This is a genomic window from Mesorhizobium sp. M1163 (assembly GCF_040318415.1).
GTDB lineage: Bacteria > Pseudomonadota > Alphaproteobacteria > Rhizobiales > Rhizobiaceae > Mesorhizobium.
In genome coordinates this window covers 1-41,146 of record NZ_JAMYMF010000049.1, presented here as the reverse complement: position 1 = coordinate 41,146, position 41,146 = coordinate 1, and the positions used below count along the sequence as shown (strand labels likewise).

General features: G+C 63.6%; 42 protein-coding genes and 2 pseudogenes. 21 read left to right on the top strand and 23 right to left on the bottom strand.

Annotated elements, in window-relative coordinates:
• Positions 1–443 precede the first annotated feature (443 nt).
• Both NKH43_RS31850 and NKH43_RS31845 read right to left on the bottom strand, forming a co-directional pair.
• Positions 444–721 (bottom strand): annotated as a pseudogene (locus NKH43_RS31850) (AtaL-like protein); the annotation flags it as partial.
• 37 nt (positions 722–758) lie between these two features.
• Entirely contained in the window at positions 759–1,622 is an 864-nt protein-coding gene (locus NKH43_RS31845; RefSeq protein WP_352495398.1) for an SDR family oxidoreductase, read from the bottom strand.
• Between the two features lie 103 nt (positions 1,623–1,725).
• Here NKH43_RS31845 and NKH43_RS31840 point away from each other — a divergent pair, with 103 nt between their 5' ends.
• Complete coding sequence (locus NKH43_RS31840) at positions 1,726–2,616, top strand: LysR family transcriptional regulator (protein ID WP_352861526.1); 891 nt, start codon at positions 1,726–1,728, stop codon at positions 2,614–2,616.
• A gap of 598 nt (positions 2,617–3,214) precedes the next feature.
• On the opposite strand, the gene NKH43_RS31835 is transcribed toward NKH43_RS31840, so the two are convergent.
• The gene (locus NKH43_RS31835; protein ID WP_023720037.1) at positions 3,215–3,640 is read right to left on the bottom strand and encodes a hypothetical protein; all 426 of its coding nucleotides are present in this window, start codon (positions 3,638–3,640) and stop codon (positions 3,215–3,217) included.
• 340 nt (positions 3,641–3,980) lie between these two features.
• On the opposite strand from NKH43_RS31835, the gene NKH43_RS31830 reads away from it, so the two are divergent.
• From NKH43_RS31830 to NKH43_RS31815, 4 genes are all read left to right on the top strand, one after another.
• Positions 3,981–4,235 (top strand): hypothetical protein, encoded by a 255-nt coding sequence (locus NKH43_RS31830; RefSeq protein ID WP_023720036.1) that lies wholly within the window; start codon positions 3,981–3,983, stop codon positions 4,233–4,235.
• Positions 4,236–4,520: 285 nt separating this feature from the next.
• Positions 4,521–5,006, top strand: a complete 486-nt coding sequence (locus tag NKH43_RS31825) for a (2Fe-2S)-binding protein (RefSeq protein WP_352861524.1) — start codon at positions 4,521–4,523, stop codon at positions 5,004–5,006.
• The gene (locus NKH43_RS31820) at positions 5,003–5,992 is read left to right on the top strand and encodes an FAD binding domain-containing protein (protein WP_352861523.1); all 990 of its coding nucleotides are present in this window, start codon (positions 5,003–5,005) and stop codon (positions 5,990–5,992) included. Before NKH43_RS31825 ends, NKH43_RS31820 begins: the two co-directional genes overlap by 4 nt.
• On the top strand, positions 5,989–8,211 hold the full coding sequence (locus NKH43_RS31815) for a xanthine dehydrogenase family protein molybdopterin-binding subunit (protein WP_352861521.1): 2,223 nt from the start codon (positions 5,989–5,991) through the stop codon (positions 8,209–8,211). Before NKH43_RS31820 ends, NKH43_RS31815 begins: the two co-directional genes overlap by 4 nt.
• A 113-nt stretch (positions 8,212–8,324) precedes the next feature.
• Here the strand turns inward: NKH43_RS31815 and NKH43_RS31810 are convergent, their stop codons facing one another.
• On the bottom strand, positions 8,325–9,512 hold the full coding sequence (locus NKH43_RS31810) for an amidohydrolase (RefSeq protein ID WP_352861519.1): 1,188 nt from the start codon (positions 9,510–9,512) through the stop codon (positions 8,325–8,327).
• A gap of 90 nt (positions 9,513–9,602) precedes the next feature.
• On the opposite strand from NKH43_RS31810, the gene NKH43_RS31805 reads away from it, so the two are divergent.
• Positions 9,603–10,433, top strand: a complete 831-nt coding sequence (locus NKH43_RS31805) for an AraC family transcriptional regulator (protein ID WP_352861517.1) — start codon at positions 9,603–9,605, stop codon at positions 10,431–10,433.
• Positions 10,434–10,503: 70 nt separating this feature from the next.
• Complete coding sequence (locus tag NKH43_RS31800) at positions 10,504–10,935, top strand: cupin domain-containing protein (RefSeq protein ID WP_352861515.1); 432 nt, start codon at positions 10,504–10,506, stop codon at positions 10,933–10,935.
• Positions 10,936–10,990: 55 nt separating this feature from the next.
• Here NKH43_RS31800 and NKH43_RS31795 read toward each other — a convergent pair whose 3' ends face one another.
• The 5 genes from NKH43_RS31795 to NKH43_RS31775 all read right to left on the bottom strand — a co-directional run bounded on the left by NKH43_RS31795 (position 10,991) and on the right by NKH43_RS31775 (position 13,666).
• Positions 10,991–11,230 (bottom strand): nuclear transport factor 2 family protein, encoded by a 240-nt coding sequence (locus NKH43_RS31795; protein ID WP_352861514.1) that lies wholly within the window; start codon positions 11,228–11,230, stop codon positions 10,991–10,993.
• Positions 11,227–11,439: a nuclear transport factor 2 family protein gene (locus NKH43_RS31790; RefSeq protein WP_352861512.1), complete on the bottom strand. Its 213-nt coding sequence runs from the start codon at positions 11,437–11,439 to the stop codon at positions 11,227–11,229. The genes NKH43_RS31795 and NKH43_RS31790 overlap by 4 nt, the downstream gene beginning before the upstream one ends.
• A gap of 129 nt (positions 11,440–11,568) precedes the next feature.
• Entirely contained in the window at positions 11,569–12,123 is a 555-nt protein-coding gene (locus NKH43_RS31785; protein ID WP_352861510.1) for a nuclear transport factor 2 family protein, read from the bottom strand.
• The gene (locus NKH43_RS31780; RefSeq protein ID WP_352861508.1) at positions 12,120–13,067 is read right to left on the bottom strand and encodes an alpha/beta hydrolase; all 948 of its coding nucleotides are present in this window, start codon (positions 13,065–13,067) and stop codon (positions 12,120–12,122) included. The genes NKH43_RS31785 and NKH43_RS31780 overlap by 4 nt, the downstream gene beginning before the upstream one ends.
• Before the next feature lie 95 nt (positions 13,068–13,162).
• On the bottom strand, positions 13,163–13,666 hold the full coding sequence (locus NKH43_RS31775) for a nuclear transport factor 2 family protein (protein WP_352861507.1): 504 nt from the start codon (positions 13,664–13,666) through the stop codon (positions 13,163–13,165).
• Between the two features lie 127 nt (positions 13,667–13,793).
• Between NKH43_RS31775 and NKH43_RS31770 the strand changes: the two genes are divergently transcribed.
• Positions 13,794–14,702 (top strand): LysR family transcriptional regulator, encoded by a 909-nt coding sequence (locus NKH43_RS31770; RefSeq protein ID WP_352861505.1) that lies wholly within the window; start codon positions 13,794–13,796, stop codon positions 14,700–14,702.
• 27 nt (positions 14,703–14,729) lie between these two features.
• On the opposite strand, the gene NKH43_RS31765 is transcribed toward NKH43_RS31770, so the two are convergent.
• Complete coding sequence (locus tag NKH43_RS31765; protein WP_023720025.1) at positions 14,730–15,185, bottom strand: carboxymuconolactone decarboxylase family protein; 456 nt, start codon at positions 15,183–15,185, stop codon at positions 14,730–14,732.
• Positions 15,186–15,304: 119 nt separating this feature from the next.
• Complete coding sequence (locus tag NKH43_RS31760) at positions 15,305–15,748, bottom strand: SRPBCC family protein (RefSeq protein WP_352861503.1); 444 nt, start codon at positions 15,746–15,748, stop codon at positions 15,305–15,307.
• Positions 15,749–15,974: 226 nt separating this feature from the next.
• On the opposite strand from NKH43_RS31760, the gene NKH43_RS31755 reads away from it, so the two are divergent.
• Complete coding sequence (locus NKH43_RS31755; protein ID WP_352861501.1) at positions 15,975–16,739, top strand: copper homeostasis protein CutC; 765 nt, start codon at positions 15,975–15,977, stop codon at positions 16,737–16,739.
• Positions 16,740–16,762: 23 nt separating this feature from the next.
• Positions 16,763–17,260: a GNAT family N-acetyltransferase gene (locus NKH43_RS31750; protein ID WP_352861499.1), complete on the top strand. Its 498-nt coding sequence runs from the start codon at positions 16,763–16,765 to the stop codon at positions 17,258–17,260.
• Positions 17,261–17,279: 19 nt separating this feature from the next.
• Here the strand turns inward: NKH43_RS31750 and NKH43_RS31745 are convergent, their stop codons facing one another.
• Positions 17,280–18,302, bottom strand: coding sequence for an acyltransferase family protein (locus NKH43_RS31745; RefSeq protein WP_352861498.1), 1,023 nt, complete (start codon positions 18,300–18,302; stop codon positions 17,280–17,282).
• A 282-nt stretch (positions 18,303–18,584) separates the two neighbouring features.
• Here NKH43_RS31745 and NKH43_RS31740 point away from each other — a divergent pair, with 282 nt between their 5' ends.
• The 4 genes from NKH43_RS31740 to NKH43_RS31725 all read left to right on the top strand — a co-directional run bounded on the left by NKH43_RS31740 (position 18,585) and on the right by NKH43_RS31725 (position 22,230).
• A complete protein-coding gene (locus NKH43_RS31740) occupies positions 18,585–19,571 on the top strand; it encodes a methyltransferase (RefSeq protein WP_352861496.1) in 987 nt (328 codons plus the stop codon).
• A 193-nt stretch (positions 19,572–19,764) separates the two neighbouring features.
• Positions 19,765–20,475 carry a fumarylacetoacetate hydrolase family protein gene (locus NKH43_RS31735; RefSeq protein ID WP_352861494.1) on the top strand — a complete coding sequence of 237 codons (711 nt, stop codon included), beginning with the start codon at positions 19,765–19,767 and terminating at the stop codon, positions 20,473–20,475.
• Positions 20,476–20,479: 4 nt separating this feature from the next.
• Positions 20,480–21,130, top strand: coding sequence for a maleylacetoacetate isomerase (gene maiA / locus NKH43_RS31730; protein WP_352861492.1), 651 nt, complete (start codon positions 20,480–20,482; stop codon positions 21,128–21,130).
• Between the two features lie 35 nt (positions 21,131–21,165).
• Complete coding sequence (locus tag NKH43_RS31725) at positions 21,166–22,230, top strand: zinc-dependent alcohol dehydrogenase family protein (protein ID WP_352861490.1); 1,065 nt, start codon at positions 21,166–21,168, stop codon at positions 22,228–22,230.
• Here NKH43_RS31725 and NKH43_RS31720 read toward each other — a convergent pair.
• Complete coding sequence (locus NKH43_RS31720) at positions 22,227–23,120, bottom strand: LysR family transcriptional regulator (protein WP_352861532.1); 894 nt, start codon at positions 23,118–23,120, stop codon at positions 22,227–22,229. The genes NKH43_RS31725 and NKH43_RS31720 overlap by 4 nt on opposite strands.
• 192 nt (positions 23,121–23,312) lie before the next feature.
• Here NKH43_RS31720 and NKH43_RS31715 point away from each other — a divergent pair, with 192 nt between their 5' ends.
• Complete coding sequence (locus tag NKH43_RS31715; protein WP_352861530.1) at positions 23,313–24,743, top strand: MFS transporter; 1,431 nt, start codon at positions 23,313–23,315, stop codon at positions 24,741–24,743.
• Here the strand turns inward: NKH43_RS31715 and NKH43_RS31710 are convergent.
• Complete coding sequence (locus NKH43_RS31710) at positions 24,712–25,569, bottom strand: alpha/beta fold hydrolase (RefSeq protein WP_352861488.1); 858 nt, start codon at positions 25,567–25,569, stop codon at positions 24,712–24,714. The genes NKH43_RS31715 and NKH43_RS31710 overlap by 32 nt on opposite strands.
• 181 nt (positions 25,570–25,750) lie before the next feature.
• Positions 25,751–26,659, bottom strand: coding sequence for a DMT family transporter (locus NKH43_RS31705; RefSeq protein ID WP_352861486.1), 909 nt, complete (start codon positions 26,657–26,659; stop codon positions 25,751–25,753).
• 104 nt (positions 26,660–26,763) lie between these two features.
• Here NKH43_RS31705 and NKH43_RS31700 point away from each other — a divergent pair, with 104 nt between their 5' ends.
• Positions 26,764–28,167: an aminotransferase-like domain-containing protein gene (locus tag NKH43_RS31700; RefSeq protein ID WP_352861484.1), complete on the top strand. Its 1,404-nt coding sequence runs from the start codon at positions 26,764–26,766 to the stop codon at positions 28,165–28,167.
• A gap of 302 nt (positions 28,168–28,469) precedes the next feature.
• A pseudogene (locus tag NKH43_RS31695) lies at positions 28,470–29,453 on the top strand (IS630 family transposase).
• Positions 29,454–29,459: 6 nt separating this feature from the next.
• Here the strand turns inward: NKH43_RS31695 and NKH43_RS31690 are convergent.
• The 3 genes from NKH43_RS31690 to NKH43_RS31680 all read right to left on the bottom strand — a co-directional run bounded on the left by NKH43_RS31690 (position 29,460) and on the right by NKH43_RS31680 (position 31,910).
• Entirely contained in the window at positions 29,460–29,954 is a 495-nt protein-coding gene (locus tag NKH43_RS31690; RefSeq protein WP_352861483.1) for a MaoC family dehydratase, read from the bottom strand.
• 138 nt (positions 29,955–30,092) lie between these two features.
• Positions 30,093–30,521 carry a phasin family protein gene (locus NKH43_RS31685; protein WP_023720012.1) on the bottom strand — a complete coding sequence of 143 codons (429 nt, stop codon included), beginning with the start codon at positions 30,519–30,521 and terminating at the stop codon, positions 30,093–30,095.
• A gap of 84 nt (positions 30,522–30,605) precedes the next feature.
• A complete protein-coding gene (locus NKH43_RS31680) occupies positions 30,606–31,910 on the bottom strand; it encodes a DUF445 domain-containing protein (RefSeq protein WP_352861482.1) in 1,305 nt (434 codons plus the stop codon).
• A gap of 191 nt (positions 31,911–32,101) precedes the next feature.
• Here NKH43_RS31680 and rirA point away from each other — a divergent pair, with 191 nt between their 5' ends.
• Entirely contained in the window at positions 32,102–32,563 is a 462-nt protein-coding gene (gene rirA, locus NKH43_RS31675) for an iron-responsive transcriptional regulator RirA (protein ID WP_023720010.1), read from the top strand.
• A gap of 13 nt (positions 32,564–32,576) precedes the next feature.
• Here rirA and NKH43_RS31670 read toward each other — a convergent pair whose 3' ends face one another.
• The 5 genes from NKH43_RS31670 to hemP form a co-directional block, all read right to left on the bottom strand.
• The gene (locus NKH43_RS31670; RefSeq protein ID WP_352861481.1) at positions 32,577–33,365 is read right to left on the bottom strand and encodes a heme ABC transporter ATP-binding protein; all 789 of its coding nucleotides are present in this window, start codon (positions 33,363–33,365) and stop codon (positions 32,577–32,579) included.
• 155 nt (positions 33,366–33,520) lie between these two features.
• Positions 33,521–34,624, bottom strand: a complete 1,104-nt coding sequence (locus tag NKH43_RS31665; protein WP_352861480.1) for a FecCD family ABC transporter permease — start codon at positions 34,622–34,624, stop codon at positions 33,521–33,523.
• A gap of 5 nt (positions 34,625–34,629) precedes the next feature.
• Positions 34,630–35,532 carry a heme/hemin ABC transporter substrate-binding protein gene (locus NKH43_RS31660; protein ID WP_352861528.1) on the bottom strand — a complete coding sequence of 301 codons (903 nt, stop codon included), beginning with the start codon at positions 35,530–35,532 and terminating at the stop codon, positions 34,630–34,632.
• 10 nt (positions 35,533–35,542) lie between these two features.
• Positions 35,543–36,604, bottom strand: a complete 1,062-nt coding sequence (locus tag NKH43_RS31655) for a hemin-degrading factor (RefSeq protein WP_352861478.1) — start codon at positions 36,602–36,604, stop codon at positions 35,543–35,545.
• 9 nt (positions 36,605–36,613) lie between these two features.
• The gene (gene hemP / locus NKH43_RS31650) at positions 36,614–36,820 is read right to left on the bottom strand and encodes a hemin uptake protein HemP (protein ID WP_023720005.1); all 207 of its coding nucleotides are present in this window, start codon (positions 36,818–36,820) and stop codon (positions 36,614–36,616) included.
• 201 nt (positions 36,821–37,021) lie between these two features.
• Here hemP and NKH43_RS31645 point away from each other — a divergent pair, with 201 nt between their 5' ends.
• From NKH43_RS31645 to NKH43_RS31635, 3 genes are read left to right on the top strand one after another with little or no spacing between them, the layout of a single operon-like run.
• The gene (locus NKH43_RS31645; protein WP_502906526.1) at positions 37,022–39,235 is read left to right on the top strand and encodes a TonB-dependent hemoglobin/transferrin/lactoferrin family receptor; all 2,214 of its coding nucleotides are present in this window, start codon (positions 37,022–37,024) and stop codon (positions 39,233–39,235) included.
• A gap of 2 nt (positions 39,236–39,237) precedes the next feature.
• Positions 39,238–39,672, top strand: coding sequence for a hypothetical protein (locus NKH43_RS31640; protein ID WP_352861474.1), 435 nt, complete (start codon positions 39,238–39,240; stop codon positions 39,670–39,672).
• 47 nt (positions 39,673–39,719) lie between these two features.
• The gene (locus NKH43_RS31635; protein WP_352861472.1) at positions 39,720–41,006 is read left to right on the top strand and encodes a TonB family protein; all 1,287 of its coding nucleotides are present in this window, start codon (positions 39,720–39,722) and stop codon (positions 41,004–41,006) included.
• Positions 41,007–41,146 lie beyond the last annotated feature (140 nt).

Here is a 41,146-nt window from a genome sequence, read left to right as displayed (position 1 = left end):
ACAATGCTCGGGCCGTAACCGTCAGGAATGTTTGGTAGAAATTTCTGAGCGGGGGATCGGATAACCCGCTCGCGCGAAGACCCCCATGCCCCCTTCCGCAGCGTCGACCTTCCGTTCCCGCAACGAACACCCTACTTTCGACTTTGGCGGGATGGACCAGGCCCATGCGAGGCTCGTCGCTACTCGGCTCGCCGTCAGACCAAAAAGCTTGCGGTTCTTGTCAAGCACAACGAACGTTGACGTTAGACAATGCTTCGGCCACCACCTTGTCAGGCACAACGCTTGAACTGGACAAAGCCGTGAAGCAGTACGTCATCTACACCCGCGTTTTGACGGACTGGCTTTGCGTTTCGTCCGTGCTTATGAAGCAGCTCGCTCACCAGCTGGTTGCAATTGCCGTTGGCGCAACTGATGTGAATGACCCGACCACTAGCTATGAAGGCTATTTCCGCGCCTTCGCGCGGACCGGTCGCCTGGAAGAAGGTGACCTTGCTTCCTGCTCAAGCGTCACGATCTCGCGCAGATCAGTACCGGCGATCATAGCTTCGCGCACGAAGTGGGTCGCGCTCTCCTCCACGACGTCGCAACGGGTGCAGAGGCCTGCGGGCAGGAACAGGCGGGCGTCGCGCGCCTTGAGTTCCAGGCCCTGCCATATCTGCGCACGGGTCAGCTTGGTCTCGCCTCGGGGATTCACCGGAACGGTAGCGGTCGAGTAAATCATGATGTGTCTCCCCGACAAAGGTCATCGGTAATGGGGCTCAGCCGGCAATTGCGGCCGCATAGTCGCGATAGGAGCGCAACGGCCGGCCCAGCAGCGCGGTCAGCCGATCGACATCGCCGGCATCGGGGACCATGCCGTCCGTGAGGAAGCGCTCCGCCATCAGGCGCATGTCGAGGGCCATCCAGCTCGGCATGAACTGCCGCAGGTTCTGCTCGAACCCGGCGGTGTCGTCGCCCGGATACGTGATCTGGCGTCCGAGGACGTCCGTCCAGATGGCCGCGACATCCGCGCCGGTCAGCGTGTCGGGGCCGACCAGGTTGATGCGGTCGAACGGGAGCGGCGCGGCGGCCTGCTCGCGGCGGATGAGTTCGATCGCGGCGATCTCGCCGATGTCCCGCGCGTCGATCATGGCGACGCCCTTGGCTCCTATCGGCATAGGATAGATGCCGTAGCCGGTCACCACGTCCTTGATTGTGATGTCGTTGTTCATGAAGTAGGCGGGCCGCAGGATGGTGGCGTTGAGCCCCATCTGCTCGATCATCCGCTCGACGCCGAACTTGCCCGCAAAATGCGGCACGTTGACGTAGAGGTCGCTGTGGATCACCGACAGGTAGACGATCCGCTCGATGCCGGCCTCGCGGGCAACGGCCAGCGCTACCAGCGCCTGGGTGTATTCGTCGGCCACCACCGCGTTCAGCAGGAAAAGGGTGGAGACGCCGGAGAAGGCCTTGCGTAGGGAATCGACATCGAGCAGGTCGCCCTGCACGACATCTACGCCAGCGGCGAAATTGGCCTTGGAGGGATCGCGAACCAAAGCGCGCACATGGGCGCCACGCTTCACGAGCTGTTCGACTACGTTGCGGCCGACATTGCCGGTCGCGCCGGTAACGAGAATGGTCATGGGGTTACTCCTGAGTTGAGCCGGATGGCTGCTCAGAAATTAGTGATCCACATTTGTGTCGGTAGGCGTTATATTTGGACACGCCGTCTCATTGGTGGAACATATGGATCTACTTGCCCTTGCCGATTTCAATCTGGTCGCCCGCCACGGGGGCTTCGGTAAGGCCGCCCGCGCTGCCGGGCGCCCGAAGGCAACCTTGTCCCGACGCGTGGCGGAGCTGGAGGCCAGTCTGGATCTACGGCTGTTCGAGCGTGGCGCCCGCGCGTTGAAGCTGACGGAAGAAGGACGTGCGCTTTTCGAGCGCACGGGCCGGTTGCTTTCCGAGCTCGAAGAGACAGCGGCGGCTATCGCCTCAGGCGGCGAAAGGCCGCGAGGCAGGTTGCGGATCAGCGCCCCAGTGCTGTTCTCACAGACCGCGATGGGGAAGATCGCTGCCGGCTTCGCCCTGAAATACCCGGAGGTAAGGCTCGAGGTCACGACCGAAGACCGCGCCGTCGACATGGTCGAAGAGGGATTTGACCTGGTGATCCGGGTCAATCCGGATCCGGATGAGAGCCTCGTTGGGCGAGCCTTTCTGCGTGATCGACTGGTGGTCGTGGCAAGTCCTCACCTCGCCCGGCCGGCGGACGGTCTGGCGACCCCGGCCGTCATGCGTTCGACAGCCGATCGAGGGGCTTGGGACGTGAAGACGCCCACTGGCCGGTCAACAATCGCGATCGAGCCGGTCCTTGCGCTGTCGTCACTCATCATGGTCCGGGATGCGGTACGAGCGGGCGTCGGCGCGGCGCGCCTACCGGTGTCGCTGGTGAGCCATGATCTGGCGGACGGAACACTGGTACATTGGGGGGATCTCGATCGACCCGACATCGCCCTGTGGACGCTCTATCCCTCTCGGCGGCTGCTGAGCGCCCGCGTCTCCGCATTCCTCGACCATCTGAAACAGGCCTTTCCCATGGGGACGCCTGACGAGCTGGCCGCCTATATCGGCAAATGACGCGCAGGGAGCTGGTTAACCCAGCTGAGGCCTTATGCGAGGCACAAGGAAAGCAGTTGCCGTGCTTTCTAGGTGGGTGCGTTATCCGAAATATCTTCCGCGAACGCGACATTTTTTAACGGCAACCGGCTCCGCGAACTGTGCCATCGTCACCACTGCTGACGGCCGGCTATGTGTAGGTATTGAGAGCGCCACCGACCGCATTCCCGTCCCTCCTCGTAGACGAAAAGTGTTCGTTCGAATGATGCTTACGATATTGATAAGGTCAGGCTGGTCGAGAAGTACAGGCCGCCGAAGCGCAAGAAGCCGCTGCTTTGACATGCTGAATTAGCGGACAACAAACAGGGGAATTCAGAGATTCCCGGTGTCGATCTAGACTCCAGGAATGGAAACGACGTTTGACGATCTTGCCAGCGCGATAAGGCCCCCCGTGCAGACGTTTGGGGAGCCATCCGCGTCTTGGCCATCGATCTGGCCGGGAAGCTTCTAATGGGCCTCTGCCATCGGCGTTGGCACTGGAATGGCGCTGGCCGGTTAGATCGCTAACCCGCAAGATTCCACCCGGGCGCGGATTGCGCCCACGATCGCCAACTTGGCTTTATTCAGCCTTGAGGTTAATCACCCGCATCACGGCGACCACTGTCCCGTTGTTCGTAGCAGCCTCCTTCGTGCTACCCTTACCGCAGCTCCATACATCGCCTTCCTTGGCTGTGAACTGCATATCCCCGGCCGTGACCTGCAGCTCGCCTTCAGTGACCGTGCAGACCATGTCGTCGGCCATGACATCCCCCAGCGGGCTAGATCCCTTTGGCTGATACACGACGTCTTCCATCGCGATTTTCTTGTACCCCTTGATATGGGAGTCTCGTGTTCCCAGTTCGACGAGCCGAACGCCGGGAAAAATCTCTTTGCCATCAGTCGGACCGTAGGTCTTGGCCGCTGCCGGAGTCGGCAATGCAACCAATAGCGGGGTCGACAACGAGGTGGCACCAAGGGCGAGAGCATTACGTCGATTCATCTTCATAACATTATCCTCCCTGAGTTAGTCCGCCCACAACTGGGCGAACCGGATATTTTACGCGCCCGTGCAGCCAAATAGTCAAAACACAATTGAGCAGGCCCATGCTCCCGCAGCGGGCCAATGTAGCGAAAGCGCACTGTCACCGTAATTCTGCGTTCGAAGGGAAACCATCGCTCGATTTCACTCAAATGAAGGAAGACGCTTTACCTGAAAGAGGCTGATAACGCGCCAGAGCCAATCGGCTCGGTGATAATGCGCTTCGGCCAAGATGCCGACCTGAGCTTCGGCCCCAGCGTCGGTAGATCGACCGCGGCTTAGGCCGGCGCTTGGGGGAGGAAATTCGATGAGATTGGCCATCGTGTGCGCGGCAATTGTGATTGCCGGATCCACCGCCGCCGTTGCGCACGAGAAAAAGGTGGTAGCCAGAAAAGGGACAACGCAACTCTGTGCCGATTTGTCAGGCACGATCAAGAAAAAGAAGAAGACAGAGGTGGATTACCGTTCAACCGGAACTGTCTCCGGCGCAATCCCCAAAGACAAGTTTGAGCCGCGCCTAGGCTACGAAACGGTTAACCCTGGCATCATTTCAATCTTTTAGCTCGTTGATTGCGTGTTTCGCTAACTTGAATGCAGCACAGGTGGCCAGCAGGATACACAGGCGGCCACGAAGGCGAGCGCCGGTATTGAACTACGGTGACGGTGCACTTTTTGCGGCGTGGCATTCTCAGCCCATCCCGTGGGGGGTCCCAAACGTTTTTCGCCTTCCGTGACCGGCAGTGCCTTTCCCCCGAAATCGACCGCCCTATTTCGCCTCGACAGGTGGGCGGCTGATTGCTGGACGAGTCCCTGCGACTAGGACGGCATGTGCTTCGAGGTACCCCCAATGGACTTCCACGATCGGCACCTACTGCGGTTGCGGGTGAACGGCGAGGGCCACAGCCTTTCCGATCTCGATCCCCGCGTCACGCTGCTCGACCTGTTGCGCGAGCGGCTTCATCTGACCGGAACGAAAAAGGGATGCAATTTCGGCGAGTGCGGCGCCTGCACCGTGCATCTCGACGGACGGCGTGTGAATGCCTGCATGATACTGGCCGTGTCCGCCGAGGGACGCGAGGTCACGACGATCGAGGGCCTGGCGGACGGCGATGCGCTTCATCCCGTGCAGCAGGCGTTCATCGATCATGATGGTTTCCAGTGCGGATTCTGCACGCCCGGGCAGGTGATGTCGGCGGCGGCGCTGATCGAGGAGGGACATACCGGCTCCGACGCCGAGATCCGCGAATGGATGAGCGGCAATCTGTGCCGCTGCTCGGCCTATCCGCAAATCGTCGAGGCGGTGCGCGCAGCGGCTGGGAGGGCGAGCCAATGACCCCATTCGTCTATGCGCGCGCCGATAGCCTGGGCGAAACGATCGCGGCCGGAGCGGCGCCGGACAGCGCTTTTCTCGCCGGCGGCACCGAATTGCTCAACTGGCTGCGCCTTGGCATTGCCGGGCCGGCGCGGATCATCGATATCTCCCGCCTCGACGGGCTGGATCAGATCGAGGCACTGCCCGGCGGCGGCTTGAGGATCGGCGCGCTGACGCATCTCAACGACGTCGCGCAGCACGAGTTGGTCATGCGCGACTATCCGGTGTTGAGCCAGGCGATCCTCAACGCGGCGTCGCCGCAACTGAGAAACCTCGCAACGATAGGCGGCAATCTGCTGCAGAAGACGCGCTGTGCCTATTTACGTGCCGAAGAGCAGTTGCCGTGCAACAAACGTCGGCTCGGCTCCGGTTGCTCGGCATTGCATGGCATCAACGACAATCACGCGATATTCGGCTGGACCGAGGATTGCATCGCCACCCAGCCATCCGACCCGGCGGTGGCACTGGCAGCACTTGATGCAGTCATCGTCACCGCGCACCGCAGCGGCGGCCGGCGCATTCCGGCAGCCGAATTCCACCTGCTTCCCGACACGCGGCCCGAGGCAGACAATGTGTTGCAGCAAGGCGAACTGATCACGGCAATCGAGCTGCCGGCACCGGCGCCGCGATCGGCTTACCTCAAGGTGCGCGAGCGCGAATCCTACGAATATGCCATCGTCTCCGCCGCCGCGGTGCTGGAGATGGACGGCCGGACCATTCGTCGGGCTGGCCTGGCGCTGGGGTCCGTCGCGCTGCGGCCGTGGCGGCTGAGCGCCGCCGAGGAGCGGCTTGCCGGTGCCGATGTCGGCGATCGCGAGGCGTTGAGCACCGCTATCGAGCAATCCTTCGCCGAAGCGCGTCCCTTGTCGCAGAACGCCTACAAGATCGAACTGGCCAAGACCGCCGCTTTGCGGGCGATCGAAAGAGCAGCGAGGATGCCGTCATGATGATCAGCCAGCCTGTTGCCCGCCCTGACCGCGGCGTCAAGGTTACCGGCCGCGCCCGCTATGCGGCCGACTATTTTGCCCCCGACCTGCTCTATGCAGTGCTGGTGACCGCGCCCGTTCCCGCCGGCCGCGTGACGTCGATCATGGTCGACGACGCGGTCGCCGAGGAAGGCGTCGTGCGCGTGCTCACGCATGAGGACATGCCCAAATTCGGCCGGTTCGCATCGCCAAGGGCCGAGCCGGATACGCAGACGCAGCAAGCCGAAGGTCCGCCGGCGGCGCAGAGCTTCATGCCCATGCAGAGCGACGAGATACGTCACGAGGGCCAACCGCTTGCCATTGTGCTGGGCGAGACGCTGGAGGCGGCGGAGGCCGGCGCCCGCCGCGTCGCGTTGCGCTACGAGTTCGCCGAGCCGGAATTGCCGGCACCCCCCGAATGGACCGCAATCGACAAGGCTGCGGTCGTGCCGAGGGAGAGCGGCTTTCTGTTCCTGGAGCCGACGTTTACGAAGGGCGAGGTCGACCGCGGGCTTAGCAACGCAGCCGCCATGGTCGAAGCCGTCTACCTGCAGCCGTCGCGCCATCACAACGCCATGGAGCCCTCGGCGACGCTCGCCGAGTGGAACGACGGAGAGCTGACGCTGCACGACGCCACGCAGCACGTCTACGGTGTCCGCCAGGTGGTTGCCGCCCGCATGACTGTCCCGGCCGAGAAGGTCCGCGTGATTTCCCGCCATACCGGCGGCGGCTTCGGCGGCAAGGGCTGGATCTGGCCGCATCAGGTGCTGGCCGCCGCCGCGGCGCGCATCATGCAGCGCCCGGTCAGGCTGGCGCTCAGCCGCGCCAATGCCTATTCCTGTCTCGGCTATCAGCCGCGCATGGCACAGAAGATCGTGCTGGCGGCGGACAAGTCGGGCAAGCTGACCGCCGTGCAACAGGACGTGGTCAACCTGACCACCGTCACCGACGATTTCGTCGAGTTCGCCACCGAAGCCTCGAAGGGTCTCTACGCCACGCCGGCCATGCGTCTCAGCCAGCGCGTCGAGCGCGCGAACGTCGCCATGCCGACGGCGCTGCGCGCGCCGGTCGAGGGTCCCGGCACCTGGGCCCTCGAAAGCGCGATGGACGAGCTCGCCCACCGCCTCGGCATCGATCCGCTCGACCTGCGTCTGATCAACCATGCGGACACGGATCCGGCCACCGGCCAGCCCTGGTCGTCGAAGAAGCTGCGCGAGGCCTATGAGGAAGGCGCCCGCCTGTTCGGCTGGCGCGAGCGCACGCGCAAGCCGCAACGCGATGGCGATTGGCTGATCGGCTACGGCATGGCGACCTGCAGCATGGGCTGTTTCCGCAACCCGACGCCTGCAGCCGAGGTCAGGTTGCACAGGGACGGCACGGTGCTCATCCGCACCGGCACCCAGGATATAGGGACCGGAACACTCACTATCTTTCCGCAGATCGCAGCCGATGTCCTGGGCCTGCCGATGGAGAGGATCGAGTTGGAAATGGGCGATACACAGCTGCCGGAGGCGGGTCCGACCTATGGCTCATCGTCGACCATGGGGGTGGGCGCGGCGGTGCTCGCAGCCGCCGAAGATGCACGTTCGCAGCTTGCCCGTCTTGCCAATCTGCCGCCCGACGAGGTCGAGATGCAAGACGGCCATATTCGCCGCAAAGGCGCTGCCGGCGGTCAGACGATCGCCGACGTGATGAGTCATACCGACATCGGCGAGATCATCGGCTCCGGCTCGTTCGATCCGGCGCAGCATGGCAAAGGCCTCGCCATGCGCACTTTCGGCGCGATTTTCATGGAGGTCGGCGTCGATCCGGGGCTCGGCCTGCTCAGGCTTCGTCGCGCCGTCGGCAGCTACAGCGCCGGCCGCATCGTCAATCCCCGCACCGCACGCAGCCAGATGACGGGCGGCGTCATCTGGGGCTGGGGCATGGCGGCGATGGAGCAGAGCAGGCACGAACCGGTGCTCGGGCGGTTCCTGTCGAAGAACCTTTCAGGGGTTGCCATTCCGGTCAACGCCGACATTCCCGGCGACGTCATTATCCACTTCGTCGACGAGGTGGACGAGCATGCCAGCCCGATTGGCGGCAAGGGCATCGGCGAGCTCGGCGCCACCGGCGTTGCCGCAGCGGTTGCCAATGCCGTCTTCGACGCTACAGGCAAGCGGATCCGGGAGCTGCCGATCACGCCGGAAAAACTGCTGTAGAAGGACTAGGCCCGCTATTGCCCTGCGATAGCGGGTCTCTGACGTAGTCGATTATCTCCTCTGCAAAGCTTGCCGAGACTTGGGAAATACCTGCGGCTCCCAGGCCGACGTCTTCATTTCAGCTCAGATACTTTGCCGGCAAGCGTCTGCTCGACGAGGTTGACGTAGTAGCGCATCACCGTCGGCACGATCTCGTCGTTGAAGACGTAGCGGTCGCCGTGCAGGCCTTCGCCCGGGCCGACCTCGCCGGCGCCGATCCACGCGTAGCAGCCACCGGCGTCGCGGATCATGAATGCGAAATCCTCACAGCCGAGACTGGGGCTGAACTCTGTCAAGACATTCTCCCGGCCGACGACGGAGGCGGCAGCCTCGACGGCGTGGGTCGTCGCGTCCACGGTGTTGATCAGCGGCGGGTAGCCCTTCCTGTAGTCGACGCGTGCCTTGAGCGAATGCGCGGCGGCAATGCCTTGTGCGATCTCGCCGATCAGCCTCTCGCAATGGTCGGAAAGACCGGGCTCGAAGAAGCGGCAGGTGCCTTGCAGCCAGACCTTGCCCGGCACGATGTTGCCGACATTGCCGCCATGGATCTGCGTGAGGCTGACGACAAGCGCGCTTTGCGGGTCGACCGAGCGGCCGACGATGCGCTGGACGGCTTGCACGAAGGCGCCCGCTGCCAGGATCGGGTCATCGCCGAGCTGCGGCATCGCGGCATGCGCGCCAAGACCCTCGAAAGTCAGCTCGAAATTGTCGACGGCCGCCATCTGCGCACCAGCACGGGCCGCGATCGTCCCCAGCCTGACGCCCGGCCAGTTGTGGACCGCATAGACCGCCTCGACGGGAAAGCGCTTGAACAGGCCGTCCTCGATCATGCGCATGCTGCCGCCTTCGTTTTCCTCGGCCGGCTGGAAGATGAAAGTGACGGTGCCGTCGAAGGTGCGCGACTCGCTGAGCAATTTGGCAGCGCCGAGCAGCATGGCGGTGTGGCCGTCATGGCCGCAGGCATGCATCACGCCCTCTCTCCTCGAAGCATAGAGCAAGCCGGTTTTCTCCAGCACCGGAAGCGCGTCGAGCTCGGCGCGAAGGCCGATGGCGCGTGTGCCGCCACCGCTGCGCAGGACACCGACGACCCCGGTGCCGCCGATCCCTTCATGCACCTCATCAACGCCGAAGGAGCGCAGTTTCTCTGCAACGAAACGCGCCGTTTCGTATTCATTGAATCCGAGCTCCGGATTGGCATGGATATGGTGCCGCCAGCCTATGACCTCTGGTGTCAGCGCGGCGATGGGGTCATTGTGCAACATGATGCCTCCTTTCACGCCGGCAAAGGCGGCGCGGTTTGGTCCTGCCAGCCATAGAAGGCCCGACGAAAAGCGTCTTGAACCGGATTGACCATGGCACAGACAAACCAAGCGGCAGAGACCGGGAAATACTGGCGCCATCCGTGCTTCCCCGACCTTGGCCTGTTCGAGGCGCGCTTCACCCAGCACCGCTATGACCTGCACACGCACCCGACCTATGTGATCGCCCTGATTACCTCCGGCTGCGAGCGTATTCGCATCGGCCGTCAAAGCGTTCTTGCTCCGGCAGGCGCCATTGCCGTCGTCAATCCAGAGGAGTGGCATGACGGCGAACGCGGGGCGGACGAAGGCTGGGCCTACCGGACGTTTTATCCCTCGGTGCCGCTGATGACCGCACTTGCCCGCGAGCTCGGCTGGCACGGCGCTCCGGTGTTTTCGCGCGCGACGATCGAAGACAGCAGTCTCGCCGCAGCATTGATGGCAGCACACCAGGGCTCGATATCCCCGGACATAATGACGGCCGAGACGTCCCTGCTCGTGGCGCTGCGACGGCTGATCGTTCGGCATGGCGACTCGAGCGGACAGGCCGAGGAGGTCGAAAGCTCCGGATCGCAGCGGAGGTTTTCGCTCTATCGCGACCTTGTCGAAAGCGAGCTCGGCTCGCAGCTCGACCTCAAGCGGCTTGCCGGTGCGGGTGGCGTGACCCGGTTCCAGGTCATCCGCGACTTCAACAAGGCGATCGGCCTGACGCCGGCGGCCTACATCCGCGACCGGCGATTGCGCCGGGCGAGCGCGCTGATCGAACAGGGATTTGGCCTCGCCGACGCCGCTATCGCGGCGGGTTTCGCCGACCAGAGCCATCTTTCCCGTACCTTCCGGGCTATGCATGGCATGACGCCAGGCATGTTTAGAAGAGCGGGATAGGCGCTCCTGAATAGACAAGCTTGCGCGCCAATGCTTGCTGCGCAATGCTGACGCAGTTCGGGGGGGAATCATGCGAAAAATCTTGGCATCGACGCTGCTGCTGGCGGCAGTTCTATCCGCAACGACTGCCCAGGCGCTGGACGCCAGCGGCACCCCGGTTGTCGTGACCCCGCTTGCCTCTCGCACCGAGACGGCGTCCGGCCAGCCGATCACGCTGCCGCAGAAGGACGTGCAGGTCCTGGTCTCGGCCTATCAGATCGCGCCGGGGGCCACCTTGCCGGTCCACAAGCATCCGTTTCCGCGCTACGCCTATGTCGAGGCCGGCACGCTTCAGGTCACCAACGTCGAAACCGGCAAGAGCAACACCTATCAAACAGGTGATTTCATCATCGAGATGATCGGGCAATGGCATCAGGCGACCAATGTCGGCGCCGAACCGGTCAAGCTGCTGGTTATCGACCAGGTCGAAGAAGGCACCAAGAACACGGTGTTGCGCCAGTAGCTGCCACGTCTGAAAACAGCGTCCGTGGCGAATCCAGCACAGCGCGTAACAGACGTCAGAACGTGAACCCCTCCGGCAAATTGTGATTCCAATAGCCCTCCTCGACAAGTTCACTTATGCGCCAGCCCTCGGACGTGCGTACGACGCGGTCGCGATACCAGAGCCCTTGGAAGAAGACCTGCCTTTTGCCTTCGCCGAGGTCGACCACCATCGGGCATGAACAATGCACGCGCGCGCTGGCCTCATCCCCTCGGAGATCAAGAAGGATTGTCGAAATGGCGTGCTGCGAGATCAATATCTTCGATAGGGCGCGCCTTTCATATAAGTAACATGCTCACCCACACCGCTCCTGATTCCACCTGTTACAGTGTCGTCAAGCACGGCGTCGGGCGTGAATGTTTTCCGATAGGCTTCCCAGTCGCGATCGTCCACAGCGTAGCAATAGCGAGCAAGCAGCTGTTCGATCTCAAGCCGATCGGAAACCTCCTGCAGTGAAAGGGTCATATCATGTCTCCGCGGTTGGCGGCACTAATGCCGCATGCGCCAAGCCTGCGCCGACATTCGATCAATATTCACGTTGCCGTTGCTCCGAGCAACCTCGCCGCGCGACTGGGCATGCGCAAATCCGAACACTCATTTGGCCTCCGCCTTCACCCTGTCGGCAGCGGCGGCCAGCACGGCGCGATCTCCCTCTTCGTACAAGCGGCGGATGGAGATTGCCTTGACGCGCCAACCTTCCGACGTCCGCACCAGCCGGTGGAGATAGCTGCCACCGACCGTCCAGAACCGGGAACCGATCCAGTGGGTTGCGCGGATATGGCTGCGTGCAACCGCGTCATTGCCCGCGCCTTCGACAGTGATGTTGGTGATGAGGTGCTGGGTGGCGTCGAAGCCCGGCAGCAGCCCTTGCCATTGGGCGATCAGCGCGTCGCGGCCGCTGGTCGTGACCTCGCCGCCGAAGAGGCTGGTATAGTCGGTCGTGACACGGGCCGCGAGATAGGATCTGACCCGGTTCCACTCACGCAGATCGGCATAGAGGCCGATCCCGGCAACTGCCTCGGCGATCACGATCCTGTCTTCGACCGTCAGCGCATCTCCCGGAACGCTCGAGGCGGGCGCCGAGACGGCGGAAATCATCGCGGCTGAAACCGCCGAGGCCAAGACATACCGGCGGGTGACGAGGCTCATTGTCCCGCCTCCCCTGCACCACCCAGCGTTGCGCGGAAGTGCGCGGCGACGGCATCGCTCGCCGCCTTCACCGGCGCGGCACGATCGTAGAAATCGAACTGGGTGACATTGTCTAGCCACAGCTCCTGACTGGAACTGGTCAACCGCGCGTAGAACTTGTGCGCCCCCTGTGGAATGGCAGCCGCCTCGCTATGCACCATCAGAAAAGGCTGGTGCAGGCGCGGAGCAGCCTGGATTGCATCGAACCTCAACCAGCCGCGCCAGAAGGCGGGATCGGCCTCGTTGCGCCAGGCCGGGAGCATGCCGCGATCGGGTTCGGTGTAGTAAGGCACCTTGAACATGACCGCGCGCTCGTCGGTCAAGCTAGCAGCGGGCAGGAATGCCTGTTTGCCGGTGCGGCGATATTCCGCCTCGGCCGCATCGCTCGCGGCCTCGAGCCTGGCGACACCGTCCCCGCCGCCATAGGTCTGCTCGACCACTTCGGCATCCTGCAACCAGGGCGCAACGAGGGCGACCGACTTGATCGCGGCGTTTTCGGCCGCAGCGGTGACCATGTAGCCGGAGCTGGCGCAAATGCCCAGCCCGCCGATGCGGTCCTGATCGGTCTCGGGCCGGGTCGCGAGATAGGCGGCCGCCGCTTCGATGTCGGCGATCTTGGCGTTAGGATCCTCGTACTGGCGGCGCACGCCGCCGCTTTCGCCCCAGCCGCGGAAGTCGAAGGTCAAGGCGATGAAACCGCGGTCAGCCATCTCGCGGGCATATCGGGCCGGCATCTGTTCCTTTACCGTCATCCAGGCGCCGGTCACGACCAGCGCGGGCCGAGGTTGCGCCGCGTCGAGATCGTCGGGCAGAAAAAGTTCGCCGACGAGTTGCTCACCATGCGAGGAGAATGTGACGCGCTCGACGCGCGGTGCGGCGACGGCATTGGAGGCGGCGAGCGCCACGGCGGTTGCTGCAGCAAGTGTCAGGGTTTTAAGCATCGCAAGTCTCCTTTGGCTTGGAGTGAGAAGCGCGGCGCGTTGCAAGAAAGACCGCCGTCTCAGCGCTCGCCAGCCAGTCGGCCGGGCAATGGCTTCAGCGGGTAATGCGCCCAGTAAAAGGCGTCCGACTGATACATGTCGGTCAAAAAATTCTGTGCCTCGGCGATCTTGCCGCCCTTGATGCGGAACATCAGCGCATAGAGCTGGTCGATCTCGGGACCTGAGCCGACATTCGACCAGCCGCGATGGACATCGACGACGAGGTCGCCCTGCGCCTGGAAGAAGATCGGCTCGGCCCTGAATTTGCCGTCCGCCAGGCCACGGAAGAAGGCGACCACCTCGTCCGGCCCACGCTTGTCGCCGGCGAGCGGATGATGGCCGGGAATGCGCCACACGATGTCGGGCGCGAGGAAGGGCCGCACGGCCTCAGGATTGCCGGTCGCGTAAGCTGCGTAATAGTCCTTGATGAGCTGGATGTTGCTGTCCTCCAGCGGCCCGGCATTCGCCGGGGCGGCAGACACCGCCAGAAGAGCGCCGGCGGCGAGTGAAGCGAGCCTGGTCATCGGTCCTGTCTCCTTGCCCGTTCGAGCCATCGCAACAGCGAGGCCCGTTCGTCGAGCCCAATATGACGCCTTTTGTTCGCCGGAAAAACCAGTAGAGTTCGACAGGGCTATTTGGAAAAACCTTACAATGCGCCTCGACCAATTCAGCGGCATCGTCGCCTTCGTAAAAGTTGCGGAGGCCAGGAGCTTCACCCGCGCGGCCGCCGAGCTCGGCGTCGCTCCGGCCTCGTTGAGCGAGGCGGTCAAGGGGCTCGAGGAGCGCCTGGGGGTACGGCTGCTCAACCGAACGACCCGCAGCGTCGGCTTGACCGAGGCAGGCGCCCAGTACCTCGACCATGTGCGCCCGGCAGCCGAAGACATCCGGGCGGCTGGTGCGGCGCTGCGCGAGACCCGCGATCGTCCTGCAGGCACACTGCGCCTCAGCCTGCCCTGGATCGCCGCCCCGCTGCTGATCGAACCACTGATGCGGCCGTTCATGGACGCTTATCCAGAAGTGCGGCTCAACCTGATCTTCGACGACAGCTTCGTCGACATCGCCGCCGAGGGGTTCGATGCCGGCCTGCGCATCGGCGAGCTTCTCGAGAAAGATATGATCGGCGCGCGTCTGGGCGGACCCCTGCAGATGGTCGTGGTAGGCAACCCCGATTATCTGGCGCGCAACGGCACACCGGAGCGGCCGGCCGCCCTCGCCGCCCATCGCTGCATCGCGTTCGCCCTCACCCGCACCCGCGCGATTTCGCCCTGGGAGTTCACCGTGGATGGACGCGAAGTCGCTTTCACACCGGACGCATGTCTGGTCGTGAACACGCTTCCGCTGTGCATTACTGCTGCCGCGCAAGGGCTTGGCCTCGCCTTCGCGGTCGAGGGGCTCGCCGCGCCGCTTCTTGCCTCAGGCGCGCTGGTCAAGGTGCTGGAGCCTTTCTGTCCCGCTTACGAGCCGCTCCACCTCTATTATCCCAGCCGCCGCCTGGTACCGCCGAAGCTGCGGGCCTTCATCGACTTCGTCCGCGCGAATTCTCACAAGCTGCGGATCTGATGTGGCTTTGCGAGAACCCGGCCCCGTTCAGCCCCAGGCGCCGACCATCTGTCTGGTGGTTGCGTTGAGACGGTTGAATGCATTGATCAGGGCAATCTGGACGACCAGTGCGGCAAGCGCCTTTTCGTCATAGTGCCGGGCGGCTTCATCCCAGACCGCATCCGGCACCGGATCCGGCCGGTCGGCCAACCGGGTTGCCGCCTCGGTCAGCGCCAGCGCGGCGCGCTCGGCGTCGGTGAAGTAAGGTGTTTCCCGCCAGGCCGACACGGTGAAGACGCGCTCGTCCTTTTCACCGGCCTTCTTCAATTCGCGTGCATGCATATCGATACAGACACTGCATCCGTTGATCTGGCTGGCGCGCAAATGGACGAGCTTGCGCGTCACATAGGACAGATCGGCCGTTTCCGTCGACTTGTCCAGCGCGAGCAGCGCCTGCAGAGCGCCAGGAATGAGCATCACCGGGTTTTTCAATCGTGCCTGCATAGTGGTCTCCTTCGGGCGTGTTTTCTCAAGCCCGGACGACGAACATCCGGGGTCTCGATATTTCTTGGTTCTGTCAGTTCGCCGGCCGCCGCGTTGCGGCAGGGCGAGCGCCGGGATCTTCAGCTTTGCGAGGCAGTCACCCGCTCAAGCCGCTCGAGAATGCGCGGCCAACCGCTTCCCATGCCGATGTAGCCGCGCTCGTCCTCGGACCGGAACCCGGAATGCTCCATGCGCACCCGCGTCGCTTTACCTTCGGGCGTCAACGACCATGTCACCACGGTCTTCAGACCGCTGTCGGATTCGGTGCCGTCGCCCCAGCTGTAGGCGAGCAGGCGTGGCGGCTCGATCTTCAGCACCTCGCAGTTCGTCACGCCGGACCAGCCAGGCACCGGCGTCGCGCGAAAGGTAAAGCGATGGCCTTGCTCAGGCGCAAAGTCGTTCTCCATCAGCCATTCGGCAACCAGATGCGGCACGGTCAGTGCGCGCCATATCTTTTCAGCCGCATGCGGGATCAGACGCTCGACGACAATGGATTTGGTTTCGATTGTGGTTGCTTCAGTCATGACTTCGGACCCGTTGTTTGCGGTTTGGCTGGGCTATTCAACAACGCGCTCTCCATGAGAACCAATAACCTATCAGCTATGAGTTACGTATAACGCTTAAGTTATGAATGTGTCAAGCGGCGGAATGGCAGGCGCGCCCGCAAGCACATTGAGCCCACAGTTCCGGCTTTCATCGCACCATGCCCGATGCTACCGCTGGCCAGCTGAAATCATCAACGGATCGCCCATGACCGAGACCGAACGCCCTCGCCTGCCGCTGATCGAGATCTGCGGCGAAGGCATAGACGGCCTGCTGGCCGCGCAAGCCGCAGGCGCCGACCGTGTCGAGCTCTGTGCCAGCCTGATCGAGGGCGGTATCACGCCGAGCTTCGGCACCGTGCGCACGGCGCTTGAATTAGCGACGATCCCGTTCTACGTCATCGTGCGACCGCGCGGCGGCGATTTTCTCTATAGCGAAGCCGAATATCGTTCGATGCTCGCCGATGTCCGTGCGCTTGCCGAGCTTGGCGTCGCCGGTGTCGTTATCGGCTGTCTCGCTGCCGACGGCACGATCGATGAGCAGCGCATGAGCGAACTGGCGCAGGCAGCGGGGAGCTTGAACGTCACCTGCCACCGCGCCTTCGACATGACCCGCGACCCGACAGAGGCGCTGGAGGCGCTGATCCGCTGCAAAGTCGGCCGCGTGCTGACCAGCGGCCAGCGCGACACGGCGCTGGAGGGCGCGGACCTGCTCGCCGATCTGGTCAGGCAGGCTGGCGACCGCATCATCATCCTCGGCTGCGGCGGGCTTGACCCGCAGAACATTGCCGAGGTGCGGAGGGAAACCGGGGTGAGCGAAATGCACTTCGCCGCGCTCAAGGACGTGCCGAGTGCCATGCGTTACCGCAACCCGAAAGTCGGTATGGGCGGCACCGACCTCGACCGTGAATACCGCAACACCGTGACCGACGAGGTGCTGGTGGCGGCGACCATCGCCGCTGCCCGGGCATGATCCTGGAAGACAGAAGAAAGAAAATGATTGAAACGCGATTGCCGATCGAGCTGGTTTTGCCGCGGGATGAGCCCGCAATCCTCGCGCTCAACAACGAGCACGCTGCGGAATTATCATGGCTCGAACCTGAGCGCCTTTCCTTCCTGCTCGGCGAAGCGTTTTACGCGCGCCGTATCGGTGCACTCGAAGCCTTCATCATGACCTTCGACCAGGACGCAAGCTACGACAGCCCGAATTTCCTGTGGTTTTGCGAGCGCTATCCGCGCTTCGTCTATGTCGATCGCGTCGTGGTCGGCGCCAATGCGCGCGGCCGGGGCCATGCCCGCCGGCTGTATGAAGATCTGTTCGACCACGCGATGCGCGCCGGCCAGGCCATCGTCACTTGCGAGGTCAATGCCGAGCCACCCAACCCGGCTTCGGACGCCTTCCACGCGGCACTCGGCTTTATGGAAGTGGGCGATGCGGTAATCCACGGCGGCAGGAAAGCGGTGCGGTATTATCTAAGACGGATCGCCGGCTGAACGGCGGGCACTGTTCGCCCTACCAATTGCGGTTCAGCCAGGAGCGAGCTGGCTTTTCGATGATGTAGTAGCTGCACAGCGCGCAAGCGAACGCCGCCGCCAGCATCAGCCACGGCGAACTGCCTTGTATGTCGACGAATTGATAAAAGGGCTGCTGCCAAAGATAGAGCGAATACGACCACAGCCCCAGCATCGTCATCGGCCGGGTGGATAGAAACCCCGTTAGATACCGGCTGCTGAAATCGAGCGAATTGACGGCGAGCGCCAACAGCGGCACCGCGACCAGATAGTGGATCGGGGTTGGCACGGCAGCCATGAACACTAGAACCGCCACGACAGCGGCCCCCAGGGCGACATGCGGGCCCTTGAGCAGCGCCGGCAGCCTATCGTCGGTCTTGAGCAGGCATATCACCGCTGACAGCAGGATCGAGGCGATGTGCACATCGGTGCGCCAATAGCTGCCCTCGTAGCCTATTCCGAGCACCCAGTAGGAGATGGCGCCGTTAGCCATGGCCAGCACCGACAATGCGCCGAGCAGGACGATGACCCGGGACCGCCCCGAGACGACGACGCTGATCAGCGCCAGGATGATATAGGCGTGCTCTTCGACGCAGAGCGACCAGATATGGTCGAGCGCTCCGGCGCGGGTGACGAGAATTCCGGCGTAGTTGTAAGTGAAGGTCAGCGCCGTCAGCGCCGCCTTCCACTTGAAGGCGATGAATGTGCCGGACAAGGCGATCATCGCGGCGACGACGAAGATGAGCAGTGCCGGGAAGATGCGGGAGAACCGGCGCTTGAAGAATTTCTTCAGCGGATAGTGTTCGACAAACAGGATCTCAGCCATCAGCCGGCCGCTGAGCACGAAGAAGAATTCAACGCCCAGGACGCCGAGATTGATGCCGGGAACGGGAAAGAAATGGCCGATCAGCACCAGTGCGATCGACAGGCCGCGCCAGCCGTCGAGATAGGCAAGCCTCGCTCTTGACGCTGTGTCGGCGACAGGCCTGGACACGACAAGGCGCGTCGCGGAGATGTCCGTCATGCCGGTCCCTTCGTTGCACCTGCGAAAGGCGGGCTGGAGGCCGCATTCCTCCAGCTATATTGCAGCGCACCAGAACTTTGTGCAAGTGCGAGATAACGACACGCCCGAAGTGCAGGACGGACAGAAAGGGGCCGTCAAGGCCCCTTCCCCAAACCGACGGTCTTTGGTCTCAGGCGTTGGCGGCAGCCACCGCGCGTTTGGACATGCCGAACGGAAGTGCCACATATGCGGTGTAACCGGCAAGTTGAGCTCAAAGTCGGTGGATCGCGGAAGGGATGTGACATGGTGGATTCTGATCGGATCGACAACCTGATCGCGGCGGTGCCCCCCGCCCTGGCGCTTCGCGCCGGGCTGGACCTCGGCATCTTCACCCGGCTCGGTGGCAGCGCGGTGACTGCTGACAGCCTTGGGGCCGCGCTCAAAGTCGAGCCCGATCGTCTATCGCGGCTCCTCTACGCGCTCGCCAGCATCGGTCTCCTCGAAGTCAAGGATGGTCAATTTCGCAATGGAGCCGAAGCGTCGGCCTTCCTCGACGCGTCCAAACCGACCTACCGCGGCGGCGATCATGCGCTCCTGCGCGAGCTCTGGGGAGCCGACCTGCTGACCGCAGAGTCGCTGCGACAGAACCGGCCGGCGGCGCTGCACGACTTTTCCGAAGCGGGGCCCGAGGCCGCGGCGGCCTTCAGCCGCATGCTCGCACCGGGCGGGGTGATTTTCGGCCGACATCTGGCCCGGGAGATGGACCTCTCGGCGATCGGTTCGGTGATCGACATCGGCGGGGGCTCCGGGACCATTCTCGTCGGACTTCGCGAGCAGCGGCCGCAGATTGCGGCGACGCTGATGGAACTCCCAACGGTCGCAGCGGTCGCGCCAGATATCCTGTCAGAATACGGTGCCGACGACGTGGTTGTCGAAGAGGGGGACATAACTGTCGCACCATCGATCGGTCGGCATGATCTGGCGATCCTGAAGGCCGTCGTCCAGGTCCTTCCGCCGGACCAGGCGCGCCTTTCGATCCTGAACGCGGCGCGTTGCCTCACACCCGGAGGCGAGATCGCAATTGCGGGGTGGGGTGTCGTCGATGACGACCGCCTCGGCCCGCCTGAGGGTGTCTTTCTGAATCTCACCTTCTTGAACCTCTATCGCCACGGCGAATCGTACACTGAAGGTCAGTATCGCGCGTGGATGACCGAGGCTGGATTCCGGGATATCTCCAGGTCGCGCCTGACGGACGGCTGCACGTTGTTTCGTGCGCGCCTCACGGGCTGATCGTGGCTGAGTGGTTGGTTTCGGACGCAAGGCTCTCCGAGCCCGCCCGTCAGGGCACGGACGAGGACACGAGCGACTAAATTCAGGCCGCGCCGCGCGGCGGGGCGTAGCTCTTCTGAAATGCAATGCCTTGCCCGGTGATCCAAATCGGCCGAATGTGCCGGCGACAGATTCACTGAAGCAGAGACAGTGCATGACAGACTTCGCCCTCCCCCTGCCCGCAACCCCGTCGGTGGCCGTCGCCGGCTCGCCGCAGCGTTTTGCGGTGCGTCGCATCTTCTGCGTCGGCCGCAACTACGCCGCCCATGCCCGCGAGCTCGGCAATGATGAGCGCGACCCGCCCTTCTTCTTCACCAAGCCAGGCGACGCAGTGGTCGATGCGGTGGTCGGTTCGGGCACGATCATCCCCTACCCGCCGCTGACCCAAAACCTGCATCACGAAATCGAGCTAGTCGTCGCGATCGGCGGAGCCGGCTTCCGCATCCGGCGCGAGCGGGCGCTGAACCATGTCTGGGGCTACGGCGTCGGTGTCGACCTGACCCGCCGCGACCTTCAGGACGAGGCGAAGAAGGCGGCACGACCGTGGGACTGGTCGAAAGCCTTCGACCGTTCGGCGCCCTGCGGCCCGCTGGTTCCGGCACAAACATCCGGCCATCCCGAAAAGGGCCGTATCTGGCTCGCCGTCAACGGCAAGATCAGGCAGGACGGCGACCTTGCCGAACTGATCTGGCCGGTTCCCGACATCGTCTCGATTTGCAGCGAGGCGGTAGAGCTTAAACCCGGCGACCTGATCTTCACCGGAACGCCGGCTGGCGTCGGCGCCGTTGGGCCGGGCGAAAAGATCACCGGCGGCGTCGACGGCATCGGCGAAATCGAACTGACCATCGGCCAGCCGGACCCATGATCTGATGAGCGACATCGTCCTTCACAACTACTACCGCTCCTCGACGTCTTACCGGGTGCGGATCGCGCTGGAGATGAAGGGCCTGACCTACGACTACGTGCCGCATCATTTGCGGCACGGCGAGCATCGGGAGCCCGCCTACCTCGCGGTCAATCCGCAAGGGCTGGTGCCGGCGCTGGTCCTGGGCGACGGCACGCTGCTGACGCAGTCGCTGGCGATCATCGAATTTCTCGACGAGACCACGCCAGAGCCGCCGCTGCTGCCCAAGGATGCACCGGGCCGGGCTCGCGTCAGGATGCTGGCGCAGATGATCGCCTGCGACATCCATCCGGTGAACAATCTGCGCGTGCTGACCTCGTTGCGGACGCTGTTCGGCGCCGGCGACCAGGATGTCGCCAACTGGTTCCGGCATTGGGTGAACGAAGGTTTCCAGCCGCTTGAAAAGATTCTGGCTTCCGCGCCCGAGACAAAGACCTTCTGCCATGGCGACACGCCGGGATTGGCCGACATCTGCCTCGTCGCACAGGTCACCAGCAATGCCCGTTTCGGCGTCGACATGACGCCCTACCCGACGATCTCGCGCATCCACGCCGCCTGCATGGCGCTGCCGGCGTTCTGGAAGGCGGCGCCGGAGAACCAGATCGATGCCGAGTAAACCGCAAAATTGCATGAAGTCATGAGGAACTGCCGATGAAAGCCGTCGTCTTCGAAAAATTCGGCGAGGCGCCGACGATCCAGACGGTGCCGGATCCGACGCCTTCGCCGGAAGGCGTCGTCATCAAGGTCGAGGCGACTGGCCTCTGCCGCAGCGACTGGCATGGCTGGATGGGCCACGACGACGGTATCCGCCTGCCGCATGTGCCGGGCCACGAACTGGCGGGCGTCGTGGTCTCCACAGGCAGCCAGGTGAGCCGCTGGAAGGCCGGCGAGCGCGTCACCGTGCCGTTCGCCGTCGGCTGCGGCCGCTGCTTCGAATGCACCTCGGGCAACCACCAGGTCTGCGAGCACCAGTTCCAGCCCGGCTTCAGTGCCTGGGGGTCGTTCGCCGAATATGTCGCCATCGACCATGCCGACACCAATCTCGTGCGCTTGCCCGACGAGATGGAATTCGCCACCGCCGCCAGCCTCGGCTGCCGCTTCGTCACCTCGTTCCGCGCCATCGTTGACCAGGGCCGGGTGACGCCCGGCGAATGGGTGGCCGTGCATGGCTGCGGCGGCGTCGGCCTGTCGGCGATCATGATCGCCAGCGCCATGGGCGCCAATGTCGTCGCCATCGACCTCACCGACGAGAAGCTGGAGTTCGCCAAAACGATCGGCGCGGTGGCGACGATCAACGCGGCAAAGACGCCGAACGTGGTCAAGGCGGTCAAGCAGATCACCAATGGCGGCGCCCATATGTCGATGGACGCGCTCGGCCATCCGACGACGTCGTTCAACTCGATCGCGAACCTGCGCCGGCGCGGCCGCCATGTGCAGGTCGGCCTGATGCTCGGCGAGCATGCCAGGCCGCAGATACCGATGGACAAGGTGATCGCCTTCGAGCTCGAGATCCGCGGCAGCCACGGCATGCAGGCCTTTCGCTACCAGGCGATGATGGAGATGATCCGCACCGGCAAGCTTAAGCCCGAACTGCTGGTCGGCAAGAAGATCAGCCTCGAGGAGGCGCCGGCCGCATTGATGGCGATGGGCGGCTTCGAAGGCATCGGCATCGGCGTGGTGACCCGATTCCAGATCAGCGACCCGAGTCTGGATTAGCGGAGAAAGGCGCAGACCTCCCGCACGCAGGCGCGTAACCAGCGTTGCGCCGGATCGGCATCGAGCCGCGGATGCCAGAGCATCGAGATCGTGACCTCGGCAACATCGACCAGCAACGGAAAGCTGAACATGCCCGTGCGCGCGCCTAGCGTGTGCCGCTCGGGGACGCTGGCGATCAAATCGGAGGCGCGCGCCATGGCGAGCGTGGCCGAGAAGCTGGAAACCATGCACACAATCGTCCGCTGGAGACCCAGCAGTTTCAAGGCCTCATCGATCGGGCCTTTTTCGCGGCCACGCCGCGAAACGCTGATGTGGCGGCCGGCCGCATAGCGTTCCGGCGTCACTGGACCCTCGCTCAGCTCATGGCCCGTTCGCACCGCACCGATGAAGCGGTCGCGAAACAGCGCCTGAATGCGCATTTCGGGGCTCGTTTCACCGGCAACCCCGATTTCGAGATCAATCCCTGCGTCGCGCAGCGACATGTCGTTCTTGTCGGATTTCGGCGCAAAACGCAGCCGCACGCCAGGCGCATCCGCTTCGATACGGGCGACGAGACGCGGCGCGAACTCCTCGACGAAGCTTTCATTGGCGCGCAGCGTAAAAACCCTGTCGAGACCTGAGAGGTCGAGGAGGATGGCCGGGCGCAGGAGCGCTTCAGCTTCCTGCACGACGCGGCCTACCTGCTGCTGCAATTCCTGCGCGCGCGGTGTCGCAACCAGGCCACGACCGGCCCGGACCAGCAATGGATCGCCTGTCGCTTGGCGCAGCCGCGCCAGCGTCCGGCTCATCGCCGACGGACTGAGGTGCAGCCGCGCGGCAGCACGGGCGACGCTGCCTTCACTCAGCAGCACATCGAGGGCGACAAGCAGATTGAGATCGGGTGACGGCATGGAAGGACCATAGCACAGCTCAGCGGTGATGTGGCGTTTCATGCACGAATAAGATGCAAATGCTGCGCCTTTCGCCACATCAAGCAAGGGAATAGCTTCCGACAGCTCCGGTTTTGGGGCTTGCCGGCAGAGGAGTTCACCGTGGCATCGACCGCTGAAAAGAGCTGGGCTGAAAAGGCCTGGGCTGAAAAGATCGGGGCTGAAAAGATCGGGAATGAAACGGCCCCGGTGAGCGTCCGCTCGGCCCGATGGGCGTTGGCCAGCCTGTCGCTTTCAACGCTGCTGTCGTCGCTCGCCACCAGCATCGCCAGCGTCGGGCTGCCATCGCTGATGCAGGCATTCGGCGCATCGTTCCAGCTCGTGCAATGGGTCGTTCTTGCCTATCTGCTCGCCATCACCACCTTGATCGTCAGCGCCGGGCGACTCGCCGATATATTCGGCCGCCGCCCGCTATTGCTCGGCGGCATTGGCCTGTTCACCTTCGCATCGGTGCTTTGCGGGCTCGCGCCGACGCTCTGGCTGCTGATTGCCGCAAGGGCGGCACAGGGGCTCGGCGCGGCCGTCATGATGGCTCTGACGCTGGCCTTTATCGCCGACACGGTTCCCCGGGAAAAAACCGGCAGCGCCATGGGCCTGCTCGGCGCCATGTCCGCGATCGGCACCACGCTTGGCCCCTCGCTTGGCGGACTGCTGATCGCCGGCCTCGGCTGGCGAGCGATCTTCCTCATCAATCTGCCGTTGGGGGCGCTGGCCTTCGCGCTCGCCTCTCGCGTCCTGCCGGCTGGAAAAAAGTCAGCGGAACGAGATCGGCGCGATTTCGACGGCATCGGCACGGCCTTGCTCGCGCTGACGCTAGCCGCCTATGCGCTCGCCATGACCCTTGGGCGCGGCAGTTTTGGTTCTCTCAATGTCGGCTTGCTGGTTGCCGCCGCCGTGGGTGGCCTGCTGTTCGTCATTGCGCAGACAAGGGTCGAGAACCCTTTGATCCAGCCTGCCAGGTTCCGCGACCAGGCGTTGAACGCAAGCCTCGCCATGAGCCTGGTCGTCACCACCGTGATGATGGCGACGCTGGTGGTCGCGCCATTCTATCTGTCGCGCGCGCTTGGGCTGGACGCAGCCATGGTCGGGCTGGTTCTGTCGGCCGGGCCTCTGGTTACCGCGTTGGCGGCGCTGCCGGCCGGGCGTCTGGTTGATCGTTTCGGAGCGAACCGGATGATGATCCTCGGCCTGCTCGATCTCGCTATTGGTACCTTTGCTCTGTCGCAGGCAGAATTCGGCATTGCCGGCTATGTCGTGCCGATCATCATCGTCTGCACCGGCTACAGCCTGTTTCAGACCGCCAACAATTCGGCCGTGATGACCGGCGTCGCATCCGACCAGCGCGGCGTGGTCTCCGGCCTGCTCAATCTGTCGCGCAATCTCGGCCTGATCACCGGTGCGTCGGTGATGGGCGCGGTGTTTGCCTTCGCATCGGCCGGCGGAAGCGAAGGCACCGGTCGGCAGGTATTGGCATCTGCGGCAGCCGCACTCGGCATGCAGGTCACTTTCCAGGTCGCGACGGCCCTGATAGTGGCGGCGCTGATCCTTGCGGTTATCTCGACCCGCCGCGGCCAACACGCTTAGCTGAGGCGCCAGCGACAAACTCCAGCATCAGTTCAGCAACCCTGAGCGCATGCGTCTCCAGAAGGAAATGGCCTGCGTCGAAGACGTGAGCCTCCATCCGGGGAAGATCCATAAGCCACGACTGAACTTCTGCAATTTCGAAGAAGGCATCGTGGCGACCCCAAAGAAGCATCGCTCGGGGTTGACGCTTCGCCAGATAACCAGCCACCTCCCCGAACCGGTCGACATATCGGCCGTAATCGGCAATGAGCGCCTTCTGCAGATCAAGTCGTCCCGGCAGGCACATGACCCGCCAGTCTTCAATCCAACCACCTGGATCGATCTGCGCCGCGATCTCGGCTGGTAAGCCGGCGACATACTGGTCGCGGGTTCCCTCAAGGGTCAGATGGGCGGTGGCGGCTTGCTCGTTCGCAGCATTCGGCGCAGCCCAGAAGTCCAATGTGTCTGCCCATTGGGGACCAAAGCCAGAGCGGTGGGCATTGGCATTCTGGATGATAAGGCCTTCGACGAGTTCCGGAGCGCGCATGGCGAGATGAAGCGCCACCGGGGCTCCGAAATCATGCAAATAGAGGAACCTGCGGCCAACGTTGAGACGCGAGAGCAGCTCTTCAATCGCGCTGGCCAGCATGTCGACCGACGGCTCGGGCGGCAGATCGGACGCGCCGAAGCCCGGCAGGTCAGGCGCCACGACATAGACGCTGCCGCAAAGCGGCGCGATCACGTCGCGAAACGTCCGCGAGGAGCTAGGGAAGCCGTGCAGCAGGACGAGCGCGGGCTTGGAAGCGTCACCGGCCGTCCGGACGGCCACGTCGCCGCCCGAGGACAAGCGTATCTTCTGGATCCCAGGCACCAAAATTGCCCCTTTTTCTCCACGCCGCGCAAGGCCCACTTCGCGCCTTGCGCCACGCTGGCCGATTCGGCGCCTCGGAGACGCCGTTCCGCCAGGTCGGCAGCTCTTGGTATCAACTGGACGCGATTGTATCGAGTTCAAGACTGCGCCGGCGCACCTATCTCGCATATCTCTTGGCGCCGACGACGCAAAGCACGACGGCGGCGGTGACGGCGATCATGGCGGGACTGACCTGCTCATGCAGCAGCGCTGCCGCCAGCCCAAGGCCGAAGAAAGGCTGCAGCAGTTGCAGCTGCCCGACCGCGGCGATGCCGCCTTGCGCCAGGCCGCGATACCAGAACACGAAACCGATCAGCATGCTGAACAGCGACACATACGCCAAACCTATCCACGCGCCCCTGCCGGCACTTTCGAGCGACGGCGGCATGGTGATGAACGTCAGCGCCAGCATGACCGGCAGCGACAGCACCAGCGCCCACGAGATCACCTGCCAGCCGCCGAGCTTGCGCGACAGCGCCGCTCCTTCGGCATAGCCCAATCCGCACACGATGATGGCGGCCAGCATCAAGATGTCGCCGAGCGGCGAGACCGAGAGGCCTTGCGTCACTGCAAAACCGGCAACAAGGGCGCTGCCGAGACACGAGAACAGCCAGAACGCCGGTTTCGGGCGATCACCGCCTCGAACCACGCCGAAGATCGCGGTCGCCAACGGCAACAGGCCGACGAAAATGATCGAGTGAGCCGAATTGATGTGCTTGAGCGCCAGCGCCGTCAGCAAGGGAAAGCCGACCACGACGCCAAGCGCGACGATCGCCAGCGAGAACAGATCTTGCCGCTCCGGTCGCTTCTGGCGAAAAACGAGCAGCAGCGCGAGGCCGAGAATGCCCGCCGAAGCCGCACGGGCGACCGTCACGAACACCGGATCGAAATCCATCACCGCCACGCGCGTCGCCGGAAGCGAACCGCTGAAGATCAGCACGCCTATGAACCCGTTGACCCAGCCGCCCGCCGCCCAGCTACTCGCCGCCCAACCACTCGCCGCCCAGCCACTTGCCACCTTGTCCATCGATGCCCCGCTTGTTTCGCCCTCTATCGGGCCGGGCGTATGGCTCCGCCAGAGACAATGAGGTACAGTTCGACAAAACCGTCATGGTAGGCTGAGCAGTACGGATGGACGAGCAGACGATAACAGATGAGGGCAGCCGGACGCTTGTCGAAAGCGTCATGGCGACGATCAGGCACAGGATCGCTGCGCGCAGCCTGACACCGGGAACGCGGCTGCCTTCGATCCGGGCTTTCGCCAAGGCCATGCAGGTTTCCAAGTCCACCGTGGTCGAAGCCTATGAGCGTCTAGCGGCGGAAGGCATGATCCGCTCGCGGCCAGGCTCGGGTTTCTATGCCGCCGGACAGTTGGCTCCGCTGTCGCTGGCCGAGATCGGCCCCAGGCTTGACCGTGCTGTCGACCCGCTGTGGGTCTCGCGCCAATCGCTGGAAGCCGGCGACGGTGTGCTCAAACCCGGTTGCGGCTGGTTGCCGGCGGCATGGATGCCCGAGGCCGGATTGCGCCGGGCACTGCGGACCATGGCCCGCGCCGACGATGCCGCGCTGACCGATTACGGCACGCCGCTCGGCTTGCCGGCGCTGCGCCATCTGCTGACGCGGCGCATGGCCGAGCACGGTATCGAAGCCTCCCCGGACCAGATCATGCTGACGGAATCGGGCACCCAGGCGATCGACCTGCTGTGTAGGTTTCTGCTCGAACCGGGTGACACCGTGTTGGTCGACGATCCCTGCTATTTCAACTTCCATGCCCTGTTGCGCGCCCATCGGGCCAAGGTGATCAGCGTCCCCTACACGCGCTCGGGTCCGGACATCGAGTTGTTCGCGCAAGCGCTGAACGAGCACCGGCCGCGCCTCTACATCACCAATTCCGCGCTCCACAATCCGACCGGCGCGATATTGTCGCCCGTCGTTGCCCATCGGGTGCTGAAGCTCGCCGATCAGTCGGGGCTGACCATCATCGAGGACGATATCTTCGCAGATTTTGAACATACGCCCGCGCCCCGGCTGGCGGCCTTCGACGGCCTCAGCCGGGTCATCCATATCGGAAGCTTCTCCAAGACGCTTTCGGCATCGGTGCGCTGCGGCTTCATCGCCGCTCCTCGCGACTGGATAGAAGGTTTGACCGATCTCAAGATCGCCACGTCCTTTGGCAGCGGGCGGCTTGCATCCGAACTGGTGCTGACGCTGCTGAAGGACGGCCTCTATCGCAAGCACGTCGACCTGCTGCGCGCGCGGCTCTCGCGCGCCATGGAAGAAACCAGCACCCGCCTGGGAGCGATCGGCATCATGCCATGGATAGATCAGCCGGCCGGCATGTTTTTATGGTGCAGGCTGCCGGAGGGGATAGATGCCGCGGACGTCGCCCGTCACGCTTTGTCGGCCAACGTCGTGCTTGCGCCCGGCAATGCGTTCAGCCTGTCTCGGTCGGCCAGCCGTTTCATGCGCTTCAACGTCGCCCAGTCCGGAGACGACCGGATTTTCAGGGCGCTTGAAGAGGCGATGTCGCGCTGATTTGCACCGCCGCACGCCTGTCTGAGCCCGTGTCCTCGGAGACTGTTTCGAAATTCGCTCTGGCGAGTCATATGGTGGTGGTTTCGAGAACCGGAGCGCAGCGGACATTTAGGTCCGTGAGCACCGGCCTACGCCGGCCGTAGCCTTAACTGCCACGACCGCTGATCAGTGCTTCGGCCGGCGAAGGCCGGAAGCGCAGAAAACGCCATCAGATGGCCGCCAGAGTAGAGTTTCCAAACGGTCTCTAGAGCGGTTCCTGATTTGACGGAATCGAAGGGGATTCCCGATCAGTCGGTTCTGTGATTCAAGATGCTGGCTGGAGTGGAGGCCAGCATCGGATGACGCGACCGCTTTCGGATGATCTTCGCGAACGTGTTGTAGCGGCGGTTTTGGGTGGCGAGAGCCGCCGGTCGGCCGCGAAACGGTTCGGCATTTCGGTTTCGGCGGCGGTGAAGTTGTTGCAGCGCCATCGGGCGACTGGCTCGGTTGCGCCTGGCAAGATGGGCGGACATCGCAAGAGGGTGCTGGAGCCGCACCGTGCCTTCATCGAGGCGCGGCTGCGTGAGACACCGCATCTGACGCTGCACGGTCTGAAGGATGAGTTGGCCGCACGCGGGTCAAGGTCTCGCACAACGCGGTCTGGATGTTCTTGAGGCGCGAGGGCCTGAGCTTCAAAAAAAACGCTGTTCGCCCTTGAGCAGGCGCGCGCCGATATTGCCCGCAGGCGTCAGCGATGGCGCTCTTGGCAGGCCGGCCTCGATCCGCAGCATCTGGTCTTCATCGATGAGACCTGGATCAAGACCAACATGGCTCCGCTGCGCGGTTGGGGGCCGAAGGGCAAGCGGCTGCGCGGCTTGGCCCCGCACGGCCACTGGCGCACGCTGACCTTCCTCGGCGCGCTACGCTGCGATAGGCTCGCGGCACCTTGCGTCTTCGACGGCCCGATCAACGGCCAATGCTTCCGCGCCTATGTCGAGCAACAGCTCATCACCGTGCTGAAGCCCGGCGATATCGTCATCATGGATAATCTGGGAAGCCATAAGTCGGCCGCCATCAGACAGATGATCAAGGCCGCCGGCGCCAGGCTTTGGTATTTGCCGCCCTACTCTCCCGACCTCAACCCGATCGAGCAGGCCTTTGCCAAAATCAAACACTGGATGCGCCAAGCGCAGAAGCGTACCGTCGAGGACACTTGGCGCCACATCGGCCACCTCGTTGAAACGATCGAGGCAACCGAATGCAACAACTACTTCGCAAACGCCGGCTACGCTTCCGTCAAAACGTGAAAGACTCTAGCCGGCCCGCTTGCGGCGTGCGTAAAGCATGACGAGCGTCTCGGCGGTCAGCGCCGGCCTCTGCTCGCCTTCGATCTCGACCGTATTGGAAGCCTTCATCAGATATTGCCCCGGGCCTTTGTCTTCCATCGACAACAGCGTGGTGCGCAGCCTGATTCGCGAGCCGACCCTGACTGGCGCCACGAAACGCACTTTGTCGAAGCCGTAGTTGAAGGCGGCCTGCGTGTTTTCGGGGACGATGCCCATCTCGAGCGCCAGCGCGCCGATGATCGACAGGGTCAGATAGCCATGCGCGATCGTCGTGCGAAACGGGCTTTGCCGCTTCGCCCGCTCGGGATCGACATGGATCCATTGATGATCCCCCGTGCATTCGGCAAACTGGTCGATGCGGTGCTGATCGACCAGCGTCCAGTCCGAAACGCCTAATTCCTGCCCGGCCATCGCCCTGAGTTGCTCGAAGGTCGGCGGCGTCGTGGGCCGTATCTGCGTCATTCCTGCTTTCCCGATCGCTTGCCTGTTCCGGACCACGACGGGCCGCCCCTGTCAATTCGGCAGTGCGATTCCAGCCCATAATCTTCGGCCGCGAACCGCCAGTCTTCGCCGCCGGCAAGCGTGCTGCTGGGGAACAGCTTATTTCTTGTCGTGGCCGGCGCGGATCTCCTCCATCGCCTCCTTGATGCGGCTGCGCAGGATTTCGATGGATTCGGTGCCGGACGCCCTCGCCAGTTCGGCCATCTCGCCGGCATTCTTCAGCGCGGTCTCGAAGGATCTCCTGGCGAACGCCGCCTGCTTCTGCATCATTTCCTGGGGATTGCCGGGCGCCCTGTAGTTTTGTGCCATGTCGGTGATTTCGCGCAGTGTGTCCTGTAGCATCTCGCGTTGCCTGGACAACAGCGCCGACGCTCCGGCGGCACTCGCCCTGGCCGACTTCTCCAGCGCTTCCAGGTTCTTGGCGTGGTGAGCGAGGATCGCCTCGACGTCGACATTCGGCAGCTTCAGGTCGCGGCCGAACTTGCCGAACATGTCGATAAAGGACTCGGAATCCGGTCGTTTTGCCATGCTGGTACTCTCCCCCTGTTGCAGTGAACGCCGCCACTGTACGGAAGATAGTGCAGCGAAGCTCAGCGGTCCATTCGGACGAGGTCAGCCGACGAGAAACAGCCGTTCGGCGGCGTAGAGCACGAGCCCGGCAAGGCCACCGATGATCATGCCGTTGAAGCGGATATATTGCAGGTCCTTGCCGATGTTCATCTCGATCAGCCTTGTCAGTTGCGCGAGGTCCCAGCGCTTGACCTGGTCGGCGATGAATTTGGACACGCCGCTCTTCTGGCTTTCGACGAAGGATGCCAGCGCCACGATGAACCCCTGGTTCATGTCGGCCCTGATCTGCGCGTCGTCGGCAAGATGGCGGCCGACCTCGACGAACATGGTGGCGAGATGGTCGCGGATCATCGAATTCGGCGCCTTGGCGTCCTGCTCGATGAACAGCCGCAGGCTCTCCCACATGTCGCCGGCCAGAGCGCTGAGTTCCGGCCGGGCGAGGAAATCTCGCTTCAGCTTTTCGGCGCGCCTGGCATATTGTTTGGATGTCCTCAGCCGCTCGACGAAAGTCGCGACGAAAAGGTCGAATTCGGCGCGCATTGGATGGTGCGGATCGGCGCGCACTTCATCGAGCAGCGAGCCGGCCGACGCAACGATCTTCTTCAACAGATAGGCGTCGGCGCGAAACAGGTTGAACAGCGACGGCAGTTCCTCGCGGATCTTCTCGCGCATCGTCGCCAGCGCCTGCTCGTCGCTCAAGAAGCGGCCGACCACCTTGGTGAACTCGTCGAATAGTTTCTGGTGGCGGCGATCGTCAGTCAGCGCCGACAGCAACTCGGCGGCGAGCGGCGCCAGCGGCACCTTTTCGATCTGCTCCAGCATACGGCTGGTGACGAAGCCGCGCAGTCCGGATTGCTCGACCGCCGCCAGCGTCTGCGGCACCAGCCGGCCGACAAAACGCGACAGGTCGGCGGCGCGGTTCGGGTCGGCCAGCCAGTCCGCGACCAGCGCGGAAAAATCGACTTCGGCGAGCTTTTCGCGCACCGGCTCCGGCGCCAGGAAATTGACCTCGATGAAGCGGCCGAGATTGTCGGCGATTCGGTTCTGGTTCTCCGGGATGATAGCCGTATGCGGGATCGGCAGGCCGAGTGGCCGCCGAAACAGCGCTACCACCGCATACCAGTCGGCCAGCCCGCCGATCGTCGCCGCCTCGGCGAAAGCGGCAACAAAGCCCAACCACGCATGCCGGCTCTCGAACGATTTCGCCGCCGCAAAGATCAGCACGCAAAACGCAAGTGCTGCGGTGGCAGCGAACTTGGTGCGCCTGAGCGCCGAAAGCTTGGCATCGGCGTCGGTGTCGAACCGGGCGAACGCGACGGATGCAAGAACCGGGGCTGGTCGTGACATGGTGGGCCGCTCCTGATCGATCATGCGAACTTATCTAATGTCGCTTCCCACAGAAAGCGCGCCGCTGATCCCGGTGCGCGCAATCGCGCATGCAAACTTGACGCCTGAATTCATCTATTATGCAGCGCCAGTCTGGAATTGTTCCAAACTATAGGCCATATTGACGCCAACCACTGTTATGTGAGGACACAATGCGGCTTACCCGTCAGACCAACTACGCCATGCGCATTCTGATGTATTGCGCCGCCAATACCGAACGGCTGAGCCGCATCCCCGAGATCGCCGCCGCCTATTCGGTATCGGAACTTTTCCTGTTCAAGATCCTGCAGCCACTGGTCGAAAACGGCTTGATCGAAACGGTGCGCGGCAGGAATGGCGGCGTCAGGCTCGGTCGCGCGGCCGAAACGATCAGCCTGTTCGATGTCGTGCGGGTGACGGAGGAAAGCTTTGCCATGGCCGAGTGCTTCGAGAACGACGCCGCCGAATGCCCGCTGGTCGACAGCTGCGCCTTGAATTCGGCATTGCGCGAAGCGCTCAACGCCTTCTTCGCCGTGCTGTCGCGCTACACGATCGCCGATCTGGTGGCGGCGCGCCCGAATGTGCGACACCTGCTCGGCATCGACATGCTGGTGCAACGGGCGCCGGCCGCCTGATTTTTCTGATTGCCTAAGCTGCCGATTGCGGCAAAACGAACGGCATGTTTCCTGCCGGCAACACACCGACCTTCAGCCGGCAATCGAAGACCTTTTCGATCAGCTCGTCGCTGAGTACCTGTTGCGGCGAACCTGTAGCGGCGAGCCTGCCGCGATGCATGACGAAAATCCGGTCGGCATACATCGCCGTCAAATTGAGGTCGTGCAGGATGGCGACCACGCCGCCGCCCCGTCTGGCGAAATCACGCGCGATGTCCATGATGATCAGCTGGTGTTTGATGTCGAGGCTGGACACCGGCTCGTCGAGGAACAGATAGCGCGGCTTGCCGTCGAGCACCGGCTCCCAGACCTGGCAGAGCACGCGGGCAAGCTGCACGCGCTGCTGCTCGCCGCCGGACAGCTCCTGGTAGAAGCGGCCGGCAAAACCGTCGAGGTCGACGCGCGCCAGCGCGCGTTCGGGCAGGCGCTGGTCCTCGCCGGGCAGCGCGCCGGAGCGCCCGCCGACCAGGCCCAGCCTGACGATCTCACGCACAGTGAACGGGAAGGACAGCGTCGTCGCCTGCGGCAGCACCGCGCGCACCGTCGCCGCCTCGACCGGCTTCATCGCCGATAGATTGCGGCCGTTGATGGTGACCTCTCCCGAATAGCCAAGATCGCCGGACAGTGCTCTGAGGAAGGTCGTCTTGCCCGAACCGTTGGGGCCGACAATGGCCGCGATTTCGCCCGGCCGCGCCTCGAAATCGACATTGGCGACAATGCGCTTGCCGCCGATCGCCACCGAGACATCGCGCGCTTCGATCATAAAACCCTCTTAGAGACTGTTTCGAAATTCGCTCTGGCGAGTCATATGGTGGTGGTTTCGAGAACCGGAGCGGAGCGGACATTTGGGTCCGTGAGCACCGGAAGCGCAGAAAACGCCATCAGATGGCCGCCAGAGTAGAGTTTCCAAACGGTCTCTCACAGGTCGATGACGCCGCGCTTACGCAGCAGGATCCACAGGAAGAACGGGGCACCGGCGACCGCGGTGACGATCCCAATCGGCAATTCGGCCGGGGCAACGATGGTGCGGGCAACGGCGTCGGCCAACAGCAGCAGCGCGGCGCCGAGCAGCGCCGATGCCGGCAGCAGGTAACGGTTGTCGGGGCCGATCAGCAGGCGCAGCAAATGCGGCACGACGATGCCGACAAAACCGATGCCGCCGCTGACGGCGACCGACGCGCCGACCGCTGCCGAGACGCCGACGATCGCGGTGTATTTCAGCCGCTGCACCGGAATGCCGAGATGGCCGGCCGTGGCCTCGCCAAGCGCCAGCGCGTTGAGGCCGCGCGCCAGGAACGGCATTGCCGTCAGCGCCAGCACGATGATCGGCCCGACGGAGCCGATTTTTTGCCAGGTTGCGCCGCCCAGCGAGCCGAGCTGCCAGAAGGTCAGGTCGCGCAATTGCCGGTCGTCGGCCATGAAGATCAGGATGCCGGTCAGCGCCATGGCAAGCGCCGCCAGCGCGATGCCGGCGAGCAGCATGGTGGCGACCGAGGTCCGGCCTTGCCGTGTCGCGACCTGATAGAGCAGCAATGTCGTCGCCAGCCCGCCGCAGAACGCAGCCAGCGGCAGAGCCAGCGTGCCGAGCGCCGAGGTCAGCGGCGCCAGCATGGTTGAGCCAAGCACGATGACGGCGACCGCACCGAGGCTCGATCCCGCCGAAACGCCGATCAGGCCGGGGTCGGCCAGCGGATTGCGGAACAGCCCCTGCATGACGGCACCGGAGACGGCAAGCGATGCGCCGATCAGTACGCCCAGAATGACGCGTGGCAGACGGATGTCATGGATGATCAGGTGGTCGCGGGCGCTCAATGCCGTGTCGCCGGGCAACGCGCCGAACAGCCAGTCGTGCATGACGCCGATGGCCGAGGCATCGGATGCGCCGGAGGTCAGCGACAACAGCACGGCGATAGCCAGCCCGACGCAGAGCAGCACGATGACGAGGCGGGCGCGCCGCGAACGGTCACCCTCGGCTGCCGTCGCCATGATGCCCGTCGCACCAGCGATCGAATGATCGGCCATCGCGCTCAATCCGTGACCTGGCCGCCATAGAGTGAGACGGCGAGATCGTGGATAGCGTCGGCCGTGCGCGGGCCGAAGCCGAGCAGATAGCCGCCGTCCATGCGGATCAGCTTGCGGGCGGCACCCGCCGGCGTCGAAGCCACGACAGGGTTCGAAAACAATTCGTCATCCGCGGTGGCCGGTCCGGCATTGTTCATCATCAGGATCACGTCCGGCCTGGCGGTGATGACTGCCTCGTCCGACAATTGCTTGTAGCCGGCAAAGCCGTCGATGGCGTTGATGCCGCCCGCAAGCTTGATGATGCCGTCGGCTGCGGTGTCGCTGCCGGCGGCGAGCAGCTTGCCGCCCTGCATCGACAGCACGAACAGGATGCGCTTGCGCTCCTTGATCGAGGCGGTCTGCTTTTCGGCTGCCTTCAGCTTGGCGTCGATCTGGGCTGCCAGCGCATCGGCCTTGGCCTCGACGCCGAGCGCCTTGCCGACGATGTGGATCTTTTCCAGAATGCCTTGATTATCATAGCGCTCGGGCATCTCGATGAACGGGATGCTCGATTTCTTCAGCACGTCGACGGCTTCCTTCGGTCCGCTTCCGTGCAGGGCCAATATACCCGACGGATTGACCGACAGCACACCCTCCGGCGACAGCTGGCGCATGTAGCCGACATCCGGCAGTTCCGCCGCCGCTTGCGGATAGCGGCTGGTCGAATCGCGCGCGACAAGGCGATCCTGTTCGCCGAGCGCGTAGACGATCTCGGTGATCGAGCCGCCGATGGCCACGATCCTCGAGCGGTCGGCAAAAGTCGCGATGCCTTCGGCGGCCTGAGCCGGCATCAGCACGGCGAACGCCAGGAAAACAGCGGCCGCAGGACCAAGCGCCGACCTGGAGACCAGCCTGGAGAAAAGAACCATCATCGTTTCCTCAGGCTGCGGTCGGGCTTGGGATACGCGGCAGGTTTTCGGCCAGAAAGCGCCAGTCTTCGCGCTCGCTTTCGCCCTCATGCCGCTTACCGAAGAACTGGATGATCATCTTGCCGTCGGTGCCATAGATTTCGAGCGACGTGACATGGCCGTCCTTGGTCGGCTTACGCACGGCCCAGACCTCATCGATGTGGTCGGTCCGCAGGTGCAGATGGAAGGTCTCGTCGAGCACATTGAGCCATGGTCCCATCGGCTTGATCGAGGCGACGGGGCCGGAATGGATCTGGATGCAGCCGCGATTGCCGACAAAGCACATGATCGGCATGGCGCCAGCGGCGGCGTGGTTGAACATGGCGCTCACCGCATCGTTATCGACCAGCCAGGCATAATCCTGGCCGACCAAGCGCACCGCCTGCCGGCGGCTGAGCTTCAGTGTCTTCAGCATGCCGAAGAACTGATGCACGTCGGTTAGTTGGCTCCAGCGGTCGCGCAGATCCTCGACGCTGGCCGAATTGTCCGCAGTCTCGATCTCGTCGTCAGCCGCGCCCGCTGAAATCGCCACCGTCGGTTCCTGGTTCGGAGATTCCAGCCCTGCCACCAGCTTCTGATAGGCATAGAGGTTGGATGCGGGTCTGAGATGCACCTTGTGCATCGCCTCGCCTGCGGCGTCGAAGAACTGCAGGCTGCGACGGATGTCGGCGCCGTCGCGCTTTTCCACCGCAAAGCCGTGCGCCCAGACTTTCGGGAAGATGCGCAGGTCGATGTTTTCGCCGAGCACCATGGCATTGTGATTGCCGGTGACGACCTTGTCGTAGACGCCGATCTTCTCGTGCACCGCGCTTTCGTTGCGGGTCAGCGCCATCACCTCACCGACAGCTTCGAGACCAGTCAAAAGGTCGTTGACACGCGGCTCGACCCGCACGACCCCGTCGCCGCAATGCGCGGCGACCAGTTCGGCCTCCGAAATACCGAGTTGGGCGGCGAGGTCGCGCTCGCGCATTTTCGGATTGTCTACCCGTGCCCGTCGGATCTCGTGCGGGGCGGGTTTTACGCGCTGGTCCATTTCCACCACCTACTTGTTGAGGATGAGCTTGCCCTGCCGGGTGATCTTCAGCCGATACAGCGCACCGTGATGTTCGATGCCGATCTCGTGCTCGCCCTGGAACAGCGTGTTGCTGGACAGCGTTCTCACGGCCGATTGGACCCGTTCGAAACGGACGGAATTTTCGTCGGAACGGCGGACGCGATAGCGAAAGTCGCTGGGATTGTGCGTGTTCATGGGTTCGCTCCCTGTTCTGTGCCGGGCATCTGGCTCGGCGCCTGCGTGAAATGCCGATTCAATTCTTGACTCGAATGGTCATGTTATCTAGCAGTGCAATACCGGAGTAAGTGAGTCAACATTTAAGACGCCGGACGCGATGAAAAATGCCAGCGAGCCCCAAGCCAGCCAGCATCGAACATGGATTCTTGGAGTTGCAGCATGGGGTTGGCGAATTGGGGACGGCCGGCGGGCAGCGGCCTGGCACACTGTTTTATGACAAGCAAAATGGCCGCGTTGCTGGCCGGCGCCGCGGCGATCCCGCTGCTCGCCGCACCGGCCGGCGCCCAGCAGGCTGCCCAACCGGCAGCCGACCAGCAGCAGACTGACCCGTCTCAACCGCCAGAACAGGCAAAGCCCGCCCCGGCGGGTGCCACGCTGCTCGACAAGATCCTGATCCTCAGCCGCACCGGCGAGACGGCGATCGAGTCGCTTGCTTCAGCCAGCCATGTCGACGAGGAACAGCTAGAGCGCCGCACGGCGACGACGCCCAACGACATGCTGTTCGGTGTGCCGGGTGTCGCCGTCCAGGCCGACGCAAGGCGTGTCAGCTCCAGCATCAACATCCGCGGCCTGCAGGACTTCGGCCGCGTCTCCGTCATCGTCGACGGTGCCCGCCAGAATTTCCAGCGCTCGGATCACGGCACGCAATCGACCTTCTACATCGATCCCGAATTGATCAAATCCGTCGACGTGATCCGCGGTCCGGTCGCCAATACCTACGGCTCCGGGGCGATCGGCGGCGTCGTCTTTTTCGATACCAAGGATGCTCAGGATTTCCTCAAGCCCGACGAGACCTGGGCGGCATCCGCGACCGGGCGTTACGAAACCAACGGTGAAGGCTGGACCACCAGCGCCACCGGCGCCTACCGGATAAACGAGAACTGGGACGTGCTCGGCAACATCGTCTACCGCGACTATGACGACTACAAGCATGGCGGCGGCGACACTGTAGCGGGCACTGGCTTCGACGTCTTGAGCGGCCTCCTCAAGACGACCATCCGCCCCAGCGAAAACAGCGAGCTGAAGCTCGGCTGGGTCGGCTCGAACGACGGATGGACCGAGACCAGCGGCAGCGCGCCGGTGAACGACGCCGACCTGAAGGCGAATACCTTCACGGCCCGCTACAACATCACCGACGAAGACAAGAGCTGGCTCGATCTCCACATCAACGCCTCTTACAACAAGACCAAGCTCGATCTGACGACCCTTGTGGCGCAAAACCGGTTTGATCCGGTCACCGGTCTGCCCGTGGTTTTGCCGGCGGGTTCGAAATCGACGTTCGACATCGGCACCTCCGGCATCGACATCTGGAACACGTCGAGATTCGAGACCGTTGGAATCGCGCATGAGCTGACCTATGGCGGCGACTGGGTTGGCGACGATGTCGAGACAGGCGGCACGGCGGGCGGCGACAGTTTCTACACGCCCTCGGGCGATAGAAACGTCTCCGGCGCATACGTCCAGGACAAGCTCACCTGGGACCGGCTCGAGGTCATCGCCGGGCTGCGTTACGACAGCTACAAGCTAGACAGCGATGTCGGCGAAACCTCTGGCGACCGGCTGTCGCCACGCATCACAGTGGGCATTTCGCCCTTCGAAAGCGCCAGCCTTTCCGGCCTGCAATTCTACGGCACTTACGCAGAAGGCTACCGTTCCCCTTCGCTATCGGAGACCCTGATCAGCGGCAATCATCCGGCAGGCGTCAGCTTCCCGTTCCTCCCCAATCCCAATCTCAAGCCCGAAACCGGCAAGACCGTGGAGTTTGGCGTCAACTACAGCACCAACGGCGTCATCGAGGCCGACGACGCGCTGCGGCTGAAGGCGGCCTATTTCAACAACAATGTCGACGATTACATCGACGGCGTGACGCTATCGGCGTTCGACCCGACCAGCGGCTGCCCGTTCGGTCCGGGCATCCCGATCTGCTTCCAGTATCAGAATTTCGCCAAGGCCAAGATCCACGGCTTCGAGATGGAGGGCGTCTATGACGCAGCCTGGGGCTTTGCCGGGCTTTCGGCGTCGTTCACCGATGGCCACACGATTTCCTATGAAGGCGAGCGGGCGGACCTTGTCACCGTCCCCTCCTCCCAGGTCACCGGGCAACTCGGCTTTCGCTTCCTCGAGGACAGGCTGACTGTCGGCGGCGAGGTGCAATACAACGGCAAGCCGCAGGGCAACGCGGTGGCCAAGGACTATACGCTGGTCAATGCCTTCGCCAGCTACCAGGCGACCGACAATTTCAAGGTCGATTTCCGCGCCGACAATCTGTTCGACGTCAAATACGCCAACCCACTGAACGCGTCGACCACGAGTATCGTCTACGAGCCCGGCGTCACCCTGAAGCTGGCGGCGACCATGCGGTTTGGAGGCTGACGATGAGGCAAGGCGTGACAGCATCCCTTCGTCTGTTGGCCGCGCAGGTGGCTATGTCGCTTGCGGCGGCTCCGGCATGGACACAGCAGCAAGCGCCGGCGCTGATCCTCGAGCTGAACGGCGCGCAGCCATCCGACAAGGGCTGCCGCCTAACCTTCGTGGTCACCAACAATCTCGGCGCCGGTCTTTCCAAGGCGGCGTTCGAGATCGCGTTGTTCAACGAGGCCGGCGTCGTCGACCGGCTGACCGTGCTCGATTTCAAGGAGCTGCCTGCAGGCAAGACCAAGGTGACGCGTTTCGACCTTGCCGGCACCGATTGCGGCAAGGTCAGCCGCGTGTTGATCAACAGCGCCACGGAATGCGCCGGCGCCGAGCCGAATGCCTGCATGCGCGGGCTGAAGACGCAGACCAGGACCGGCATCGCCTTCGGGGTCTGAATTTGGGACTGGAACCGGCATTCGCGCGAAACACCCTGGCGTGGCCATTGGCCGGTTTCCTGCCGCCGGAACCGGACGATCCCGATTTCGCCATCCTTCGCGGGGTGCTGCATGTTTCGCCGCGCGACAGACCGGAAGACAGTTACATCGCCGATGCCGACGGCGAATTGACTGCGGTGCCGGCGGAGCCATTGCGGCAGGCACGACAGATGCAGCGGCGCCGCAACTGGACGGTGGCGATCGCCTGCTCTTGCGCATTTCACGCAGCGGTGGCGCTGGCCTTTCTCACCCTGCCGGACGACAGGCCAAGCATCGAAGGTGCCGACCAGCAAGGCGAAATGCTGCTCGGTGCCGATCCGCAGAAGGCGGCCGGCGATGTCGGAGACGACCCGGAAGTGACCAACGTAACGATGGTGACCATGCTCGACGCCAAGCCCGTCGAAACAGTTGAGGCACAGGCAACCGCGGCAGAGGAGACGCTCCAGCCGGTCACCGATGCGGCGGAAGCTTCGGAAAAAGATGTGGTCGAACCGGTCAGCGAGGCCGCCACGGAAACTGCTCCTCTTGCCGATCGCACCGAGCCCGCGCCTGCGCGACCGGTCCAGCCGGCGCGCCAGGACCCCTCGCCCGACATCCTTGCGACCGACAGGCTGGTGCCCCCTGACGACAATGCCGTGCCGCCGCCAGTCAGCACGGTCGAAACGGCCGATCCTGCCGAGACGAGTGCTCCGGCACCAGCCGACCCGGCGCCGGCCGAAACGGTTCAGACGGTCGAGACCGTTGTCGCGGCGGAAGAACCGAAGCCGGAAAGGCCGAAGCCCAAGCAGCCGAAGAAGGCAACCGCAAAGAACAAGCCGGCCGGGAAAGCCGAACCGACCGAGCCTGAAAAGCCGGTCTCGCGCAAGAAGGCGGGCAAGGCACTTGCCAAAGCCGATTCCAAGAAGAAAAAGACCGGCTCCGGCGGCCGTGACGAAATGGATGTCGCGCGCGGCACGGCCGACGGCAGGAAGGACGGCAAGATCCTGACCGCCAGCAGGGGCGGCAAGTCCGGCATCGGCAATGCAGCCGTCACAAACTACCCCGGCAAGATCCGATCAAAGCTGGTGCGGGCCTTCAATTCGACACGCACGCGCGCCACGGGCACAGCCACGGTTGCCTTTACCGTCGGTTCGAACGGCAGCGTCCGGTCGGCCAGGCTGACGGGCAGTTCAGGTGTTGCCGCGCTGGACAAGGCCGCTCTCGACGCGGTCCGCCGGGCTTCTCCGTTTCCCCCGATTCCAGACGGAGCCGGTCGCTCGGCCTGGCAGTTCGAGGTGCCGCTCGGTATCAGGTAACGACCGTCCCCACGCAGAGTCGGCGCCGCCCTGCCCGCGATGAGCGAGCCCTGGCGAAGTTGTGTGCGTCAAGTTCTGCAAAAATGGCGTGGCAGTAGCTGTGACGTCGGCGTGTCCGCCGCGCAGCCCCCGTGTTTAGC

Excerpts from the sequence above, each read along its gene's own strand:
- NKH43_RS31845 (WP_352495398.1), bottom strand. The coding sequence starts at position 1,622 with ATGACCATTCTCGTTACCGGCGCGACCGGCAATGTCGGCCGCAACGTA.
- NKH43_RS31840 (WP_352861526.1), top strand. The coding sequence starts at position 1,726 with ATGGATCTACTTGCCCTTGCCGATTTCAATCTGGTCGCCCGCCACGGG.
- NKH43_RS31835 (WP_023720037.1), bottom strand. The coding sequence starts at position 3,640 with ATGAAGATGAATCGACGTAATGCTCTCGCCCTTGGTGCCACCTCGTTG.
- NKH43_RS31830 (WP_023720036.1), top strand. The coding sequence starts at position 3,981 with ATGAGATTGGCCATCGTGTGCGCGGCAATTGTGATTGCCGGATCCACC.
- NKH43_RS31825 (WP_352861524.1), top strand. The coding sequence starts at position 4,521 with ATGGACTTCCACGATCGGCACCTACTGCGGTTGCGGGTGAACGGCGAG.
- NKH43_RS31820 (WP_352861523.1), top strand. The coding sequence starts at position 5,003 with ATGACCCCATTCGTCTATGCGCGCGCCGATAGCCTGGGCGAAACGATC.
- NKH43_RS31815 (WP_352861521.1), top strand. The coding sequence starts at position 5,989 with ATGATGATCAGCCAGCCTGTTGCCCGCCCTGACCGCGGCGTCAAGGTT.
- NKH43_RS31810 (WP_352861519.1), bottom strand. The coding sequence starts at position 9,512 with ATGTTGCACAATGACCCCATCGCCGCGCTGACACCAGAGGTCATAGGC.
- NKH43_RS31805 (WP_352861517.1), top strand. The coding sequence starts at position 9,603 with ATGGCACAGACAAACCAAGCGGCAGAGACCGGGAAATACTGGCGCCAT.
- NKH43_RS31800 (WP_352861515.1), top strand. The coding sequence starts at position 10,504 with ATGCGAAAAATCTTGGCATCGACGCTGCTGCTGGCGGCAGTTCTATCC.
- NKH43_RS31790 (WP_352861512.1), bottom strand. The coding sequence starts at position 11,439 with ATGACCCTTTCACTGCAGGAGGTTTCCGATCGGCTTGAGATCGAACAG.
- NKH43_RS31785 (WP_352861510.1), bottom strand. The coding sequence starts at position 12,123 with ATGAGCCTCGTCACCCGCCGGTATGTCTTGGCCTCGGCGGTTTCAGCC.
- NKH43_RS31775 (WP_352861507.1), bottom strand. The coding sequence starts at position 13,666 with ATGACCAGGCTCGCTTCACTCGCCGCCGGCGCTCTTCTGGCGGTGTCT.
- NKH43_RS31770 (WP_352861505.1), top strand. The coding sequence starts at position 13,794 with ATGCGCCTCGACCAATTCAGCGGCATCGTCGCCTTCGTAAAAGTTGCG.
- NKH43_RS31765 (WP_023720025.1), bottom strand. The coding sequence starts at position 15,185 with ATGCAGGCACGATTGAAAAACCCGGTGATGCTCATTCCTGGCGCTCTG.
- NKH43_RS31760 (WP_352861503.1), bottom strand. The coding sequence starts at position 15,748 with ATGACTGAAGCAACCACAATCGAAACCAAATCCATTGTCGTCGAGCGT.
- NKH43_RS31755 (WP_352861501.1), top strand. The coding sequence starts at position 15,975 with ATGACCGAGACCGAACGCCCTCGCCTGCCGCTGATCGAGATCTGCGGC.
- NKH43_RS31750 (WP_352861499.1), top strand. The coding sequence starts at position 16,763 with ATGATTGAAACGCGATTGCCGATCGAGCTGGTTTTGCCGCGGGATGAG.
- NKH43_RS31745 (WP_352861498.1), bottom strand. The coding sequence starts at position 18,302 with ATGACGGACATCTCCGCGACGCGCCTTGTCGTGTCCAGGCCTGTCGCC.
- NKH43_RS31740 (WP_352861496.1), top strand. The coding sequence starts at position 18,585 with ATGGTGGATTCTGATCGGATCGACAACCTGATCGCGGCGGTGCCCCCC.
- NKH43_RS31735 (WP_352861494.1), top strand. The coding sequence starts at position 19,765 with ATGACAGACTTCGCCCTCCCCCTGCCCGCAACCCCGTCGGTGGCCGTC.
- maiA (WP_352861492.1), top strand. The coding sequence starts at position 20,480 with ATGAGCGACATCGTCCTTCACAACTACTACCGCTCCTCGACGTCTTAC.
- NKH43_RS31725 (WP_352861490.1), top strand. The coding sequence starts at position 21,166 with ATGAAAGCCGTCGTCTTCGAAAAATTCGGCGAGGCGCCGACGATCCAG.
- NKH43_RS31720 (WP_352861532.1), bottom strand. The coding sequence starts at position 23,120 with ATGCCGTCACCCGATCTCAATCTGCTTGTCGCCCTCGATGTGCTGCTG.
- NKH43_RS31705 (WP_352861486.1), bottom strand. The coding sequence starts at position 26,659 with ATGGACAAGGTGGCAAGTGGCTGGGCGGCGAGTGGTTGGGCGGCGAGT.
- NKH43_RS31700 (WP_352861484.1), top strand. The coding sequence starts at position 26,764 with ATGGACGAGCAGACGATAACAGATGAGGGCAGCCGGACGCTTGTCGAA.
- NKH43_RS31690 (WP_352861483.1), bottom strand. The coding sequence starts at position 29,954 with ATGACGCAGATACGGCCCACGACGCCGCCGACCTTCGAGCAACTCAGG.
- NKH43_RS31685 (WP_023720012.1), bottom strand. The coding sequence starts at position 30,521 with ATGGCAAAACGACCGGATTCCGAGTCCTTTATCGACATGTTCGGCAAG.
- NKH43_RS31680 (WP_352861482.1), bottom strand. The coding sequence starts at position 31,910 with ATGTCACGACCAGCCCCGGTTCTTGCATCCGTCGCGTTCGCCCGGTTC.
- rirA (WP_023720010.1), top strand. The coding sequence starts at position 32,102 with ATGCGGCTTACCCGTCAGACCAACTACGCCATGCGCATTCTGATGTAT.
- NKH43_RS31670 (WP_352861481.1), bottom strand. The coding sequence starts at position 33,365 with ATGATCGAAGCGCGCGATGTCTCGGTGGCGATCGGCGGCAAGCGCATT.
- NKH43_RS31665 (WP_352861480.1), bottom strand. The coding sequence starts at position 34,624 with ATGGCCGATCATTCGATCGCTGGTGCGACGGGCATCATGGCGACGGCA.
- NKH43_RS31660 (WP_352861528.1), bottom strand. The coding sequence starts at position 35,532 with ATGGTTCTTTTCTCCAGGCTGGTCTCCAGGTCGGCGCTTGGTCCTGCG.
- NKH43_RS31655 (WP_352861478.1), bottom strand. The coding sequence starts at position 36,604 with ATGGACCAGCGCGTAAAACCCGCCCCGCACGAGATCCGACGGGCACGG.
- hemP (WP_023720005.1), bottom strand. The coding sequence starts at position 36,820 with ATGAACACGCACAATCCCAGCGACTTTCGCTATCGCGTCCGCCGTTCC.
- NKH43_RS31645 (WP_502906526.1), top strand. The coding sequence starts at position 37,022 with ATGGGGTTGGCGAATTGGGGACGGCCGGCGGGCAGCGGCCTGGCACAC.
- NKH43_RS31640 (WP_352861474.1), top strand. The coding sequence starts at position 39,238 with ATGAGGCAAGGCGTGACAGCATCCCTTCGTCTGTTGGCCGCGCAGGTG.